The sequence below is a fragment of the Streptomyces sp. NPDC033178 genome (assembly GCF_055577685.1).
The window spans coordinates 1-54,858 of record NZ_JBVIPT010000016.1 but is presented as its reverse complement, the minus strand read 5'-3'; the positions used below and the strand labels follow the sequence as shown (position 1 = coordinate 54,858).

At 70.4% G+C, this 54,858-nt stretch carries 52 protein-coding genes and 1 pseudogene; 40 read left to right on the top strand and 13 right to left on the bottom strand.

From position 1 onward, the window contains the following. Nucleotides 1-262: 262 nt before the first annotated feature. Nucleotides 263-1,474 carry a signal recognition particle-docking protein FtsY gene (gene ftsY / locus ACZ5VQ_RS33910; protein WP_469108303.1) on the top strand — a complete coding sequence of 404 codons (1,212 nt, stop codon included), beginning with the start codon at nt 263-265 and terminating at the stop codon, nt 1,472-1,474. Between the two features lie 97 nt (nt 1,475-1,571). Here ftsY and ACZ5VQ_RS33905 read toward each other — a convergent pair whose 3' ends face one another. Further along, a complete protein-coding gene (locus ACZ5VQ_RS33905; protein WP_469108302.1) occupies nt 1,572-2,225 on the bottom strand; it encodes a bifunctional DNA primase/polymerase in 654 nt (217 codons plus the stop codon). Nucleotides 2,226-2,662: 437 nt separating this feature from the next. Here ACZ5VQ_RS33905 and nsdA point away from each other — a divergent pair, with 437 nt between their 5' ends. The 6 genes from nsdA to ftsH all read left to right on the top strand — a co-directional run bounded on the left by nsdA (nt 2,663) and on the right by ftsH (nt 12,581). Next, nucleotides 2,663-4,138 (top strand): transcriptional repressor NsdA, encoded by a 1,476-nt coding sequence (gene nsdA / locus ACZ5VQ_RS33900; RefSeq protein WP_469108301.1) that lies wholly within the window; start codon nt 2,663-2,665, stop codon nt 4,136-4,138. 312 nt (nt 4,139-4,450) lie between these two features. Next, nucleotides 4,451-5,791, top strand: coding sequence for an ammonium transporter (locus ACZ5VQ_RS33895; protein WP_362075700.1), 1,341 nt, complete (start codon nt 4,451-4,453; stop codon nt 5,789-5,791). Further along, nucleotides 5,788-6,126: a P-II family nitrogen regulator gene (locus ACZ5VQ_RS33890; protein WP_055510557.1), complete on the top strand. Its 339-nt coding sequence runs from the start codon at nt 5,788-5,790 to the stop codon at nt 6,124-6,126. The genes ACZ5VQ_RS33895 and ACZ5VQ_RS33890 overlap by 4 nt, the downstream gene beginning before the upstream one ends. 25 nt (nt 6,127-6,151) lie before the next feature. Further along, nucleotides 6,152-8,611, top strand: a complete 2,460-nt coding sequence (locus tag ACZ5VQ_RS33885) for a [protein-PII] uridylyltransferase (protein ID WP_469108300.1) — start codon at nt 6,152-6,154, stop codon at nt 8,609-8,611. 210 nt (nt 8,612-8,821) lie between these two features. Next, nucleotides 8,822-10,375, top strand: a complete 1,554-nt coding sequence (gene ffh, locus ACZ5VQ_RS33880; protein ID WP_469108299.1) for a signal recognition particle protein — start codon at nt 8,822-8,824, stop codon at nt 10,373-10,375. A 265-nt stretch (nt 10,376-10,640) separates the two neighbouring features. Next, nucleotides 10,641-12,581 (top strand): ATP-dependent zinc metalloprotease FtsH, encoded by a 1,941-nt coding sequence (gene ftsH / locus ACZ5VQ_RS33875; RefSeq protein WP_469108298.1) that lies wholly within the window; start codon nt 10,641-10,643, stop codon nt 12,579-12,581. 235 nt (nt 12,582-12,816) lie between these two features. On the opposite strand, the gene ACZ5VQ_RS33870 is transcribed toward ftsH, so the two are convergent. Next, entirely contained in the window at nt 12,817-13,686 is an 870-nt protein-coding gene (locus ACZ5VQ_RS33870; protein WP_469108297.1) for an SAM-dependent methyltransferase, read from the bottom strand. A gap of 201 nt (nt 13,687-13,887) precedes the next feature. On the opposite strand from ACZ5VQ_RS33870, the gene proS reads away from it, so the two are divergent. From proS to ACZ5VQ_RS33775, 19 genes are all read left to right on the top strand, one after another. Continuing rightward, complete coding sequence (gene proS / locus ACZ5VQ_RS33865; RefSeq protein WP_469108296.1) at nt 13,888-15,333, top strand: proline--tRNA ligase; 1,446 nt, start codon at nt 13,888-13,890, stop codon at nt 15,331-15,333. Between the two features lie 260 nt (nt 15,334-15,593). Beyond that, entirely contained in the window at nt 15,594-16,190 is a 597-nt protein-coding gene (locus ACZ5VQ_RS33860; RefSeq protein WP_469108295.1) for a hypothetical protein, read from the top strand. A 320-nt stretch (nt 16,191-16,510) separates the two neighbouring features. Further along, nucleotides 16,511-16,930, top strand: a complete 420-nt coding sequence (gene rpsP / locus ACZ5VQ_RS33855; protein ID WP_469108294.1) for a 30S ribosomal protein S16 — start codon at nt 16,511-16,513, stop codon at nt 16,928-16,930. Nucleotides 16,931-16,932: 2 nt separating this feature from the next. After that, nucleotides 16,933-17,172 carry an RNA-binding protein gene (locus ACZ5VQ_RS33850; protein ID WP_003973401.1) on the top strand — a complete coding sequence of 80 codons (240 nt, stop codon included), beginning with the start codon at nt 16,933-16,935 and terminating at the stop codon, nt 17,170-17,172. Nucleotides 17,173-17,277: 105 nt separating this feature from the next. Beyond that, a complete protein-coding gene (gene rimM / locus ACZ5VQ_RS33845) occupies nt 17,278-17,865 on the top strand; it encodes a ribosome maturation factor RimM (protein ID WP_469108293.1) in 588 nt (195 codons plus the stop codon). Further along, the gene (trmD, locus tag ACZ5VQ_RS33840) at nt 17,865-18,686 is read left to right on the top strand and encodes a tRNA (guanosine(37)-N1)-methyltransferase TrmD (RefSeq protein WP_469108292.1); all 822 of its coding nucleotides are present in this window, start codon (nt 17,865-17,867) and stop codon (nt 18,684-18,686) included. Before rimM ends, trmD begins: the two co-directional genes overlap by 1 nt. 135 nt (nt 18,687-18,821) lie before the next feature. Further along, nucleotides 18,822-19,172 (top strand): 50S ribosomal protein L19, encoded by a 351-nt coding sequence (gene rplS, locus ACZ5VQ_RS33835; RefSeq protein WP_200395634.1) that lies wholly within the window; start codon nt 18,822-18,824, stop codon nt 19,170-19,172. Nucleotides 19,173-19,219: 47 nt separating this feature from the next. Then, nucleotides 19,220-19,990 carry a signal peptidase I gene (gene lepB / locus ACZ5VQ_RS33830; protein WP_469108291.1) on the top strand — a complete coding sequence of 257 codons (771 nt, stop codon included), beginning with the start codon at nt 19,220-19,222 and terminating at the stop codon, nt 19,988-19,990. Next, entirely contained in the window at nt 19,983-21,068 is a 1,086-nt protein-coding gene (gene lepB, locus ACZ5VQ_RS33825; RefSeq protein ID WP_362086973.1) for a signal peptidase I, read from the top strand. Before lepB (ACZ5VQ_RS33830) ends, lepB (ACZ5VQ_RS33825) begins: the two co-directional genes overlap by 8 nt. After that, a complete protein-coding gene (gene lepB, locus ACZ5VQ_RS33820; RefSeq protein ID WP_469108290.1) occupies nt 20,953-21,918 on the top strand; it encodes a signal peptidase I in 966 nt (321 codons plus the stop codon). Before lepB (ACZ5VQ_RS33825) ends, lepB (ACZ5VQ_RS33820) begins: the two co-directional genes overlap by 116 nt. Nucleotides 21,919-21,998: 80 nt before the next feature. After that, on the top strand, nt 21,999-22,745 hold the full coding sequence (gene lepB, locus ACZ5VQ_RS33815) for a signal peptidase I (RefSeq protein ID WP_469108289.1): 747 nt from the start codon (nt 21,999-22,001) through the stop codon (nt 22,743-22,745). Between the two features lie 124 nt (nt 22,746-22,869). Then, nucleotides 22,870-23,397, top strand: a complete 528-nt coding sequence (locus ACZ5VQ_RS33810) for an NUDIX hydrolase (protein ID WP_469108446.1) — start codon at nt 22,870-22,872, stop codon at nt 23,395-23,397. 55 nt (nt 23,398-23,452) lie between these two features. Further along, on the top strand, nt 23,453-23,761 hold the full coding sequence (locus tag ACZ5VQ_RS33805; RefSeq protein ID WP_055510545.1) for a DUF2469 domain-containing protein: 309 nt from the start codon (nt 23,453-23,455) through the stop codon (nt 23,759-23,761). A 141-nt stretch (nt 23,762-23,902) separates the two neighbouring features. Continuing rightward, nucleotides 23,903-24,274, top strand: coding sequence for a YraN family protein (locus ACZ5VQ_RS33800; protein ID WP_469108288.1), 372 nt, complete (start codon nt 23,903-23,905; stop codon nt 24,272-24,274). After that, nucleotides 24,274-25,899: a YifB family Mg chelatase-like AAA ATPase gene (locus ACZ5VQ_RS33795; RefSeq protein ID WP_469108287.1), complete on the top strand. Its 1,626-nt coding sequence runs from the start codon at nt 24,274-24,276 to the stop codon at nt 25,897-25,899. Before ACZ5VQ_RS33800 ends, ACZ5VQ_RS33795 begins: the two co-directional genes overlap by 1 nt. A 122-nt stretch (nt 25,900-26,021) precedes the next feature. Beyond that, nucleotides 26,022-27,134: a DNA-processing protein DprA gene (gene dprA, locus ACZ5VQ_RS33790; protein ID WP_469108445.1), complete on the top strand. Its 1,113-nt coding sequence runs from the start codon at nt 26,022-26,024 to the stop codon at nt 27,132-27,134. Between the two features lie 272 nt (nt 27,135-27,406). Beyond that, nucleotides 27,407-28,243: an RNA polymerase sigma factor WhiG gene (gene whiG / locus ACZ5VQ_RS33785; RefSeq protein ID WP_469108286.1), complete on the top strand. Its 837-nt coding sequence runs from the start codon at nt 27,407-27,409 to the stop codon at nt 28,241-28,243. Nucleotides 28,244-28,491: 248 nt separating this feature from the next. After that, nucleotides 28,492-29,049, top strand: coding sequence for a TetR/AcrR family transcriptional regulator (locus ACZ5VQ_RS33780; protein ID WP_190232323.1), 558 nt, complete (start codon nt 28,492-28,494; stop codon nt 29,047-29,049). A gap of 266 nt (nt 29,050-29,315) precedes the next feature. After that, on the top strand, nt 29,316-29,762 hold the full coding sequence (locus ACZ5VQ_RS33775; protein WP_362086955.1) for a PPOX class F420-dependent oxidoreductase: 447 nt from the start codon (nt 29,316-29,318) through the stop codon (nt 29,760-29,762). A 20-nt stretch (nt 29,763-29,782) separates the two neighbouring features. Here ACZ5VQ_RS33775 and ACZ5VQ_RS33770 read toward each other — a convergent pair whose 3' ends face one another. Beyond that, the gene (locus ACZ5VQ_RS33770) at nt 29,783-30,472 is read right to left on the bottom strand and encodes a murein hydrolase activator EnvC family protein (RefSeq protein ID WP_469108285.1); all 690 of its coding nucleotides are present in this window, start codon (nt 30,470-30,472) and stop codon (nt 29,783-29,785) included. Between the two features lie 282 nt (nt 30,473-30,754). Between ACZ5VQ_RS33770 and rpsB the strand changes: the two genes are divergently transcribed. From rpsB to ACZ5VQ_RS33745, 5 genes are all read left to right on the top strand, one after another. Further along, nucleotides 30,755-31,699, top strand: a complete 945-nt coding sequence (gene rpsB, locus ACZ5VQ_RS33765; protein ID WP_469108284.1) for a 30S ribosomal protein S2 — start codon at nt 30,755-30,757, stop codon at nt 31,697-31,699. Nucleotides 31,700-31,850: 151 nt separating this feature from the next. Further along, the gene (tsf, locus tag ACZ5VQ_RS33760) at nt 31,851-32,687 is read left to right on the top strand and encodes a translation elongation factor Ts (RefSeq protein WP_143640679.1); all 837 of its coding nucleotides are present in this window, start codon (nt 31,851-31,853) and stop codon (nt 32,685-32,687) included. A gap of 197 nt (nt 32,688-32,884) precedes the next feature. Further along, nucleotides 32,885-33,655: a UMP kinase gene (gene pyrH, locus ACZ5VQ_RS33755; RefSeq protein WP_055614582.1), complete on the top strand. Its 771-nt coding sequence runs from the start codon at nt 32,885-32,887 to the stop codon at nt 33,653-33,655. A 120-nt stretch (nt 33,656-33,775) separates the two neighbouring features. Further along, the gene (gene frr / locus ACZ5VQ_RS33750; protein ID WP_037741929.1) at nt 33,776-34,333 is read left to right on the top strand and encodes a ribosome recycling factor; all 558 of its coding nucleotides are present in this window, start codon (nt 33,776-33,778) and stop codon (nt 34,331-34,333) included. Then, entirely contained in the window at nt 34,333-35,481 is a 1,149-nt protein-coding gene (locus tag ACZ5VQ_RS33745; protein ID WP_469108283.1) for a phosphatidate cytidylyltransferase, read from the top strand. The genes frr and ACZ5VQ_RS33745 overlap by 1 nt, the downstream gene beginning before the upstream one ends. 116 nt (nt 35,482-35,597) lie before the next feature. Here the strand turns inward: ACZ5VQ_RS33745 and ACZ5VQ_RS33740 are convergent, their stop codons facing one another. Continuing rightward, a complete protein-coding gene (locus ACZ5VQ_RS33740) occupies nt 35,598-35,840 on the bottom strand; it encodes a hypothetical protein (protein ID WP_469108282.1) in 243 nt (80 codons plus the stop codon). Beyond that, entirely contained in the window at nt 35,837-35,980 is a 144-nt protein-coding gene (locus ACZ5VQ_RS33735) for a hypothetical protein (protein WP_469108281.1), read from the bottom strand. The genes ACZ5VQ_RS33740 and ACZ5VQ_RS33735 overlap by 4 nt, the downstream gene beginning before the upstream one ends. Before the next feature lie 153 nt (nt 35,981-36,133). Here ACZ5VQ_RS33735 and ACZ5VQ_RS33730 point away from each other — a divergent pair. The 6 genes and pseudogenes from ACZ5VQ_RS33730 to ACZ5VQ_RS33705 all read left to right on the top strand — a co-directional run. Further along, nucleotides 36,134-36,955 (top strand): annotated as a pseudogene (locus tag ACZ5VQ_RS33730) (ATP-grasp domain-containing protein); the annotation flags it as partial. 132 nt (nt 36,956-37,087) lie between these two features. Further along, nucleotides 37,088-38,194, top strand: coding sequence for a dual-specificity RNA methyltransferase RlmN (rlmN, locus tag ACZ5VQ_RS33725; RefSeq protein WP_055614577.1), 1,107 nt, complete (start codon nt 37,088-37,090; stop codon nt 38,192-38,194). 208 nt (nt 38,195-38,402) lie between these two features. Then, nucleotides 38,403-39,485: a thiamine ABC transporter substrate-binding protein gene (locus ACZ5VQ_RS33720; protein ID WP_469108280.1), complete on the top strand. Its 1,083-nt coding sequence runs from the start codon at nt 38,403-38,405 to the stop codon at nt 39,483-39,485. After that, complete coding sequence (locus ACZ5VQ_RS33715; protein WP_469108279.1) at nt 39,461-41,176, top strand: ABC transporter permease; 1,716 nt, start codon at nt 39,461-39,463, stop codon at nt 41,174-41,176. Before ACZ5VQ_RS33720 ends, ACZ5VQ_RS33715 begins: the two co-directional genes overlap by 25 nt. 2 nt (nt 41,177-41,178) lie before the next feature. Beyond that, entirely contained in the window at nt 41,179-42,222 is a 1,044-nt protein-coding gene (locus ACZ5VQ_RS33710; RefSeq protein ID WP_469108278.1) for an ABC transporter ATP-binding protein, read from the top strand. 10 nt (nt 42,223-42,232) lie between these two features. Continuing rightward, entirely contained in the window at nt 42,233-43,024 is a 792-nt protein-coding gene (locus ACZ5VQ_RS33705) for a maleylpyruvate isomerase family mycothiol-dependent enzyme (protein ID WP_469108277.1), read from the top strand. Between the two features lie 238 nt (nt 43,025-43,262). Here ACZ5VQ_RS33705 and ACZ5VQ_RS33700 read toward each other — a convergent pair whose 3' ends face one another. From ACZ5VQ_RS33700 to ACZ5VQ_RS33670, 7 genes are all read right to left on the bottom strand, one after another. Further along, the gene (locus ACZ5VQ_RS33700) at nt 43,263-43,913 is read right to left on the bottom strand and encodes an LAETG motif-containing sortase-dependent surface protein (protein ID WP_469108276.1); all 651 of its coding nucleotides are present in this window, start codon (nt 43,911-43,913) and stop codon (nt 43,263-43,265) included. Nucleotides 43,914-44,078: 165 nt separating this feature from the next. Further along, nucleotides 44,079-45,212, bottom strand: coding sequence for an LOG family protein (locus ACZ5VQ_RS33695; RefSeq protein ID WP_469108275.1), 1,134 nt, complete (start codon nt 45,210-45,212; stop codon nt 44,079-44,081). Between the two features lie 24 nt (nt 45,213-45,236). Next, entirely contained in the window at nt 45,237-45,644 is a 408-nt protein-coding gene (locus ACZ5VQ_RS33690; RefSeq protein WP_469108274.1) for a VOC family protein, read from the bottom strand. A 108-nt stretch (nt 45,645-45,752) separates the two neighbouring features. Continuing rightward, entirely contained in the window at nt 45,753-47,516 is a 1,764-nt protein-coding gene (locus ACZ5VQ_RS33685; protein ID WP_469108273.1) for an ICP22 family protein, read from the bottom strand. Continuing rightward, nucleotides 47,498-48,238: an ABC transporter ATP-binding protein gene (locus ACZ5VQ_RS33680; RefSeq protein ID WP_362086913.1), complete on the bottom strand. Its 741-nt coding sequence runs from the start codon at nt 48,236-48,238 to the stop codon at nt 47,498-47,500. The genes ACZ5VQ_RS33685 and ACZ5VQ_RS33680 overlap by 19 nt, the downstream gene beginning before the upstream one ends. A gap of 276 nt (nt 48,239-48,514) precedes the next feature. Beyond that, on the bottom strand, nt 48,515-49,912 hold the full coding sequence (locus ACZ5VQ_RS33675; protein WP_362086910.1) for an aspartate aminotransferase family protein: 1,398 nt from the start codon (nt 49,910-49,912) through the stop codon (nt 48,515-48,517). Continuing rightward, nucleotides 49,897-50,418: an Lrp/AsnC family transcriptional regulator gene (locus tag ACZ5VQ_RS33670; RefSeq protein ID WP_362086907.1), complete on the bottom strand. Its 522-nt coding sequence runs from the start codon at nt 50,416-50,418 to the stop codon at nt 49,897-49,899. Before ACZ5VQ_RS33670 ends, ACZ5VQ_RS33675 begins: the two co-directional genes overlap by 16 nt. Before the next feature lie 163 nt (nt 50,419-50,581). Here ACZ5VQ_RS33670 and ACZ5VQ_RS33665 point away from each other — a divergent pair, with 163 nt between their 5' ends. Beyond that, nucleotides 50,582-52,021 (top strand): gamma-aminobutyraldehyde dehydrogenase, encoded by a 1,440-nt coding sequence (locus tag ACZ5VQ_RS33665; protein WP_469108272.1) that lies wholly within the window; start codon nt 50,582-50,584, stop codon nt 52,019-52,021. Between the two features lie 140 nt (nt 52,022-52,161). On the opposite strand, the gene ACZ5VQ_RS33660 is transcribed toward ACZ5VQ_RS33665, so the two are convergent. Then, a complete protein-coding gene (locus tag ACZ5VQ_RS33660; RefSeq protein WP_469108271.1) occupies nt 52,162-52,731 on the bottom strand; it encodes a hypothetical protein in 570 nt (189 codons plus the stop codon). A gap of 187 nt (nt 52,732-52,918) precedes the next feature. Between ACZ5VQ_RS33660 and ACZ5VQ_RS33655 the strand changes: the two genes are divergently transcribed. Both ACZ5VQ_RS33655 and ACZ5VQ_RS33650 read left to right on the top strand, forming a co-directional pair. Continuing rightward, nucleotides 52,919-53,572 carry a response regulator transcription factor gene (locus tag ACZ5VQ_RS33655; RefSeq protein ID WP_469108270.1) on the top strand — a complete coding sequence of 218 codons (654 nt, stop codon included), beginning with the start codon at nt 52,919-52,921 and terminating at the stop codon, nt 53,570-53,572. Beyond that, on the top strand, nt 53,569-54,858 hold a 1,290-nt coding region (locus ACZ5VQ_RS33650), incomplete at its 3' end, for a sensor histidine kinase (protein WP_469108269.1). The genes ACZ5VQ_RS33655 and ACZ5VQ_RS33650, both read left to right, overlap by 4 nt.

The following is a 54,858-nucleotide window of genomic DNA, read 5'->3' as shown; positions in this document are numbered from 1 at the left end:
GGGGATTTCGTGTCTGCTTTGTGAAGGAAGCGACAAGGTTTACGGTCCCGCCCACCCCCCCCCCCCCCCCCCCCCCCCCCCCCACGCCCTGGGGACGCTGTGCGTACCCTGCGCATCCGATACTGGACGCGTTGTGACTCCGCCCCTGAGGGGCTTCCGGCCGACGCAGGGTCGGGCGGCGGGCCAGCCCGGCCCGTGGGGTGTACAGCCCCACGTTGGGAACGAACGGCCGGGCGGGAGGTCACGCCATACTGGGAGTGTTATGGAAATCGTCATCCTTGCTGTAGTCATCGCCGTGGTCGTGATCGGCGCGCTCGGCGGGCTCGTCATCGGCAGCCGCAGGCGCAAGCAGCTGCCCCCGTCGCCCCCCGCCGCCCCCGACATCACCGCTCCGCCGGCCGAGCCGCATATCGGCGACGAGGCCGAGACGCCGCGCGACGAACCGCGCCGCACGATAGAGGAGGTGGATCTTCCGGATGCCTCGGCGGCCGCGCCGGTCGCCGTCGACGAGCCCGCGCCGGTGGTCGAAGCGCCCCCGGTCGAGATCCCGGAGCCGACCGCGGGCCGCCTGGTCCGTCTGCGCGCCCGCCTCTCCCGCTCCCAGAACGCGCTCGGCAAGGGGCTGCTCACGCTCCTCTCGCGCGAGCACCTCGACGAGGACACCTGGGAGGAGATCGAGGACACGCTGCTCACCGCCGATGTCGGCGTGCAGCCCACCCAGGAACTGGTCGAGCGGCTGCGCGAGCGGGTGCGGGTGCTCGGCACGCGGACTCCGGACGAGCTGCGGTCCCTGCTGCGGGAGGAACTGCTCACCCTCCTTGTGCCCGACTTCGACCGCACGGTGAACACCGAGTCCGGTCTGGACACCCCGGGCATCGTGATGGTCGTCGGGGTCAACGGCACCGGCAAGACCACCACCACCGGCAAGCTCGCGCGCGTGCTCGTCGCCGACGGCAAGCACGTGGTGCTCGGCGCGGCCGACACCTTCCGTGCCGCCGCCGCCGACCAGCTGCAGACTTGGGGCGACCGCGTCGGCGCCCGTACCGTGCGCGGTCCCGAGGGCGGCGACCCCGCGTCCATCGCCTTCGACGCCGTCAAGGAAGGCATCCAGGAGGGCGCGGACGTCGTACTCATCGACACCGCGGGCCGGCTGCACACCAAGACCGGTCTCATGGACGAGCTCGGCAAGGTCAAGCGCGTCGTCGAGAAGCACGCCCCGCTGGACGAGGTGCTGCTCGTCCTGGACGCCACGACCGGCCAGAACGGTCTGGTCCAGGCCCGGGTCTTCGCCGAGGTCGTCGACATCACCGGCATCGTCCTGACCAAGCTCGACGGCACGGCCAAGGGCGGCATCGTCATCGCCGTCCAGCGCGAACTCGGCGTCCCCGTCAAGCTCGTCGGCCTCGGTGAGGGCGCGGACGACCTGGCCCCGTTCGAGCCGGAGGCGTTCGTGGATGCCCTTATCGGGGAGTGACACCCACATACCAAAATTGGTATGTGCCAACTTGAAGAAGGACCCCGCCACATGGTGCAGATGCGGTGGGGTCCTTCGCTGTTGCCGCCCGGCCGGGCTACGCGCGCGACCGGTGTGCCACGTACGCCAGCGTCCCCAGCAGCAGCCGTGCCGCGGGCGGCTTCGTGGCCGAGTCGAGGGCGGGGGAGCGGAGCCAGTGGACCGGGCCGAGGCCGGCGCGGTCGGAGGGCGGGGCCGTGATGTACGCGCCGGGGCCCAGGCCGTGCAGGTCGAGCGCGGCGTCGTCCCAGCCCATGCGGTAGAGCAGTTCGGGCAGTTCGGCCGCGGCGCCGGGGGCGACGAAGAAGTGGGCGCGGCCGTCCGGGGTGGCGGCCACGGGGCCCACCGGGAGCCCCATGCGTTCGAGCCGGACCAGGGCGCGGCGGCCGGCCGGCTCGGCGACCTCGATGATGTCGAAGGCGCGGCCCACGGGAAGCATCACCGCGGCACCGGGGAACTCGCCCCAGGCCTGCGTCACTTCGTCGAGCGTGGCACCGGCCGGGACGACCGGGGCGAAGTCCAGGGGATGCGCGCCGGGTGCCGGGCAGTCGGCCCGGCCGCACGAGCAGGTCCCCGCGGCGGTCCGGGCGCCGGGCGCCACGTCCCAGCCCCACAGCCCGGTGAACTCGGCCACGGCCGTGCACTCCGAGGAGCGGCCGCGGCGACGAGAGCCGGACCGGATTTCGCGGATGCCGCCGATCGTGAAGCCCATGCCCCCTCCAACGGGTCCAGCGCGCCGGTGGTTACGTGACGGAACGGAACAGTAACTCTCCGTTCCCAACCCTGTGTGGTTCATGCGGCGCCCGGTGGTGTCACGGGTGGTGCGTCCGGCTTCGCGCGCCCCGATGTGCATCGCTCCGCCCACTCCCGGCCGTCATGTGTCAAGTGAATCGCGTACAGGCCGCCGGGAGTTCATTCGAAGGGGTGGCGAATGGTGGCGTTTCCGGGATCGCCATGGCTGGAGGGGTGATCGTAGGATTACCGTGAGTGCACGGTCCTGGGGACGCATGCACTTGTGGGTATGCCGGAGGCAACTCGGCTTCTCGTTCGATGGGTGAGAACCACCGGACGGACGACCATATGTACCGGCATTCTGGTAGGGCTTGGCGCACACAGCGCACAAGTGGGTTCAGGGATGGGGGCGTTCCAGTGGGCGGCAACGGCGGAGGCGGGACGACTGCTGACAAGCGCCCCAATGAGCTGTTGGGCTCGTGGTTCGTGCGCAGCGGTTGGTCCAAGGGTGAGCTTGCGCGTCAAGTCAACCGCAGAGCACGCCAGTTGGGAGCCAACCACATCTCGACGGACACCTCGCGCGTCCGCCGATGGCTGGACGGCGAGAATCCCCGCGAGCCCATCCCGCGCATTCTCTCCGAGCTGTTCTCCGAGCGCTTCGGCTGTGTCGTCGCCGTCGAGGACCTGGGCCTGCGCGCCGCGCACCAGTCACCGTCCGTGTCCGGCGTCGACCTGCCCTGGACCGGTCCGCAGACCGTTGCCCTGATCGGTGAGTTCTCGCGCAGCGACCTGATGCTGGCGCGGCGCGGATTCCTCGGCACGTCACTGGCGCTCTCCGCGGGCCCCTCGCTGATCGAGCCCATGCAGCGCTGGCTGGTGCCCAGCCCCGTCACCCCCCGTGAGCAGCCCGAGTCCGCCGCCGCCTCGCGCCGCCCCGGCCGGCTCTCCCAGCCCGAGCTGGACCTCCTCGAATCCACCACGGTCATGTTCCGTCAGTGGGACGCCCAGTGCGGCGGCGGTCTGCGCCGCAAGGCGGTCGTCGGCCAGCTGCACGAGGTGACCGACCTCCTCCAGGAGCCCCAGCCCGAGGCCACCACCAGGCGCCTGTTCAAGGTCGCCGCCGAGCTGGCCGAGCTGGCGGGCTGGATGAGCTACGACGTCGGGCTGCAGCCGACCGCCCAGAAGTACTTCGTCCTCGCCCTGCACGCCGCCAAGGAAGCCGCCGACAAGCCGCTCGGCTCGTACGTCCTCTCCAGCATGAGCCGCCAGATGATCCACCTCGGCCGGCCCGACGACGCTCTGGAACTGATCCACCTCGCCCAGTACGGAAGCCGCGACTGCGCGAGCCCCCGAACCCAGTCCATGCTGTATGCGATGGAGGCCCGGGCCTACGCCAACATGGGGCAGCCCGGAAAGTGCAAGCGAGCCGTCCGGATGGCCGAGGACACCTTCGGTGACGCGGCCGAGTCCGACGAGCCCGAGCCCGACTGGATCCGCTTCTTCTCCGAGGCCGAGCTGCACGGCGAGAACTCCCACTCCTTCCGCGACCTCGCCTACGTCGCGGGCCGCAGCCCCACGTACGCCTCGCTGGCCGAGCCCATCATGCAGAAGGCCGTCGACCTCTTCGAGAAGGACACCGAGCACCAGCGTTCGTACGCACTCAACCTCGTCGGGATGGGCACGGTGCACCTCCTGCGGCGGGAGCCCGAGCAGAGCACGGTCCTGGTGCGCCAGGCACTCGGGATCGCCAAGAAGGTGCGCTCCGAGAGGGTCAACACTCGTATCCGAAAAACCGTCGACACGGCTGTACGCGATTTCGGGGATCTCGCCGCCGTGGTGGACCTGACCGAGCAGCTCGCCATCGACCTGCCCGAGACCGCCGAGGCGGTCTGAACCCAGTACCCCGGCCGCGGCCGCCGTCCTTAACAGCCCGACTCGGCTCCCCCATGCCAGGTCATCGGACGGCCGGCCGCGGCCGGTTCCATACCTTCGATGAAGGTTGCGCCACGATAACGATCGTGCGGACCGACATCAGCCAGTTCATCGAGGCGTAACACACAGGACCTCTTCGTCACTGCGGCGAAACATCGAGGGGTGCCGGTCGAAACCGCGCTGCGCCAATCTCTGGCGCATAACCGGCCCACCCCTCATGACCGCTCATGGCTTCGCCCGCACGGGGCCGTACCAAACGACGAGGAGACGCCGATGGCACCAGCCATCACGCTTGCCGCAGACGCTCCCACGCTGTCTGCCGCCAACACCGGGTTCATGCTCATCTGTTCCGCCCTGGTGCTGATCATGACCCCCGGTCTCGCCTTCTTCTACGGAGGCATGGTCCGGGTCAAGAGCACCCTGAACATGTTGATGATGAGCTTCATCAGCATGGGGATCGTCACCATCCTGTGGGTGCTCTACGGCTTCTCGCTCGCCTTCGGCACCGACTCGGGCGGCATCATCGGCTGGTCCTCGGACTACGTGGGCCTCAGCGGAATCGGCATCACGCAGCTCTGGGACGGCTACACCATCCCGATCTACGTCTTCGCCGTCTTCCAGCTGATGTTCGCGATCATCACGCCCGCCCTGATCAGCGGCGCCGTCGCGGACCGTGTGAAGTTCACGGGCTGGGCGCTGTTCGTCGCCCTGTGGGCCACGGTCGTCTACTTCCCGGTCGCGCACTGGGTCTGGGGCGCGGGCGGCTGGGCCTTCGAGCTCGGCGTCATCGACTTCGCCGGTGGTACGGCGGTCCACATCAACGCGGGTGCCGCGGCACTCGGTGTGATCCTCGTGATCGGCAAGCGCGTCGGTTTCAAGAGGGACCCGATGCGCCCGCACAGCCTGCCGCTGGTCATGCTCGGCGCCGGTCTGCTGTGGTTCGGCTGGTTCGGATTCAACGCCGGCTCCTGGCTCGGCAACGATGACGGCGTCGGCGCCCTGATGTTCATCAACACGCAGATCGCCACCGCCGCGGCCATGCTGGCCTGGCTCGCCTACGAGAAGATCCGCCACGGCGCGTTCACCACGCTGGGTGCCGCCTCCGGCGCGGTCGCCGGTCTGGTCGCCATCACCCCGTCGGGTGGTGCGGTCTCCCCGCTCGGCGCGATCGCCGTCGGTGCCATCGCGGGCATCCTCTGCGCCATGGCCGTCGGCCTGAAGTACAAGTTCGGCTACGACGACTCGCTCGACGTCGTCGGCGTCCACCTCGTCGGCGGTGTCGTCGGCTCCCTGCTGATCGGCTTCTTCGCCACCGGCGGCGGCCAGTCCGACGTCGCGGGCCTCTTCTACGGCGGCGGCCTCGACCAGTTCTGGAAGCAGTGCGCCGGTGTCTTCGCGGTCCTCGCCTACTCCCTCGTGGCCTCCGCGGTGCTCGCCTTCCTGATCGACAAGACGATCGGGATGCGGGTCTCCGAGGACGACGAGATCGCGGGCATCGACCAGGCCGAGCACGCCGAGACCGCATACGACTTCAGCGGTGGCGGCGGCGGCGCGTCCTTCAGCGCCGCACCCTCCCCGGCCCAGGGCACTCCGGCCAAGAAGGTGGACGCATGAAGCTCATCACCGCCGTCGTGAAGCCCCACCGGCTCGACGAGATCAAGGAGGCCCTCCAGGCCTTCGGAGTTCACGGTCTGACGGTCACCGAGGCGAGCGGCTACGGTCGTCAGCGGGGTCACACCGAGGTCTACCGCGGTGCCGAGTACACCGTCGACCTCGTCCCCAAGATCCGCATCGAGGTGCTGGTCGAGGACGACGACGCCGAGCAGCTGCTCGACGTCATCGTGAAGGCGGCCCGTACCGGCAAGATCGGCGACGGCAAGGTCTGGTCCGTCCCGGTCGAGACGGCGGTCCGGGTCCGGACCGGCGAGCGCGGACCCGACGCGCTGTAGGCAGAACAAGAACAGGAGCCACTGGGTGACGAGTACGGACGTGCGTACGGAAGCAGAGGACTCGGGACCCAGCGGCTATGCGGCGGCCCGGCTGCGCCTCCTCCAGGAGGGGGCGCGGTCCGGGCCGCCGCGCCGTGCGGCCCTCGCCGAACTGACCGACGACTGGCTGTCCGGTCTGTTCGACGCGGGCGCCGACAAGCTGCGCGGCATCTCGCTCGTCGCCGTCGGCGGCTACGGCCGCGGCGAGCTCTCCCCGCGCAGCGACCTCGACCTGCTGCTCCTGCACGACGGCAGCGCCGACCCCGGCGCCGTGGCCTCCCTCGCCGACCGCATCTGGTACCCGGTCTGGGACCTCGGCCTCGACCTCGACCACTCCGTCCGTACGCCCGCCGAGGCACGCAAGGTCGCGGGCGAGGACCTCAAGGTCCAGCTCGGACTGCTGGACGCCAGGCACCTCGCCGGCGACCTCGGCCTCACCGCCGGACTGCGCACGGCCGTCCTCGCCGACTGGCGCAACCAGGCGCCGAAACGTCTCCCCGAACTCCAGGAGCTGTGCGCCGAACGCGCCGAGCGCCAGGGCGAGTTGCAGTTCCTCCTCGAACCCGACCTCAAGGAGGCTCGCGGCGGCCTGCGCGACGCCACCGCGCTGCGCGCCGTCGCCGCCTCCTGGCTCGCCGACGCCCCGCGCGAGGGCCTCTCCGACGCCCGCAGGCGCCTCCTCGACGTCCGTGACGCCCTGCACCTCGCCACCGGCCGCGCCACCGACCGCCTCTCCCTCCAGGAGCAGGACCAGGTCGCCGCCGAACTCGGCCTGCTCGACGCCGACACACTCCTGCGCCAGGTGTACGAGGCCGCCCGCGTCGTCTCGTACGCCAGTGATGTCACCTGGCGCGAGGTGGGGCGCGTGCTTCGGTCGCGCGCTGTACGGCCGCGGCTGCGCGCCATGCTGGGCGGCGGCAAGCCGACCGCCGAGCGTTCACCGCTGGCCGAGGGCGTCGTAGAGCAGGACGGCGAGGTCGTCCTCGCCCGCGCCGCCCGCCCCGACCGCGACCCCGTACTGCCGCTGCGCGCCGCCGCCGCGGCCGCCCAGGCGGGCCTGCCCCTCTCCCTGCACGCCGTGCGCCGCATGGCCGCCGGGGTCCGCCCGCTGCCCACACCCTGGCCCGCCGAGGCCCGCGAGCAGCTCGTCACGCTGCTCGGCTCGGGCCCCTCGACCATCGAGGTCTGGGAGGCACTGGAGGCGGAGGGTCTGATCACCCGGCTGCTGCCCGACTGGGAGCGCGTCCGCTGCCGCCCGCAGCGCAACGCCGTCCACATCTGGACCGTCGACCGCCACCTGATCGAGACGGCCGTCCGCGCCGCGGAGTTCACCCGCCGCGTCCACCGCCCCGACCTGCTGTTGGTCTCCGCCCTGCTGCACGACATCGGCAAGGGCTGGCCCGGCGACCACTCCGTGGCCGGCGAGATCATCGCGCGGGACGTGGCCGCCCGGATCGGCTTCGACCGCTCGGACGTGGCCGTCCTCGCCACACTCGTACGCCATCACCTGCTGCTCGTCGAGACCGCGACCCGGCGCGACCTGGAGGACCCGGCGACCGTGCGCTCGGTGGCCGAGGCGGTCGGCTCGCAGGGCACGCTGGAACTGCTGCACGCGCTGACCGAGGCGGACGCGCTGGCCACCGGGCCCGCCGCCTGGTCCTCGTGGCGCGCCTCTCTCGTCGCCGACCTGGTCAAGCGGGTCTCGGCCGTGCTCGCCGGGGACACCCCCGAGGAGCCCGAGGCCGTCGCGCCCACCGCCGAGCAGGAGCGGCTCGCCATCGAGGCGTTCCGCACCGGGGGACCCGTACTCGCGCTGCGCGCCCAGACCGAGCCGCCGGCCGAACCGTCCGCCGAGGAGCCGTCCGGCGACCCGGAGCCCCTCGGTGTGGAACTGCTCATCGCGGTACCGGACCAGGAGGGCGTCCTGCCCGCGGTCGCGGGAGTCCTCGCCATGCACCGGCTCACCGTGCGGACGGCGGAGCTGAGGGCGCTGGACCTGCCCGACGGCGTCTCCGGCTCCGTGCTGCTCCTCGACTGGCGGGTCGCGGCAGAGTACGGCTCACTGCCGCAGGCCGCCCGCCTGCGCGCCGATCTCGTACGCGCCCTCGACGGGTCCCTCGACATCGCCGGGCGCCTCGCCGAGCGGGACGCCGCGTATCCGCGCCGGCGGGGGATCGTGGCACCGCCGGCCCGGGTGACCGTCGCCTCCGCGGCGTCCCGGCTCGCCACCGTCATCGAGGTGCGTGCGCATGACGCGCCTGGGCTGCTGCACCGGATCGGGCGGGCGCTGGAGGAGGCGCAGGTGCGGGTCCGCAGCGCGCACGTGTCCACGCTGGGGGCGAACGCGGTGGACGCGTTCTATGTGACGGGGCCCGAAGGGGCGCCGTTGCCGGGGGAGCAGGCGGCTTCGGTCGCCCGGGCGCTGGAGGACACGTTGCGGGAGTGAGTGTTCCGTTGGCGGGTTGTTCGGCGGCTGCGGGCCGTCCGCGGCGGGGCCGGCCAACGCGGCGGAGCCGCACGATGGCACAGTCCCGCGCCCCTGAAGGGGCTCTGCGGCCGGAACCCTGTGACGGGGTGGAGACCCTTCCTGGCGCGGACAGATACCCTGGAGGGCGGACCTGCCCCCCTGCCCCCTACTTGAGGATTCGCGACCGCCGTGTTCGACACTCTCTCCGATCGCCTCGCAGCGACATTCAAGAACCTTCGCGGCAAGGGGCGCCTGTCCGAGGCGGACATCGACGCCACCGCGCGCGAGATCCGTATCGCCCTGCTGGAAGCGGATGTCGCGCTGCCGGTCGTGCGGGCCTTCATCAAGCAGGTCAAGGAGAGGGCCCTCGGGGCCGAGGTGTCGCAGGCACTGAACCCCGCCCAGCAGGTCATCAAGATCGTCAACGAAGAGCTCGTCGGCATCCTCGGCGGCGAGACCCGGCGGCTGCGCTTCGCCAAGCAGCCGCCGACCGTGATCATGCTCGCGGGTCTGCAGGGTGCCGGTAAGACCACGCTCGCCGGAAAGCTCGGCAAGTGGCTCCAGGGCCAGGGACACGCCCCGCTGCTGGTCGCCTGCGACCTCCAGCGCCCGAACGCGGTGACCCAGCTGAGCGTCGTCGCCGAGCGCGCCGGGGTCGGCATCTACGCCCCCCAGCCGGGCAACGGCGTCGGTGACCCGGTCCAGGTCGCCAAGGACTCCATCGAGTACGCGAAGCAGAAGCAGCACGACGTCGTCATCGTCGACACCGCCGGCCGCCTCGGTATCGACCAGGAGCTGATGCAGCAGGCCGCGGACATCCGCGACGCGGTCTCGCCCGACGAGATCCTCTTCGTCGTCGACGCGATGGTCGGTCAGGACGCGGTCAACACCGCCGAGGCCTTCCGTGACGGCGTCGGCTTCGACGGCGTGGTCCTCTCGAAGCTCGACGGCGACGCCCGTGGTGGTGCTGCGCTCTCCATCGCGCACGTCACCGGCCGCCAGGTCATGTTCGCCTCGAACGGCGAGAAGCTGGACGACTTCGACGCGTTCCACCCGGACCGCATGGCGTCCCGCATCCTCGGCATGGGCGACATGCTCACGCTGATCGAGAAGGCCGAGCAGACCTTCTCGCAGCAAGAGGCCGAGCAGATGGCCGAGAAGCTGGCCTCCAAGAAGGGCCAGGACTTCACGCTCGACGACTTCCTGGCCCAGATGGAGCAGGTCAGGAAGATGGGCTCCATCTCCAAGCTGCTCGGCATGCTCCCCGGCATGGGCCAGATCAAGGACCAGATCAACAACCTCGACGAGCGTGACGTCGACCGCACGGCCGCCATCATCAAGTCGATGACCCCGGGCGAGCGCCAGGAGCCGACGATCATCAACGGCTCGCGCCGTGCCCGTATCGCCAAGGGTTCCGGTGTCGAGGTCAGTGCGGTCAAGGGCCTGGTCGAGCGGTTCTTCGAGGCCCGCAAGATGATGTCCCGCATGGCCCAGGGCGGCGGCATGCCGGGAATGCCCGGGATGCCGGGCACGGGTGGTGGCGCCGGCCGCGCGAAGAAGCAGCCCAAGAAGGCCAAGGGCAAGCAGCGCTCCGGCAACCCGATGAAGCGCAAGCAGCAGGAGGAGGAGGCCGCAGCGCGCCGCGAGGCCGCGGGTCAGGCCGGCGGAGCCTTCGGCCTGCCGGGCGGCCAGCAGCCGCAGGACTTCGAGCTGCCGGACGAGTTCAAGAAGTTCATGGGCTGACGACTTTTCGGTACGAGGCTGGGGGCGCCCTTCTTTGGGAGGGGCGCCCCCAGGCTTGTTTGTGCGGGTGCGGGTGCGGGTGCGGGTGCGGGTGCCGGATGCCGGACCCTTGGGCGTTGGGCGTTGGGCGTTGGGCGTTGGGCGTTGGGCGTTGGGCGTTGGGCGTTGGGCGTTGGGCCTTGGGCCTTGGGCTGCCGGGCCTCGGGCGTCGGTGCCCGCCCTCTGTGCGCATGCTGGCGCGGCCTTCGTGTCGTAACGTCCGCATATGAGCAACCCTGTGCCGCCGCGCAAGGCCCCCGACCGGCCGTGGCGCTCCGAGGGCACTCCGGAGGAGGAGCCGCCGAAGCCGTCGCCCGGTGGTGGGAGGCGGATGCGCGGCGGCTGGTGGAGCCTGGCCCTCACCGCCCTGGTCGTCTTCCTCATCTGCTACCTCGGGCTGTCCCTCTTCAACGAGGGCGACGAACCGACGATCTCGTACACGGAGTTCAGCAAGCAGGTCGACGACGGCAACGTCACCAAGATCTACTCCAAGGGCGACGCCATCCAGGGCCAGCTCAAGAAGGCCCAGGACAACCCCGAGGACGACGGGAAGTACACCAGGTTCAAGACCCAGCGCCCGGTCTTCGCCGACGACCAGCTCTGGGAACAGCTGGACAAGCACGACGTCACCGTGACGGCCGAGCCGGTGGTCCAGCAGCGCAGCCTCCTGTCGAACCTGCTGATCTCGCTGGCACCGATGCTGCTGCTGGTCGTCCTGTGGATCTTCATCGCCCGGCGGATGAGGACGGGTCTCGGCGGCGCCGGCGGCATGCTCGGCCGCAAGGCGCCGCCCAAGCCGGTCGAGCTGCAGCCCGGCGCCGAGCGCACGACGTTCGCGGACGTGGCCGGTATCGACGAGGTCGAGGGCGAGCTCAACGACGTGGTCGACTTCCTGAAGAACCCGGACGCCTACCGCAGGATGGGCGCGAAGATGCCACGCGGGGTGCTGCTCGCGGGTGCGCCCGGGACCGGCAAGACGCTGCTCGCGCGGGCGGTCGCCGGGGAGGCGGGAGTGCCGTTCTTCTCGGCCTCCGCCTCGGAGTTCATCGAGATGATCGTGGGCGTCGGCGCCTCGCGCGTGCGGGAGCTGTTCGCGGAGGCCCGCAAGGTGGCTCCGTCGATCATCTTCATCGACGAGATCGACACCATCGGGCGGGCGCGGGCCGGCGGCTCCGGCATGGGCGGCCACGACGAGCGCGAGCAGACGCTGAACCAGATCCTCACCGAGATGGACGGCTTCTCCGGCTCCGAGGGCGTGATCGTCATCGCGGCGACGAACCGGGCCGACGTCCTGGACCCCGCGCTGACCCGGCCCGGGCGCTTCGACCGGGTCGTCAACGTCTCGCCTCCCGACCGCGCCGGCCGTGAGGCGATCCTGGAGATCCACACCCGGGAGATCCCGCTCGCGCCCGATGTCGACCTCGGCCAGATCGCCCGTACGACGCCGGGCATGACCGGCGCGGAGCTGGCCAACCTGGCGAACGAGGGGGCGCTCCTTGCGGTGAAACGCAAGCAGTCCCAGGTCACCCGGAGCGACCTGTCCGAGGCGCTGGAGAAGGTGCAGCTGGGCGCGGAACGGCCGCTGGTCATGCCGGAGGAGGAACGCCGCCGCACGGCCTACCACGAGAGTGGGCACGCGCTTCTCGGCATGCTGCAACCCGGTGCCGATCCGGTCCGCAAGGTCACCATCGTGCCGCGCGGGCGGGCGCTGGGGGTCACGCTGTCCACCCCTGACGCCGATCGGTACGCGTACACGGAGGAGTACCTGCGCGGGCGGATCATCGGGGCCCTGGGTGGCATGGCGGCGGAACACGTCGTCTTCGACGTGGTCACGACCGGCTCCGAGAACGATCTGGAGCAGGTCACCAACATCGTCCGGGGCATGGTCGCGCGCTGGGGCATGAGCGAACGCGTCGGCCGCCTCTCCGCGCTTCCGGGCGACGCCCAGCAGGCGTACGGGCTCTCCGCCGCGCCGGAGACCCTCGACACGATCGAGCACGAGATGCGGCGGATCGTGGACGAGTGCTACGAGGAGGCGTGCGGCAAGCTCCGCGCCCATCGCGCCCAACTGGACGCCCTCGCGGCGGCGCTACTGGAGAACGAGACCCTGGAGGAGGCGGACGCGTATCGCGTCGCGGGGGTCACACGCCTGACGAAGGACGACTGAGACCCACTTTTCTCGCCCCCGCCGCCCCTACCCATTCCCGTCCCTTCCTCGGGGGCTCCGCCCCCGAACCCCCGCTCCTCAAACGCCGGAGGGGCTAAAGACTTCGCAGCCCGGGCCGACACCACAGCCCGTCCGGCGTTTGAGGACGAGCGCGGCAGCGCGATGCGGGGGTCTGGGGGCGGAGCCCCCAGGGGACGGGAATGGGTAGGGGCGGCGGGGGCGAGGGGAGTTCGGGTCAGGGCGTACGCGCGATCAGGTAGCGGAAGATGTTCGGCATCCACACCGTCCCGTCACGGCGCTTGTGGGGATGCAGGGCCTCGCGGAGCTCCTTGTCGACCTGGGCCTGATCCGTCGCCGCGACGGCAGCGTCGAACAGCCCCGTGGAGAGCAACCCCCGCACCGCGTTGTCCACATCGGCGTACCCGAAGGGACAGGCAACCCGCCCCGACCCGTCGGGCCGAAGCCCGGCCCGCTGAGCGACCTCCTCCAGATCGTCCCGAAGGGCAGGCCGCCAACTCCCCGCCCCCCGCAGCGGATCAGCCAGCTTCGTGGCGACCCGCAGCACCGAGGCGGTCGCGCACCGCTCGGGCGGCCCCCACCCCGCGAGCACCACAGGAACCCCCCGCCCCACAAGAGGACGCGCCCCCGCCAGCAACTCACCCAGCCCTTCGGAGTCCCCGCCCGCACACCCGATCGGCTCGAAGGCCGTCACCAGGTTGTACGCGGCCGTCCCCGAGTCACCCGCGCCGGACGCGAGGTCCGCCGGCTCACCGTCGACCAGCCGAGTCCCGGCACGCGCACGCGTGCCCCACGCCTCTGGCAGTAACCGCTCGCGCGCGAGAGCCAGCCGCTCGGGCGTGCCGGCATCGACACCGGTGACCCCGGCACCTCGGGAGGCCGCCATCAGCAGCGCGAGACCGGATCCGCAGCCGAGCCCCAACAACCGGGTGGCAGAGCCCACTTCGAGCCGCTCGTACACGGCCTCGTAGAGCGGGACGAGCATCCGCTCCTGAATCTCGGCCCAGTCACGCGCGCGTGCCCACGGATCCACCCGGGGCGCAGTCCCCGCGTGAGGTAGGTGATGCCGCACGAGCGTAGGTGTCATCGAAAGCGCCCCAATCCGCCGAGAGTTGATTCTTGTGCCCCGTTTCTCCGCCCCCGTGCAGTGCGCGCGCACTCCGCCCCCGTATGCCAGGAAACTCCGCGCTCGTCGTGGCGTCCAGGGGTTATGGAGCCCGGTTTGTGCGCCACCGGCGCGCGCCGTAAAAATTCACATACCGGCAACATGTGCCCGTACCATCGCGCCATGGCAAAGGCACCCGTCCTCACGCCCAGGGCCGAGGATTTCCCCCGCTGGTACCAGGATCTGATCAACAAGGCCGAACTGGCCGACAACGGTCCGGTGCGCGGCACGATGGTCATCAGGCCGTACGGCTACGGGCTGTGGGAGCGGATGCAGCAGGAGATGGACGCCCGGATCAAGGAGGCGGGTGCCCAGAACGCGTACTTCCCGCTCTTCATCCCGCAGTCGTACCTGACGAAGGAGGCCGAGCACGTCGAGGGCTTCGCGCCCGAGCTCGCCGTCGTCACGCACGCCGGAGGCAAGGAGCTGGACGAGCCGGTCGTCGTCCGCCCCACCTCCGAGACGATCGTCAACGACTACTTCTCCAAGTGGGTGCAGAGCTACCGCGACCTCCCGCTGCTGATCAACCAGTGGGCGAACGTGGTCCGTTGGGAGATGCGCCCGCGCGTGTTCCTCCGTACGACGGAATTCCTTTGGCAGGAAGGACACACGGCCCACGCCACGTACGAGGACGCCCGGGACTACGCCGCGCACATCCACGAGAAGGTGTACGCCGACTTCATGGTGAACGTCCTGGGCATCGATGTGGTGCTGGGGCGGAAGACGCCGGTTGAGCGGTTCGCCGGAGCCGTCAACACCCTCACCCTCGAAGCGATGATGGGTGACGGCAAGGCCCTGCAGATGGGCACCAGCCATGAGTTGGGCCAGAACTTCGCGAAGGCCTTCAACACCCGGTACCTGTCCAAGGAGGGCCGGGAGGAGCTCGTCTGGCAGACCTCCTGGGGGTCCTCGACCCGCATGGTGGGTGGCCTGATCATGTCGCACGGTGATGACAGTGGGTTGCGGGTGCCGCCGCGCCTCGCCCCCGTACAGGCCGTCGTCCTCGCCATCAAGGGCGACGATGCGGTTCTGGCCAAGGTCCACGAGATCGGCGACCGGCTGAAGGCGGCGGGCGTACGCGTCCGGGTCGACGACCGCACGGACACCCCGTTCGGCCGCCGAGCCGTCGACTGGGAACTCAAGGGCGTGCCCGTACGTATCGAGGTCGGTCCCCGTGACCTGGAGAACGGCACCGCGATGCTGGCCCGCCGCATCCGTGGGGGTACCTCCCAGGCGTTCAGCTCTGGGGGAGGAAAGGAGCCGGTGGCGATCGACTCGCTCGTACGGCTGCTGCCCGCCGTTCTCGAAGAGGACCAGGCCCTGCTGCTGACGCAGTCGCGCGAGCGGCGGGAGTCCCGGACGTCCGAGGTGTCGACGATCGGGGAGGCCGTCGAGGCCGCCGTCGCCGGCGGATGGGCGCGCATCCCCTGGGCCACCCTCGGCGAAGAGGGCGAGGCCGAGCTCGCGGCCCACGCGGTGACCGTACGGTGTCTGGTCGCGGAAGACGGGTCGGTGCCCGCGAGCGATGACGCACCCGGTAACGTCGCAGTCGTGGCCCGCGCCTACTGAGCCCCGGCATTCCGCCGCGAGAAGGACCGAAACGCCTCTTGCGCATCTGATGACCGCAGGTGCCCCGGCGCGCGGACACCGTCTACAGGCCGGGGCGTACGAGTCACTACGTACCGGCTAGGTGTGAACTGTGAGGCTTCTCCGCAGATCAGCGCACCCGCCCTCGTCAGGACGCATCAGCGGCAACTGACGGGTACGTGCAAATTATTTGGGATGCCCCGGAATAGGAACACAGAGGCACCCCGGCTCGTTGTCATTACGTGAGCACGACACCACCTGTTCTCGCCGCAGAGCTGGCAGGGGCGTGGGCCGACATTCAGCGGCACCACCCCGAGCTGCCCGATCTTGCCGCGCCAGAGTCCCTGATCGGAGAGTCGTCGTCCGCCTGCGGGCACGAGCTCTCCTTCGAGCGACTGCTTCACGAAGCAGTCCATGGCATCGCCGCCGCCCGAGGTGTCCGAGACACCTCCCGCGCCGGCCGGTACCACAACCGCAGATTCCTCGCGATCGCCGAGGAGCTGGGCCTGGACCACCCCGAGGAGCCGCATCCCAGCAGTGGCTTCTCGCTGGTCACGCTCAACCCCGAGGCGAAGCGGCGCTACCGCCCGACGATCGAGCGGCTGCAGCGCGCCCTCAAGGCGCACACGGTCGCGACCGCCGCGGACACGGCCCGCAGCTTCCGGGGCCCGGCCGCCCGGCACGGCTCCTCCGGAGGAGGCGTGCGCGTGAAGGCCGTGTGCGACTGCGGGCGCAACGTCCGCGTCGTCCCGTCGGTCCTCGCCCAGGCGCCGATCGTGTGCGGAGGGTGCGGGAAGGCGTTCCGCATCCCGGAGGTGGTCGGCGCCGCAGCGGGTTGAGTGGACAGTCGTCGTAGCGGCGGGCCGTCGTGCCGCCGGGGTGTGCGGGAGAGCGCAGTGGCATCTCGTGGGTGCCGGATTGCGCAGCGGCCCACCTCGACGGCGACACCCGCGTGGGGCCCGATCGTGCCGCGGGCCGGTCATGCGCTGCCCGGGTCGAGGCCCCGGTCAGGGTGTGGCAGAATGGCCAGCTGTACTCGACAGCCGCACAGGACCCCTCTCTCCTCCGGCTGACGCGTCCATCGGGCACTCGGGTACCGCAACCCCACGCGGCAATTTCGTCGTGCCCAACCACGTCAAGACCAGGAGACACCACTCCAGTGGCAGTCAAGATCAAGCTGAAGCGTCTGGGCAAGATCCGTTCGCCTCACTACCGCATCGTCGTAGCCGACTCCCGTACCCGCCGTGACGGCCGGGCCATCGAGGAGATCGGTCTGTACCACCCGGTGCAGAACCCCTCGCGCATCGAGGTCGACTCCGAGCGTGCGCAGTACTGGCTGGGTGTCGGCGCGCAGCCGACCGAGCCCGTCCTCGCCATCCTCAAGCTGACCGGCGACTGGCAGAAGTACAAGGGCGAGCCCGCCCCGGCGCCGCTGCTCGTGGCCGAGCCGAAGGCCGCGCGCCCGTTGTTCGACGCCCTGGGCGGCGACGACGAGGGCAAGGGTGAGGCCATCACCCAGAAGAAGAAGGCTGAGAAGAAGGACGAGGCTTCCGCCGAGTCCGCGTCGACCGAGGCCTGAGCATGCTCGAGGAGGCTCTCGAGCACCTCGTGAAGGGCATCGTCGACAACCCGGACGATGTGCAGGTCGCCTCGCGCAACCTGCGTCGCGGACGCGTTCTCGAGGTCCGGGTGCACCCCGACGACCTCGGTAAGGTGATCGGCCGCAACGGCCGCACCGCACGCGCCCTGCGCACCGTCGTGGGCGCCATCGGCGGCCGCGGCGTCCGTGTCGACCTCGTCGACGTGGACCACGTCCGCTGACGTAAAACGCAGCACCGGCTCGGGCCGGGGAGGGCCATTGGGCCGTCCCCGGCCCGTAGTCGTCTACGCGGCAATGCCGTAGCCACACGACAGGAGATCAGGCAAGTGCAGCTGGTAGTCGCGCGGGTGGGCCGCGCCCATGGCATCAAGGGCGAGGTCACCGTCGAGGTACGTACCGACGAGCCGGAGCTGCGGCTCGCACCCGGCGCCGTCCTGGCCACGGACCCCGCCTCGGCCGGTCCGCTGACCATCGAGACGGGGCGGGTGCACAGCGGCCGCCTCCTGCTGCGCTTCGCGGGCGTACGCGACCGCAACGGCGCCGAGGCGCTGCGCAACACCCTGCTGATCGCCGAGGTCGACCCGGACGACAAGCCCGAGGACCCGGACGAGTACTACGACCACCAGCTCATGGACCTGGACGTCGTCCTGGAGGACGGCACCGAGGTCGGACGGATCACCGAGATCTCGCACCTGCCCTCGCAGGACCTCTTCGTGGTCGAGCGGGCCGACGGGACCGAGGTGCTGATCCCGTTCGTCGAGGAGATCGTCGTCGACATCGACCTGGAGAAGCAGCGGGCGGTCATCGACCCGCCGCCCGGACTGATCGACGACCGGGCGGAAATCGCCTCCTCCAGGGACACCGGGAACTCCTCAAAGGATGCCGAGAACACCTCCGCGGGAGACGAGGCGTAATGCGGCTCGACGTCCTCACGATCTTCCCCGAGTACCTGGAACCCCTGAACGTCTCGCTCGTCGGCAAGGCACGCGCGCGTGGACAGCTGAATGTGCACGTGCATGATCTTCGGCAGTGGACGTACGACCGGCACAACACGGTCGACGACACCCCGTACGGCGGCGGCCCCGGCATGGTCATGAAGACCGATCCCTGGGGCGACGCACTGGACTCCGTCCTCGCGGAGGGCTACGAGACGGGCTCCCACGGGCCCGTCCTGGTCGTCCCGACGCCCAGCGGGCGCCCGTTCAACCAGGAGCTCGCCGTCGAGCTCTCCGAGCGCCCCTGGCTGGTCTTCACGCCCGCCCGCTACGAGGGCATCGACCGGCGGGTCATCGACGAGTACGCGACCCGTATGCCCGTCTACGAGGTGTCCATCGGTGACTACGTGCTGGCCGGCGGCGAGGCGGCCGTCCTGGTCGTCACGGAGGCCGTGGCCCGGCTGCTGCCCGGTGTCCTCGGCAACGTCGAGTCGCACCGGGACGACTCCTTCGCGCCGGGAGCCATGGCCAACCTCCTGGAGGGGCCCGTCTTCACGAAGCCGCCCCAGTGGCGCGGCCGCGGGATCCCGGACGTGCTGCTCAGCGGCCACCACGGGAAGATCGCCCGCTGGCGGCGGGACGAGGCCCTGAAGCGCACGACGGCCAACAGGCCGGACCTCATCGAGCGTTGCGACCCCGCGGCCTTCGACAAGAAGGACCGCGAAATGCTCTCCATCCTCGGCTGGCAGCCCGGCCCCGACGGCCGATTTTGGCGCAGGCCGGAGGCCGTGGAAGAATAGGCGGCTGCTGTACGTCGTCCGGCGTGCGCCCCTGCCACAGGGGGACACGACGCCCGCCCCGACCCGCACGGCCTCCCTTATGGAACACCGACTTCCGTTGATGACCTGTGGCATCGGCGAAGAAAGCAGACGATCATGTCTCACCTGCTCGACTCAGTCGACGCCGCGTCGCTGCGCAGCGACGTCCCGGCCTTCCGCCCGGGTGACACCGTCAACGTCCACGTCCGCGTCATCGAGGGCAACCGCTCCCGTGTGCAGCAGTTCAAGGGCGTAGTCATCCGTCGCCAGGGCGCCGGTGTCCGCGAGACCTTCACGGTCCGCAAGGTCTCGTTCTCCGTCGGCGTCGAGCGCACCTTCCCGGTGCACACCCCGATCGTCGAGAAGATCGAGCTCGTCACCCGCGGCGACGTGCGTCGCGCGAAGCTCTACTACCTCCGTGACCTGCGCGGCAAGGCCGCGAAGATCAAGGAGAAGCGCGACAACTGAGCACTCGCGCCGGGCTCCGTATGAGGGCCGGATAGCATCTGGCCCCGATGGACGCCGAAGCACAGCACACGGAGCGCGACCGCTCCTCCCACCCCGCCGGATCCGAGGAGATCTCGGACACAGAGGGGACGGAGGAACGGTCGCGTTTCGCGTTGGCGGACCGGCTGCCCGGGGGCCGGATCACCCTGACCGTGCTGTTCTGTCTGTTTTTTCTGTTGCTGCTCAGCCGCTTCGTAATCCAGCCGTTCCAGATTCCCAGTGGCTCGATGGAGCCCGGATTGAGGATCGGGGACCGCGTTCTCGTAAATAAGTTGGCGTACCGTTTCGGTGCTGAGCCGAGGCGCGGTGACGTCGTCGTGTTCGACGGCACCGGTTACTTCGGCGACGCCGACTACATCAAGCGTGTCGTCGGCGTGGGGGGAGACCATGTGGTCTGCTGCGACAGGCAGGGGAGGATCGAGGTGAACGGCCGGTCGGTCGACGAGTCGACGTTTCTGTTCCCGGGCGACAAGCCGTCAGAGGTGTCCTTCGACGTCGCGGTGCCCGACGGCACTCTGTTCGTCCTCGGCGACCACCGTGGTGACTCCAGCGACTCCCGCGACCACCTGGGCTCGCCGGGCGGCGGCATGATCCCCCTCGACGACGTGATCGGCAGAGCCGACTGGATCGCCTGGCCCCTCGGCCACTGGACCCGCCTGGGGCGCGCCGACGGCTACGCGCGCGTGCCCGCCGCCACAGGGCCCGGCGCCCCGGCGTCGAGCGGGCCCAGCACTCCGGCGTCGAGCGGTCCGAACACCGCGGACGGTGTCCATGGGTAACCGCGGCAAGCCCCGCAGCGCCCGCAGCGCCGCCGAGGACCTCCTGCCCACCGGTAGCCGACGTACCGGCGGCCCAGTCCTGCCCGGCCGGGCCGAGCGGCGCAAGCTCGCCCGCAGGGTCAAGCGGCGCAGACAGCGTTCGGCGATCAAGGAGATACCCCTTCTGATAGGGGTCGCCCTGCTCATAGCGCTCGTCCTGAAGACGTTCCTCGTCCAGGCCTTCGTGATCCCGTCGGGCTCCATGGAGCAGACGATCCGGATCGGCGACCGCGTCCTGGTCGACAAGCTCACGCCGTGGTTCGGCTCGAAGCCCGAGCGCGGCGACGTCGTCGTGTTCAAGGACCCCGGCGGATGGCTGGAGGACGAGCAGCCGGTGGCGAAGGCGGACGACCCCATCGTCGTCAAGCAGGTCAAGGAGGTGCTGACCTTCATCGGCCTGCTGCCCTCCGACAACGAACGGGACCTGATCAAGCGGGTCGTCGCGGTCGGCGGCGACACCGTCAAGTGCTGTGACACCCAGGGCCGCGTGACCGTCAACGGCATGCCGCTCAACGAGCCCTACATCAACCCCGGCGACAAACCCTCGTCGCTCAACTTCGAGGTGAAGGTGCCCGAGGGGCGCCTGTGGGTCATGGGCGACCACCGCTCCAACTCCGCCGACTCCCGCTACCACCGCACCGAGAAGTACAACGGAACCATCTCCGAGGACGTCGTGGGCCGCGCCATGGTCATCGCCTGGCCCATCGGTCACTGGAGCCGGCTCAACGAGCCGGAAACGTATGCCTCCGTGCCCGACGCGCCCGGTGGGGCGGGCGTTGTGCTCGGCGCGTCGCATAGGGTGGCCACCGCGGATCGATACGGATTGATCCCGCTCCCGATCCCTGCGGAACTCCCGCTCGTTATGGGAGTGGTGGGCCTGCGTCGCATTCGTCGCAGGCGGCGGCACGGAGTGAGGAGTGGATGTGGGGGATTTGGCGGTCGGCGCACGGTCCGGACACGAGGGCCCCGAGGAGCGACCGGAACGACCCGAAGAGTCGGTCCCCCCGGCCGCAGAGGACGACGTAACCGCCGGAGGTGACAACGGTGGTGACTCCGGTGGTGATGGAGGCAGGCACGAGCGGGACGGCGACGGAACCGCCCCGCAGCCGAAGAAACCGCGGTCCTTCTGGAAAGAACTCCCGCTGCTCATCGGTATCGCGCTCGTTCTCGCGCTGCTGATCAAGACCTTCCTGGTCCAGGCGTTCTCGATCCCCTCGGACTCGATGCAGAACACCCTCCAGCAGGGTGACCGCGTCCTGGTCGACAAGCTGACCCCATGGTTCGGTTCGGAGCCCGAGCGCGGCGAGGTCGTGGTCTTCCACGACCCCGACAAGTGGCTGGCGGGTGAGCCCACGCCGAACCCGAACGCGATCCAGAAGGGCCTCAGTTGGATCGGCCTGATGCCGTCCGCCGAGGAGAAGGACCTCATCAAGCGCGTCATCGGCGTCGCCGGCGACACGATCGAGTGCAAGGGCACCGGCCCGCTGAAGGTCAACGGCAAGGCGCTGAACGAGTCCTCCTACGTGTACCCGGGGAACACCCCGTGCACCGTGGACGACCTCGGGGGCCAGTTCAAGGTGAAGGTACCCGAAGGCAAAATCTGGGTCATGGGTGACCACCGGCAGAACTCGCTGGACTCCCGCTACCACCAGCAGGACAAGTACAAGGGCTTCGTGCCCGTGGACAACGTCGTGGGCCGTGCCATCGTCGTCGCCTGGCCGCCCACCCGCTGGTCCACGCTGCCGGTGCCGGACACCTTCGACCAGGACCTCAGCGCCGCCGCTCCGGGCGCGCTCGGGCTCGCGGGCGCGGTGCCGCTGGTGCTGTGGCGCAGGCGCCGTCTCACCGTCGCGAACGCCAGGGTTTCTGGGCCGGGTACCGCCGGGTAGGGTGCCGTCCCAGATCGCCGATCTTCCGCGGCCCGCACCTGGGCCGCGGGGTCGATTCTCCGAGTTGGGGGAGCACTGGGATGAGCGGGACAAGTCGTACGGACGAGGGCCATGGACGGCTCGGCAGCAAGCTGTCGGGAGTCGCCATGGCCCTCGGCTGTGTGCTCTTCCTCGGCGGTTTCGCCTGGGGCGCGATCGTCTACCAGCCGTACACCGTGCCGACCGACTCGATGTCCCCGACCATCACGGCCGGCGACCGGGTGCTCGCCGAGCGGATCGACGGCTCCGACGTCGCGCGCGGTGACGTCGTCGTCTTCAAGCAGGCCAGCTGGGGCAACATGCCCATGGTCAAGCGTGTCGTGGCCGTGGGCGGGGACACCGTCGCCTGCTGCACAGAGAACAAGCTGACCGTCAACGGCAAGAAGATCGACGAACCGTATCTCCCCAAGGGCAGCGCGGCCGAGGCGACCACGATCCCGGCCATCAAGGTTCCCGAGGGCAGGCTCTTCCTGCTCGGCGACGAGCGCAGCGGCTCCCTCGACTCCACCGCCCACCTCACGGAGGCCGGCAGCGGCACGGTGCCGCGCAGCTCGGTGGACGCCCGCGTCGACGCCGTGGCCTGGCCCATGAACGGCATGCTGGCCCGGCCCACCAACTTCGAGACCCTCGGCGCCATCTCCGAGCCGGGGCCCCTGCGCCTGGTCCTCACGGCGATCGTGGTCGGCGCGGTACTCGTCCTCGGCGGAGGGGCGTACGGTCCGATCGCCAAGCGGGCGGAGCGTCGGCGCAGCCGCACCGGGACGAGGGAGCAGGCTCTTGCGGGCTGAGGCGCCGCAGGGAGCGGGCGAGCGGCCGGACTCGGCCTCGGCCGCGGATTCCGGAAGCGCGGGCGAGCGGCTGCCTGCCGAGTCCGCGAGCACGGGCGAGCGGGCGGTCCCCAGGCCCGGCGGCGTGGGCGGAAGGCCGCTTCCCGGGCCCGACGAACTCGGGGAGCTGCGGAAGGTCGCCCGGGTGGTGCTGCTCGACCCGCAGGACCGCATCCTGTTGCTCCACGGCCATGAACCCGAGGACCCGTCCGACGACTGGTGGTTCACACCGGGCGGCGGCGTGGAGGGCGACGAGACGCGAGAAGAGGCCGCCCTGAGGGAACTCGCGGAGGAGGTCGGTATCACCGAGGTCGAGCTGGGCCCGGTGCTGTGGCGGCGGACCTGTTCGTTCCCGTTCGCGGGGCGCCGCTGGGACCAGGACGAGTGGTACTACCTGGCCCGGACGGCGGATACGCGGGAGGAGGTGCCCAAGGCCACGGGACTGACCGAGCTGGAACGGCGCAGTGTCGCCGGAGCGCGCTGGTGGACGTGCCAGGAACTTAACCAGGCACATGAGACGGTGTATCCGACCAGACTCGCCGAGCTGCTGCGCAGGCTGCTCGACGAAGGGCCCCCGGCCGGTCCCGAGACCCTCGACACGGAAATCGTCTAGGGGCTCGCGGGGCTGGCGCACAATAGGGGGACGCACGGCTGAAGGGGAACATGCCATGAGCGCCGAGGACCTCGAGAAGTACGAGACCGAGATGGAGCTGAAGCTCTACCGGGAGTACCGCGATGTCGTCGGTCTGTTCAAATACGTGATCGAGACCGAACGGCGCTTCTACCTCACCAACGACTACGAGATGCAGGTGCACTCGGTCCAGGGCGAGGTGTTTTTCGAGGTGTCCATGGCGGATGCCTGGGTGTGGGACATGTACCGGCCTGCTCGGTTCGTGAAGCAAGTGCGCGTCCTGACATTCAAGGACGTGAACATCGAGGAGCTCAACAAGAGCGATCTCGAACTGCCGAGCAGCTGAGGGATCACGGTCGCCGAGCGGCCGGAGGTGAGTACGGCCACTCGTGTGGGTGACTGAGTTGTCCACAACCGAGTGGTCGTCCACCAAGATCCACTAGCGGGCCGCGGCGGGCTCAGTGTGGGTGCCGGAGGTGGTGCCCACATGAAGACGTCCAAGGCACGCAACGCACTGGGAAAGTACGGCGAGGAGCTGGCCGCGCGACGGCTGACCGAGTCGGGAATGACGGTCCTGCGGCGCAACTGGCGCTCGGGCAGGGCCGGAGAGATCGACATCGTGGCCCGGGACGGCGACGCGCTCGTCGTCTGCGAGGTCAAGACCCGCCGCGCGGGAGCGTTCGAGCACCCGATGGCCGCCGTCACCCCCGTCAAGGCGCAGCGGCTGCGCGGCCTCGCCGAGCGCTGGCTGCAGGAACACGGAGGAGCTCCACCCGGCGGCGTCCGTATCGACGTCGTCGGCGTCCTGCTGCCCGACCGCGGCGCCCCCGTCGTGGAGCACGTGCGGGGGGTGGCCTGATGGGATTCGCGCGTACGTGCTCGGTGGCCCTCGTCGGAGTGGAGGGCGTCGTCGTCGAGGTCCAGGCGGACCTGGAGCCCGGGGTCGCGGCGTTCACCCTGGTCGGCCTGCCCGACAAGAGCCTGACGGAGAGCAAGGACCGGGTGCGGGCGGCCGTGGTCAACTCCGGCGGCGAGTGGCCGCAGAAGAAGCTCACGGTGGGCCTCAGCCCGGCCTCGGTGCCCAAGAGCGGCAGCGGATTCGACCTCGCGATCGCCTGTGCGGCGCTGGGGGCCTCCGAGCGCATCGACCCACGGGTGCTCTCCGACATCGTGATGATCGGCGAGCTGGGCCTGGACGGGCGCGTCCGGCCCGTCCGGGGTGTGCTGCCGGCCGTGCTGGCCGCGGCGGACGCGGGATACGAGCAGGTGGTGGTGCCGGAATGCGCGGCCGCCGAGGCCTCCCTGGTGCCCGGGGTGTCAGTGCTCGGCGTCCGCAGCCTCCGGCAGCTGATCGCCGTCCTCACGGACGAACCGGTGCCCGACGAGGAGCCCGACGACCAGGGCCGCCCGGATCCCCTGCTCGCGGGCCTGCGCATGCCGGGGACGGGCGCGGCCACGGGCATGCACAGCATGGGCGCGATGCAGCACGACCACGGACACGACCTGGCCGACGTCGTGGGCCAGCACTCGGCACGGACCGCGGTGGAGGTCGCCGCGGCAGGTGGACACCACCTGTTCCTCGAAGGTCCGCCGGGCGCGGGCAAGACGATGCTCGCCGAGCGACTTCCGGCCATCCTGCCGAGGCTCAGCCGCGGCGAGTCCCTGGAGGTCACGGCCGTCCACTCGGTCGCCGGCCTGCTGCCACCGGGCAAACCCCTGGTCGACGTCGCGCCCTACTGCGCACCGCACCACTCGGCGACCATGCAGGCGCTCGTCGGAGGCGGCCAGGGAATCGCACGGCCGGGCGCGGCGTCCCTCTCCCACCGGGGAGTGCTGTTCCTCGACGAGACACCCGAATTCAGCAGCCACGCCCTCGACGCCCTGCGCCAGCCCTTGGAATCGGGGCACGTGGTGATCGCGCGCAGCGCCGGAGTCGTGCGCTTCCCGGCCCGGTTCCTCATGGTGCTCGCGGCGAACCCATGTCCCTGCGGCCGCTTCTCGCAGCGGGACAGCCTGTGCGAGTGCCCGTCCTCCGCGATCCGCCGCTACCAGGCACGGCTCTCCGGACCACTGCTCGACCGGGTCGATCTGCGGGTCGAGGTGGACCGCGTCACCCGTTCCGAGCTCACGGAGCGGGGTGCGCGGGGCGAATCCACCGAGACGGTCGCCGACCGGGTGCGGGAAGCCAGGGAGCGGGCCGCGGCCCGTCTGACGGACACTCCCTGGCGGACCAACAGCGAAGTGCCGGGACGGGAGCTGCGCAGCCGTTGGTTCGCCTCTCCGGGGGCCATGGACGACGCCGAGCGCAGTCTGGAGCGCGGCGTGCTCACCGCGCGCGGCCTCGACCGTGTCCTGCGCGTCGCCTGGACCGTCGCGGACCTGGTGGGACACGACCGGCCCGACGCGACGGACGTCGCCCTCGCCCTGCAACTGCGCACCGGGGTCCCTCGGGGGGTGCCCATGGCGATCGGAGCGCTGTCGTGAGCGGGGACGGCTGGGGCGGAGGGAATGACTGGGACAGCAGAGGCAGCAGGGGCAGAGGAGATGATAGGGACAGCAGGGACGGTGGGGACAGCAGGGACGACGCGCGGCTCCACCGGGCCTTCCTGGCGCGCGTCGTCGAACCGGGGGACGAGGTCTGCGGACGGTGGCTGCGCGAGCTCGGGGCTGCGGAGGTGGTCCGGCGGCTCGTCGGAGGCGGTCAGCAGTTGCCGGGCGTGACGGACAAGCGATGGGCGGGGCTGAGGGCCCGGGCCGAGCGGGCGGACCCGGAGCGCGACCTCGCCGTGGCCCGGGACGCCGGGACGCGGTTCGTGTGCCCGGGGGACACCGAATGGCCCGCACAGCTGGACGACCTCGGGGACGCGCGGCCCACAGGTCTGTGGGTGCGAGGGCGGCCCAGCCTGCGGATATGGGCGCTGCGCTCGGTCGCGGTCGTGGGCGCACGGGCCTGCACCGAGTACGGCGCGCACATGGCGTCCGTACTGGGCGCGGGGCTCGCCGAGCGGGGATGGGTCGTGGTGTCCGGGGGTGCCTACGGGGTGGACGGCGCGACACACCGCGGTGCTCTCGGCGCGGGCGGGGCCACCGTCGCCGTACTCGCCTGCGGGGTCGACCGGCCCTATCCGCGCGGGCACACGCAACTGATCACCCGCATCGCCGAACAGGGACTGGTCGTGGGTGAGTTGCCGCCCGGCGACCATCCGACACCGAGCAGGTTCATCCTGCGCAACAGGGTCATCGCGGCGTTGACGCGCGGCACGGTGGTCGTCGAGGCGGCGTACCGAAGCGGCGCTCTGGTCACCGCCCGGGCCGCCCAGCGGTTGGGCCGGTACGCGATAGGGGTACCGGGCCCGGCCACCAGCGCGCTCTCGGCAGGTGTGCACGAACTGCTGCGCGGGGACGCGGCGCTGGTCACGGACGCCGCGGAAGTGGCGGAGCTGGTCGGCGACATGGGCGAGCTGGCGCCGGACCGGCGTGGGCCGGTGCTGCCGCGCGACCTCCTGGACCCCGCCGCCGCCCGTGTGCTGGCCGCGCTGCCGGCCCACGGGACCGCGTCGCCGCAGGACACCGCCAGGGGCGCCGGGACGACGGAGGACGACGCGGTCGCGAGACTGTACGAACTCCGCTCACTTGGGTTCGTCGAACGACACGGCGACGGCTGGAAGTTGACACGCCAGGCCACTATCTCCGTCGACATGGATCGGGGGCGATGCTGACCGAGAGTGTTCGGCCGTCCGGGCGACCCCCCGAAACCCTTGGCAGTTCCCGTAGTTGGCGCTCCACGGCGATTACGCACGGCGACGGTCGTGCCCCTGAGGGGCGCGCAGCGGAACGTATCTGCGCACGGTGGATCCCTCGCCCTTCGCGCACTGCGACGCTCCAGTCACGCTACGCTCACAAGGATTCCGACTCAGACAGGCAACTCGACATCAGACCGACAGCTCACTCAGACACCCCCAGTTCACGGCAGAACGGCACAAGGCGACGAATGCCCCAGCACACCTCCGGGTCTGACCGGGCGGCTGTTCCCTCCGCTGCCCGCGGCGGCGTGCGGCCGCCCGCCCCCTCGACGCTCGACGAGCTGTGGAGGTCGTACAAGACCACGGGCGACGAGCGACTGCGCGAGCAGCTGATCCTGCACTACTCGCCGCTGGTGAAGTACGTCGCGGGCCGGGTGAGTGTGGGGCTACCGCCCAATGTGGAGCAGGCGGACTTTGTCTCGTCGGGAGTGTTCGGGCTGATCGACGCCATCGAGAAGTTCGACATCGAGCGGGAGATCAAGTTCGAGACGTACGCGATCACGCGGATCCGGGGCGCCATGATCGACGAGCTGAGGGCGCTGGACTGGATCCCGCGGTCCGTGCGGCAGAAGGCCCGCAACGTCGAGCGGGCCTACGCGACGCTGGAGGCACGGCTGCGGCGTACGCCGTCGGAGTGCGAGGTGGCCGGTGAAATGGGCATCGCGGTCGACGAACTGCATGCGGTGTTCAGCCAGTTGTCGCTGGCGAACGTGGTGGCCCTGGAGGAGCTGCTGCATGTCGGCGGTGAGGGCGGCGACCGGCTGAGCCTGATGGACACCCTTGAGGACACCGCGGCCGACAATCCCGTGGAGGTCGCCGAGGACCGGGAACTGCGGCGCTTCCTGGCACGTGCCATCAACACACTGCCCGAGCGCGAGAAGACCGTCGTCACGCTCTACTACTACGAGGGGCTCACGCTCGCCGAGATCGGCAATGTCCTCGGTGTGACGGAGAGCCGGGTCAGCCAGATCCACACCAAGTCCGTCCTCCAGCTGCGCGCCAAGCTGGCGAGTTTCGGTCGCTGACCTCGTTCCCTCGGACCCTGATCTCGGTTCCGCAGTCGCTGATCTCGCTGAAGCGTCCCTGCCTCCGGCGCGGGGCGGCGCCCTGCGGGGGCGCGTGCGGTGAAGTCGGATGCTGCCCGCCGCAACGCCTCTGAAGTGGGACTTCTTCCGGCCGGGGACCCAGGGATCAAGCCCTGACGGGCGAGAGTCTCCCGTCTTGGGCGGGGCATCCGTAAAGTGGGAGCGTGCCAAGGATTCGAGCGGCCTCCGTGGCCGAGCACCGGTCGATGCAGCGAGCCGCCCTGCTGGACGCGGCACGGTCACTGCTGTCCGAGGGCGGGACGGAGGCGCTGACGTTCCCGGCACTGGCCGAGCGGACGGGTCTGGCGCGGTCCTCCGTGTACGAGTACTTCCGGTCGCGGGCGGCCGTCGTCGAAGAGCTCTGCGAGGTCGACTTCCCGGTATGGGCGGCCGAGGTCGAGGCGGCGATGGCGCTGGCCGGGACACCCGAGGGCAAGGTCGAGGCGTACGTCCGCCAGCAGCTGGGCCTCGTCGGCGACCGGCGTCACCGGGCCGTTGTGGCGATCTCCGCGAGCGAACTCGACGCGGGTGCGCGCGAGAAGATCCGCGCGGCTCACGGGGGACTCGTCGCGATGATCGTCGAGGCGCTGCGGGACATCGGTCACGAGCAGCCCCGGATGGCCGCGATGCTCCTCCAGGGGATCGTGGACGCGGCCGTGCGCAGGATCGAGATCGGCGCGGCCGAGGATCCCGTTGTGATCACCGATGCCGCGGTGGCGATGGCCCTGCGGGGCGTGCAGGGCTGAGCCCCTCCGGGGCCGGCGGGCGGGACCCCTCCGGCGTCGACGGTCGGGGTTCTGCCGGCCTCGGACGGTCAGGATCCCTCCGGCGCCGGTGGACGGGATCCCTCCGGCGACGGCCGGGCGGTGTCGCTCCGGCGGCTGCTGGTCTGGGTGTCTTTCAGGTGTGTCGGTGGGTGTCGAATCGGTGGGATGCCGTTCGTATGGGAGTGGAGGATCCCTCCCTTCCGGGAGGGCGGCGCCCCTTTCGACACGTACGCCCGGAGGTTGTCATGTCGTTCACCGACGAAGAGATCGCCTACCTGCGGTCACAGCCGCTCGCCCGCGTCGCGACGCTGTCTCCCGATGGCCGGCAGCCCGATGTGGTCCCGCTCGCCTTCGAGTACGACGGCACGCACTTCTGGGTCGGCGGCAGCGGCTCGTCGGTCGCCGGGACCCGCAAGTTCCGCAACATCCTGGCCGGTCACCACGAGGTGGCCCTCGTCATCGACGATCTGGTGTCCCTCGATCCGTTCATCGCCCGAGGGGTACGGGTCTACGGCATCGCCGAAGAACCCGTCGAGCGTGTGGGGATGGTCGGCCCGGGGCTGTATATGCGCATTACGCCGACCGTCTCCTGGAGCTGGAACATGGCGGGCCGTCCGGTGGGCGCGGAGTGGTACCCGTCGCGGCGGTCGGTCCATGAGGCGCCGCCGTCCGGCCGACCGGACCAGGGCTAGGGCTGGGGCTAGGCCTGGGGCTAGGGCACGGCCCGTACCTCGGGCTCGGGCACTCCGATGACCGGCAGCAGCCGTGACGGGCCCCGGCCGAGCAGCCAGGGCGGCAACAGGGACAGGGGGTCCAGGTAGGTGTCGGCCCGGCGCAGTCCCCAGTGCAGGCAGGACGCCGGGCAGTGGGAACCCGTCGGTTCCAGTACGCCGATCACCTCGCCCGCCGTCACCTCCGCGCCCTTCCTCGCCGTCGCCCGCACCGGCTCGTAGGTCGTGCGCAGGGGAGGGTCGCCCGTGCCGTTCAGTTCCACCGAGACGACTCCACGGCCCGCTACCCGGCCCGCGAAGGACACACGGCCGGGAGCCACGGCACGGACCGGGGCGCCGGGGGCCGCGGTGAGGTCGACCCCGCGATGGCCCCGGCCGTAGGCGGTGGCCGGGGGTTCCCAGCCGCGTACCACCGACGGACGCAGGCCCACCGGCCAGGCGCGGCCGACGGCCGGCACCGGTGTGTCGGCGGGTGGAGCCGGGACGGCGGGTGGAGCCGGGAGCGAACCGCCGCCGGAACCGCCGCCGGGACCGCCGCCGGGATCGCCGCCGGGATCGCCGTCGAGGGCGGTCGCCGCAGGGGGAGCGGCGCCCACGGCGGGCACCATCACGGCCACCATCACGGCCAGCAGCAACGTCAGCCACGTACGCATCGATCGGTCTTCTCGCATGCGAGAACGGTCCCGTGCGGGACGGAAAAAAGTGGATCATGGCCAGGATCTGTGGAGTACCGGCCGGTTGTGGACAGCGGCGTCACCCGGCACCTCGTGGGTCCCGTACACTTCTTGTGGCGATCCGGGTCACCGGGTCGACTTCGCACGCCCCGACACCAGGCCCTCAAACAGCCGGTGTCAGCGCCTCTCGGTCCCTAGCGGGCAAGGCGCATCGCGGGCGTCAGGCGCGAGTGCCGTCCGGCACGCGCGGCACAACCGAGAAACTCAAGGAGAACGGCCATGGCCGTCGTCACGATGCGGGAGCTGCTGGAAAGCGGCGTCCACTTCGGTCACCAGACCCGTCGTTGGAACCCGAAGATGAAGCGATTCATCTTCACGGAGCGCAACGGCATCTACATCATCGACCTGCTCCAGTCGCTGTCGTACATCGACCGCGCCTACGAGTTCGTCAAGGAGACCGTCGCCCACGGCGGCACGGTCATGTTCGTCGGTACGAAGAAGCAGGCGCAGGAGGCCATCGCCGAGCAGGCCACCCGCGTCGGCATGCCCTACGTCAACCAGCGCTGGCTGGGCGGCATGCTCACCAACTTCTCCACCGTCTACAAGCGTCTGCAGCGCCTCAAGGAGCTTGAGCAGATCGACTTCGAGGACGTCGCCGCGTCCGGTCTCACCAAGAAGGAGCTTCTCGTGCTCTCGCGCGAGAAGGCCAAGCTGGAGAAGACCCTCGGTGGTATCCGCGAGATGTCCAAGGTTCCCAGCGCCGTCTGGATCGTGGACACCAAGAAGGAGCACATCGCGGTCGGCGAGGCCCGGAAGCTCAACATCCCGGTCGTCGCCATCCTCGACACGAACTGCGACCCCGACGAGGTCGACTACAAGATCCCGGGCAACGACGACGCGATCCGCTCCGTCACCCTGCTCACCCGCGTGATCGCCGACGCCGTCGCCGAGGGCCTCATCTCCCGTTCCGGTGCCGGCAAGGCCGCCGAGGGTGACAAGGCCGCGGGCGAGCCGCTCGCCGCGTGGGAGCGCGACCTGCTCGAGGGTGGCGAGAAGAAGGCCGACGAGGCTCCCGCCGAGGCGCCTGCTGCTGAGGCCCCTGCCGCCGAGGAGGCCCCCGCGGCCGCCGAGGCCGAGGCTCCGGCCGCTGCCGCTGCCGAGGCTCCCGTCGCCGAAGCCCCCGCTGCCGAGGCCGAGAAGCCGGCCGAGGCCGAGCAGGCCTGACGAACCAGCGTCACGGTTGAGTGACGGCGGGCGGTGCCAAGGGCGCCGCCCGCCGTTCACCCCCAGACCGTAGATCTTCGGTGGACGCCCGCCCGATCAGCGGCGGACGCCGACTTCGAGACTTCGAACTCCGAGAAGAGATTCACAGATCATGGCGAACTACACCGCCGCTGACGTCAAGAAGCTCCGCGAGCTCACCGGCGCCGGCATGATGGACTGCAAGAAGGCCCTGGACGAGGCCGACGGCAACGTCGACAAGGCCGTCGAGGCGCTGCGCATCAAGGGCCAGAAGGGCGTCGCCAAGCGCGAGGGCCGCTCCGCCGAGAACGGCGCCGTGGTCTCCATCATCGCCGACGACAACACCTCCGGCGTCCTGGTCGAGCTGAAGTGCGAGACGGACTTCGTCGCCAAGGGCGAGAGGTTCCAGGCCGTCGCCAACACGATCGCCGAGCACGTCACCAAGACCTCCCCGGCCGACCTCGAGGCGCTGCTCGCGTCCGAGATCGAGGCCGGAAAGACGGTCCAGGCGTACGTCGACGAGGCCAACGCCAACCTGGGCGAGAAGATCGTCCTGGACCGCTTCGCGCAGTTCTCCGGCGCCTACGTCGGCTCGTACATGCACCGCACCATGCCCGACCTGCCCCCGCAGATCGGTGTCCTGGTCGAGCTGGACAAGGCCGACGCCGACCTCGCCAAGGGCATCGCGCAGCACATCGCCGCCTTCGCGCCGAAGTACCTCTCCCGTGAGGACGTTCCGGCCGAGGTCGTCGAGTCCGAGCGTCGCGTCGCCGAGGAGACCACCCGCGCCGAGGGCAAGCCCGAGGCCGCCCTCCCGAAGATCGTCGAGGGTCGCGTCAACGGCTTCTTCAAGGAAGCCACCCTTCTCGGTCAGCCGTACGCGCTCGACCAGAAGAAGTCCGTCCAGAAGATCCTGGACGAGGCCGGTGTCACCCTGAAGCGTTTCGTACGCATCAAGGTCGGCATCTGATCCGTACCGCGATCGACGCGCGACCCCGATAGGGTCGACAGCAGTCGTCCGTCTTGGTTGCGTATGCCGCCACGCGCATGCGTGACGGTCGACAGCAGATCTGACGAGGAGGCCATTGCCGCGCATGGGTTGCTACCGACACCCCACCGGCAATGGCCTCCTTTGTATGTGGGACACGTAGAAGAGGCGAGATCTCCATGACCACCACCAAGGCCGACAAGGACGAAAAGAGCGACACCGGCAAGGGCGCCGGCCGCTTCCTGCTGAAGCTTTCCGGCGAGGCTTTCGCCGGTGGCGGGGCACTCGGCGTCGACCCCGACGTGGTGCACAAAATGGCCCGGGAGATCGCCGCGGTGGTCCGCGGCGGTGCCCAGATCGCCGTCGTCATCGGCGGCGGCAACTTCTTCCGCGGCGCCGAACTCCAGCAGCGCGGCATGGACCGGGCCCGCTCCGACTACATGGGCATGCTCGGCACCGTCATGAACTGCCTGGCCCTCCAGGACTTCCTGGAGAAGGAGGGCATCGACTCGCGCGTGCAGACCGCCATCACCATGGGGCAGGTCGCCGAGCCGTACATCCCGCTGCGGGCCGTGCGGCACCTGGAGAAGGGCCGCGTGGTCATCTTCGGTGCGGGCATGGGCATGCCGTACTTCTCCACCGACACCACCGCCGCCCAGCGCGCCCTGGAGATCGACGCCGAGGCTCTGCTGATGGGCAAGAACGGTGTGGACGGGGTCTACGACTCCGACCCGAAGACCAACCCCGAAGCGGTCAAGTTCGACTCGCTCAGCTACGGCGAGGTCATCACCCGCGACCTCAAGGTCGCCGACATGACCGCGATCACCCTGTGCCGCGACAACAAGCTCCCGATCCTCGTCTTCGAGCTTCTGGCCGAGGGCAATATCGCGCGGGCGGTCAAGGGTGAGAAGATCGGCACGCTCGTGGGTGACCAGGGCAGTCGGGCCTGACCGGGGGATGGACAATGTCCTGCCGGTCGGGAACCGTGCAGGAATAAGACGCGACGCAGCCGGCCGCCTACCCGCCAAGGAACCGCAGCCGGGCCTACTCAAGACACGCAGGAGCAAGTGGTGATCGAAGAGACCCTCCTCGAGGCCGAGGAGAAGATGGAGAAGGCCGTCGTGGTCGCCAAGGAGGACTTCGCCGCGATCCGCACCGGTCGTGCGCACCCGGCGATGTTCAACAAGATCGTGGCGGACTACTACGGCGCGCTGACGCCGATCAACCAACTGGCCTCGTTCTCGGTGCCCGAGCCGCGCATGGCCGTGGTGACCCCGTTCGACAAGAGCGCGCTGCGCAACATCGAGCAGGCGATCCGTGACTCCGACCTCGGCGTCAACCCGAGCAACGACGGCAATATCATCCGGGTGGTGTTCCCCGAGCTGACGGAGGAGCGCCGCAAGGACTACATCAAGGTCGCCCGCACCAAGGCCGAGGACTCCAAGATCTCGATCCGCTCCGTCCGCCGCAAGGCCAAGGACGCCATCGACAAGCTGATCAAGGACGGCGAGGTCGGCGAGGACGAGGGCCGCCGTGCGGAGAAGGAGCTCGACGACACCACCGCGAAGTACGTCGCCCAGGTGGACGAGCTGCTCAAGCACAAGGAAGCAGAGCTGCTCGAGGTCTGATGAACGACTCTTCCTGGGGGGCGCCGCCACAAGCCGGGTACTGGGGGCCGTCCGACCAGGGGCCTGTCCAGGGGGCTGCCCCGGCGGGTCCCGCCTACGATGCGCACGACGCGCAGCAGACTCGCCCCATGCCCATCGTGCCCGACGTACCCGCGCATGGCGGAGACCAGGATGACGACCGGGGGGCTGCTCGGACGGGCGGTCCCCTGTTCCGCGACGAGACGCCTCGGACGCCGCCGCACCAGGATCCGGCCTCTCAGGTGCCGTCCCACCAGTCGCAGAATCCGCAGGAGCCCATGTCCAGCGCCGCACAGCCCGCACCCGCGCCGCAGAAGAAGAGCGCGGGCCGCGACCTGGGCGCTGCCATAGGGGTCGGGGTCGCGCTCGGTGCGGTGATCGTCGCGTCGCTGTTCGTCGTCAAGGCCGCCTTCGTCGGCGTGATAGCGGTCGCCGTCGTGGTCGGCCTCTGGGAACTCACGTCGCGGCTCGCGGAGCAGAAGGCCATCAAGGCGCCGCTCGTGCCGCTGGCGGTCGGCGGTGCCGCGATGGTCGTCGCCGGATACGTCCGGGGCGCCGAGGGTGCATGGGTGGCGATGGCGCTCACCGCGCTCGCGGTCCTGGTCTGGCGGATGACGGAACCGCCCGAGGGGTACCTCAAGGACGTCACCGCGGGAGTCTTCGCCGCTTTCTACATCCCGTTCCTCGCCACATTCGTGGCGATGATGCTCACCGCGGACGACGGTGCGCGACGGGTGCTCACGTTCCTGCTGCTGGCCGTGGTCAGCGACACGGGCGCGTACGCCGTCGGCTGGCGCTTCGGCAAGCACAAGCTCGCCCCGCGCATCAGCCCCGGCAAGACCCGCGAGGGCCTGCTGGGCGCGCTCGCCTTCGCCATGGTGGCGGGCGCGCTGTGCATGCAGTTCCTCATCGACGACGGCACCTGGTGGCAGGGCCTGATCATCGGCCTCGCGGTCGCGGCCAGCGCCACGCTCGGCGACCTCGGCGAGTCGATGATCAAGCGCGACCTGGGCATCAAGGACATGGGCACCTTGCTGCCGGGGCACGGCGGCATCATGGACCGCCTGGACTCGCTGCTGCCCACGGCTCCCGTGGTGTGGCTGCTGCTGGTGCTGTTCGTCGGTAGCTGATCGTCGGTAGCTGTTCGTCGGGAGCCGACACCGAGGCTCGCGGTCTGCGGTTTTGCGGTACGAGGGGCTCGTCGTCCAACTGGACGGCGAGCCCCTGACGTATGTCCGGGCCGATGTCAGTCCGTGCCGTATTCGTGCGGTCGGCCGTCCTGCCAGTCCACCCAGTGCGGATCGTCCAGGAGCTCCCACGCGTCCGGCAGGCCCGCGCGGCGCAGGAACTCGATCAGGTCGGCGTCGCTGTGCGCGAGGCCGGCGAACCGGGCGCGGATCGACACCCGGCGGCCGCCGGTGCCCGCCGCGCGGTGCACGACGATGGGCGCGGTGCTCTCGCCTTCGGGTGGCGACTGTTCGCGGTTCACAGCGCACCGCGGGCGGTGTCTGTATCGGTGGCGGGCGTGGGGGTGGCGGAGGCGCTGGTGTCGTCGGTGCGGCGCAGCCGCCGGACCAGCCGATCGCGGTTGCTGCGCCGATGATCCTGGCGAGACACATATTCGTACACGAGTTCGATTGTAGGTCCAGGTGTGGCCGATGGGACAGTGCCCGCGTCCTCCGGCATCAGGCCTGAGTGAGTCGGCGGCCCACGACCACGCGCCTGCCCGAGGCGTGCCCTGCGGGATGGGTAGGTTTGTCGCACCGCCTAAGGAGATGTGCGATGCCGGACCGCCGTAGAGCTCTGTACGTGACCGATCTCGCCTACCCGGCCCGGGGGCGGCGCTACTGCGACGAGGACATCTTCCTGACCTCCCGACTGCGCGACGACTTCGACATCGCCCTGTGCCACCCGCTGGACGCCGCCGCACTGATGGACGCCTTCGATGTGGTCGTGGTCCGCAACAGTGGGCCCGTGCTGCACTACCAGAAGGAGTACGAGGCCTTCCGGGAGCGGGCCACGGCCGGCGGCATCCGGATCTACAACCCGTTGACCGGCCGCGGCGACATGGCCGGCAAGCAGTACCTGCTGGAGCTGACCGCCGCGGGACACCCGGTCATCCCCACCGTCGACCGGGCCGAGGACCTGCACCTGCTCCCCGAGGCCGGCCAGTACGCGGTCAAGCCGAAGGTGGGCGCGGACTCCATAGGCCTGGCCTTCGTGCCTCGCGAGCGGCTCGACGGCCTCGCCTACGGCGACATCCTGGTCCAGCCGCGCATCGACTTCCGCTACGAAGTGTCCTTCTACTATGTCGACGACGCGTTCCAGTACGCCCTCCACGCCCCCGACCCCGAGCGGCGCTGGGTCCTTGAGCCCTACGAGCCCACCGACGCCGACCTGGACTTCGCCCGGCCCTTCATCGACTGGAACACCCTCGACCACGGCATCCAGCGTGTGGACGCCTGCCGTACCCGGGAAGGCGCGTTGCTCCTCGTCGAGCTGGAGGACCTCAACCCGTACCTGTCCCTGGACCTGGTCTCCGACCGGACCCGTGACTCCTTCGTGGCGAGCACGACGGAATCCGTCCACCGATTCCTGGACGCCCGGACTCGCCCCTGTAGCTCGCCCCCGAGGCGGCGTACGGGATCTCGAGGGCGGTCGCTCGGCAGTCGCTCGGCGACCGCGCGCTGCCGGGGGCACAAGTCACACGAATCGATCTGCGACACTGGTACAGCCATGCCTAAGCCCGGAGAACTCACTTTCGTCGCCCCCCGCGGAGCCAAGAAGCCGCCGCGGCACCTTGCCGATCTCACGCCTGCCGAGCGTAAAGAGGCGGTTGCCGCGGTCGGTGAGAAGCCGTTTCGTGCCAAGCAGCTGTCGCAGCACTACTTCGCGCGGTACGCGCACGACCCGGAGCAGTGGACCGACATCCCCGCGGGATCGCGCGCCAAGCTGCAGGAGGCGCTGCTGCCCGAGCTGATGACGGTCGTGCGGCATCTCTCCACCGACGAGAACACCACGCGCAAGACCCTCTGGCGGCTCTTCGACGGCACGCTCGTCGAGTCCGTGCTGATGCGCTACCCGGACCGGGTCACCATGTGCATCAGCTCGCAGGCGGGCTGCGGGATGAACTGCCCGTTCTGTGCGACCGGACAGGCCGGTCTCGACCGGAACCTGTCCAGCGCCGAGATCGTGCACCAGATCGTGGACGGGATGCGGGCGCTGCGGGACGGCGAGATTCCCGGTGGGCCGGCCCGGCTCAGCAACATCGTCTTCATGGGCATGGGCGAGCCGCTGGCCAACTACAAGCGGGTCGTCCAGTCGATCCGGGCCCTCACCGACCCCGAGCCGGACGGGCTCGGGCTGTCGCAGCGGGGGATCACCGTCTCCACGGTGGGTCTCGTCCCCGCCATCAACCGGTTCGCCGACGAGGGCTTCAAATGCCGTCTCGCCATCTCCCTGCACGCACCGGACGACGAGTTGCGCGACACGCTCGTGCCCGTGAACACGCGGTGGAAGGTGCGGGAAGTGCTGGACGCCGGATGGGAGTACGCGGCGAAGTCGGGGCGCCGGCTCTCCATCGAGTACGCGCTCATCCGGGACATCAACGACCAGGCGTGGCGCGGTGACCGGCTCGGGCGGCTGCTCAAGGGCAAGCCGGTGCATGTGAACCTGATTCCGCTGAACCCGACCCCCGGCTCCAAGTGGACCGCCTCGCGGCCCGAGGACGAGAAGGCGTTCGTCGAGGCGATCGCCGCCCATGGTGTGCCCGTCACCGTCCGGGACACCCGTGGCCAGGAGATCGACGGGGCCTGCGGGCAGCTCGCGGCGACCGAGCGGTAGTCTGGCGGACGTACGTACATCTTCATATTCCGACAGGGGAGCGCCACAGCGCTGAGAGTGCGGGACAGCCCGCAGACCCTCTGAACCTTGCCCAGGTCATTCTGGGTAGGAAGTTCGGTCACTACTCAAGCTGTTGCGCCCTGCCCGGGATCCGACCGAGGTCCCGGGCAGGGCCGCGTCTCTTCCTGGTCACCCCAGGAGGAATTCAGTGAGCACCACCACCAGGAAGTTCACGGCCGTGGCCGTGGGACTCGGCCTCGCCGCGCTCACCGCGTGCGGTTCGTCCGACTCCGGCGACGAGGGCTCCGGGTCCAAGACCGTCACCCTTGTCAGCCATGACTCCTTCGCGTACACCAAGGCCGTACTGAAGGACTTCGAGAAGCAGTCCGGCTACAAGGTCAAGGTCCTCAAGGACGGCGACGCCGGTACGGCCGTCAACAAGGCCATCCTCACCAAGGACAACCCGCAGGGCGACGTCTTCTTCGGCGTCGACAACACCCTGCTGTCGCGGGCGCTCGACAACGGGCTGTTCCAGTCGTACGAGGCCAAGGGTGCCAGTGGCATAAAGGCCGAGTACCGGGTCGACCAGGACAAGCACCGCGTCACGCCCATCGACTCCGGCGACATCTGCGTCAACTACGACAAGGCCTACTTCAGCAAGCACAAGCTGGCCCCGCCGACGTCCTTCGACGACCTGATCAAGCCCGAGTACAAGAACCTGCTCGTCACGGAGAACGCGTCCACGTCCTCGCCCGGCCTCGGCTTCCTGCTCGGAACCGCCGCGAAGTACGGGGACAAGGGCTGGCAGGACTACTGGAAGAAGCTCAAGGCCAACGGCGTGAAGGTGGTCGACGGCTGGGAGCAGGCCTACAACGTGGAGTTCTCCGGGTCAGCCGGCGGCAAGAAGGCCAAGGGCGACCGGCCGCTCGTCGTCTCGTACGCCTCGTCCCCGCCCGCCGAGGTCATCTACGCCGACCCGAAGCCGAAGACCGCGCCGACCGGTGTCGCGGATGGCACCTGCTTCCGCCAGGTCGAGTACGCGGGACTGCTCAGCAACGCGAAGAACACGAAGGGCGGCAAGGCGCTCATCGACTTCCTGATCACCAAGCAGTTCCAGGACGACATGCCGCTCAACATGTTCGTGTACCCGGTCCGTGAGGCCGCCGAGGTGCCCCAGGAGTTCCGGAAATTCGGTCCGCAGGCCGAGAACCCCGAGACCCTCGATCCTGCCAAGATCGCCGACAACCGTGACGAGTGGGTCAAGTCATGGACCTCGCTCGTTCTGAAGTAGAGCCCCGCGCCGAGGCGGAGCCGCCCGCGCGCCGGCGTCCGCGCACCCGTACGCGCCCGCGTACCGGGAGCGCGGCGCGGCTCGCTCTCATGGCCGTGCCCGTCGCGTTCTTCGGGATCTTCTTCGCCTACCCGGTCGCGGCGATCACGGCCCGCGGGCTCAGGATCGACGGGGTCTGGCGGTTCGGGCGGATCGGCGACGTGCTCGCGCAGTCCGACATCCGGCACGTCCTGTGGTTCACGACCTGGCAGGCGCTCGCATCGACCGCGCTCACGCTGCTGATCGCGCTCCCCGGCGCGTATGTGTTCGCGCGCTTCGATTTCAGGGGCAAGCAGATCCTGCGGGCCGTCGTGACCGTGCCGTTCGTGCTGCCGACCGTGGTCGTCGGCACGGCGTTCCTGGCCCTCCTCGGCCGCGGCGGGCTCCTGGACGAGCTGTGGGGCGTACGGCTCGACACGACCGTGTGGGCGATCCTGCTCGCGCACGTCTTCTTCAACTACGCGGTCGTCGTCCGCACGGTCGGCGGTCTCTGGTCGCAGCTCGATCCGCGTCAGGAGGAGGCCGCGCGGATGCTCGGCGCCTCACGGTTCGCCGCCTGGCGCAGGGTGACGCTTCCGGCGCTCGGCCCGGCGGTCGCGGCAGCCGCGCTCATGGTCTTCCTCTTCACCTTCACCTCGTTCGGCGTGGTGCAGATCCTCGGCGGCCCGACCTTCTCGACGCTCGAAGTCGAGATCTACCGGCAGACCTCGGAGATCTTCGACCTCTCGACGGCCGCCGTCCTCACCCTCGTCCAGTTCGTGGCGGTCGGCGCGATCCTCGCCGTCCACGCCTGGACCGTACGGCGGCGGGAGACGGCCCTGCGCCTGGTCGACGCGTCCGTGACGGCCCGACGGCCGCGCGGCGCCGGGCAGTGGACGCTGCTCGCCGCCGTCCTCGCCTCCATCGCCGTGCTCCTGGTGCTGCCGCTGGCCGTGCTGGTCGAGCGGTCCCTCGACGCTCCCGGATTCGGCTACTACACGGCGCTGACCAGCGACGAGGGCGGCATCTTCCTCGTCCCGCCGATCGAAGCCGTCGGCAACTCGCTGCAGTACGCCCTCGCCGCCACCGCCATCGCCCTGCTGATCGGCGGACTCGCGGCCGCCGCCCTCACCCGCCGGGACGCCGGCCGTCTCGTACGGGGCTTCGACGCGCTGCTGATGCTGCCGCTCGGCGTCTCCGCCGTGACCGTCGGGTTCGGCTTCCTCATCGCGCTCGACAAGCCTCCGCTGGACCTCCGGAGCACATGGATCCTCGTGCCGCTCGCGCAGGCGCTGGTGGGCGTCCCCTTCGTCGTACGGACCATGCTGCCCGTGCTTCGGGCGGTGGACGGACGGCTGCGCGAGGCGGCGGCGGTGCTCGGGGCCTCGCCGTGGCGGGTGTGGCGCGAGGTCGATCTGCCGATGGTGCGGCGGGCGCTGCTGATCGCGGCCGGGTTCGCCTTCGCCGTGTCGCTGGGCGAGTTCGGCGCGACCGTCTTCATCGCACGGCCCGACAACCCGACGCTGCCGGTGGCCGTGGCACGGCTGCTCGGGCGGGCCGGGGAGCTCAACTACGGGCAGGCCATGGCCCTTTCGACGATCTTGATGGTGGTGTGCGCGGTGGCGCTGCTGGTTCTCGAACGCCTTCGCACCGACCGGACCGGGGAGTTCTGACCATGCGCCACGCAAAGCTCGAACTCGACGGAGCGACCGTACGTTTCGGTGGGCGGCCCGTGCTCGACTCCGTCGGGCTCGATGTCGCCGAGCACGAGATCGTGTGCGTGCTCGGGCCCAGCGGCAGCGGCAAGTCGACCCTGCTGCGGGCGGTCGCGGGGCTCCAACCCCTCGACGAGGGACGGGTGTTCCTGGACGGCCGCGACCTCCACGGCGTGCCCGCGCACAAGCGGGGCGTCGGCCTGATGTTCCAGGACCACCAGCTGTTCCCGCAGCGTGACGTGGGCGGCAACGTGGCCTTCGGGCTGCGGATGCACGGCGAGTCGAAGGAACAACAGGCCCTACGTGTAGGTGAGTTGCTCGATCTCGTGGGGCTGCCCGGCGCTCGTGATCGGGCCGTCGCCTCCCTCTCCGGCGGTGAGCAGCAGCGCGTCGCGCTCGCCCGGGCCCTCGCCCCCCGCCCCCGGCTGCTCATGCTCGACGAACCCCTCGGCCAGTTGGACCGCTCGCTGCGGGAGCGGCTGGTGGTCGAACTCCGCGAGCTGTTCGGCGAGTTGGGCACGACCGTGCTCGCGGTCACCCACGACCAGGGGGAGGCGTTCGCGCTCGCCGACCGGGTCGTCGTGATGCGGGACGGCCGGATCGCCCAGTCCGGTACGCCACTTGAGGTCTGGCAGCGCCCGGCCGACGCCTTCGTGGCCCGCTTCCTCGGCTTCGAGAACGTGACCGCGGCGACCGTCAGCGGGGAGGCCGCGGACACGCCGTGGGGCAAGGTACCGGTGCCCTCGGACGCCCGGCAGGGCGAGGTCGCACTGCTCGTCAGGCCCGCCGGCGTACGCCTCGTACCGGTGGCCGAGGGGCTGCGCTGCACGGTGGCCGCGCGGACCTTCCGGGGCACCCATGTCGCCGTACGCCTGCAGCCCGAGGACGCGCCGTGGCTGGAGGCGGCCTGCGCGCTGCGGGACGCGCCGGAGACGGGGGACGAGGTCGGGGTGGCGTTCGACGCAGCCGAAATTGTCGTACTCGGGGGACCCGGAGGAGCCTAGGGTGCGGCTCATGACGCTACTCGGGCACGACCGCTACTGCGGCGAAATCGTCGGGCAGACCGCGCTGCTGAGGTCGCACCTCGCCGGAGCCGATCTCGGCGCGACCGTACCGACCTGTCCGGACTGGACGCTGCGGCAGCTCGCCGTGCATGTGGGCGAGGCACATCGCTGGGCCGAGCACATCGTGCGGACGCGGGCGACGAAGAGCGTGCCGATCGAGGACGTGGCGGACGTCGGGGGGCCGGAGGGCGACGACCCCGCCGCCCTGGACGCCTGGCTCGCGGAGGGCGCCGAGCAGGCCGCCGAGACCTTTCGCTCCGCCGGTGCCGACACCGCCGCCTGGTCCTGGGCGTGGGAGCACACGGCCGGGTTCTGGGCGCGGCGCATGACCCACGAGACGGTGATCCACCGGGCCGACGCGGCGATCGCGGCCGGCGTGACGTACGAGGTGGCGCCGGAGTTCGCCGCCGACGCGATCGACGAGTGGCTGCAGATCGTACGGTTCGCGCAGGAGAAGTATCCGAGCGACGCCGCGCGGGAGCTGCGCGGGGTGGGGCGCAGTATCCATCTCCACGCCACCGATGCGGAGCCCGGGCTGGATGCCGAGTGGCTGATCGAGTTCGAGGACGAGGGCATCGGCTGGCGGCGGGGGCACGAGAAGGCGACCGTTGCGCTGCGGGGGCCGCTCACCGAGGTGATGCTCGCCTTCTACCGCCGGATGCCGCCGGACGGTGGGCGGTTGGAGGTTCTGGGGGAGCGGGAGTTGATGGACTTCTGGCTGGAGCGGGCCACGTTCGGCTAGCGCCGGGGGTTGATGAGTCTGCGGGTCGGTGGGGGCTTGTCGCGCAGTTCCTCGCGCCCCTAAAAGATTGCGCAGTTCCCCGCGCCCCTGAAGGGCGGTGGTTGAAGCCGGTTTGCCAGGTGCGGGCCGGTCTCGGTTGCTCGCGCAGTTCCCCGCGCCCCTCTAAAGGGCGGTGGCCCGCCCCCTCGTACGGGGGGGGCGGGCCACGCCTGGTGGAACCGGGTCGACCGGGTGGTGCTCAGCGACCGTTCGCCGCGCCGCGGCGGCGCAGGGCGAACATCACGCCGGCGCCGGCCGCCACGAGCGCGGCCGCTATCCCGGCGATCGCACCGGTGTTGGAGCTGGATCCGGTCTCTGCGAGGTTCGACTCGCCGCCCGCGGGAGACGGCGTGCTGCCGCCGGCCGACGCGGCCGGGGTGCTCTCCGACTCCGAGGGCGCCGGGGACTCCGGCTTCGCGGTGACGGGTGAGGAGGGCTCGTCGGACGGGGACGGGGTGGCCGAAGGCGTCGACGGCTCCGAGGACTTGCAGGCCTCGGACGGGGTGACGAGGTTCGGCTTGATGTCCTCGTCGACCTGCTTGCCGGCCTTGACGTGGATCCGGTACTCCGCGTTCGGCTTCCAGTCCTCCGAGAAGTCGATGGTCACGCCCTCGCGGGAGCCCTTGACCTCCTGGGTGCCGACGAGCTTCTCGTCCGCGCCGTTGGACTCGAGGAAGACCGTGATGGTGGCCGGGACGCCGGTGGGGTCCTTGTCGGTGACGCTGATGACGCCCTTGGCGCCGTCGCACTTGGCGACGGCCGAGAACTCACTGATGTTGCAGGCGAGCGCGTTGCCGGCGAGGCCGAGCGTGAGCGCGGCCGAGGCGGAGGCAACTCCGAGAATGCGCACGGAACGTGCGGTACGGCGAGATATGGACACGATTGCCCTTCACGGGATGCACAAACGAGGGGGGTTGGGGATTGGCTGCGAAGAAACAGCAATCCCAGACGCCTCACAGGTTTATTGGGCCGCGTCTCGGGTTGTCAATCCGTCTGTCCGTCTTGACCCCTGGCTTTAGCCTTCATTTACATGAGCCAACCGGATGAGCGCCTCCGGTGCCTCCTCGATCCGGTCGACCAGCGCGATCCGGGACTCCATCGAGCGGTCGCGGGCGAGCGCCTGGAGCAGGGGCCAGGTGGGGAGCCGCTCGGTCCAGTGCGCGCGGTTCACCAGCACCATCGGGGTGGGTTCGCCCCGGGATTCGTAGTAGTTGGGGGTCGCGTTGTCGAAGATCTCCTGGACCGTGCCGGCGGCGCCGGGCAGGAACACCACACCTGCGTTCGAACGAGCCAGCAGGCCGTCCTCGCGCGTGGCGTTGGCGAAGTACTTGGCGATGTGCGAGGCGAAGGCGTTCGGCGGCTCGTGGCCGTAGAACCAAGTGGGGATCCCCACGGAGGTGTTGCCCTTCGGCCAGCGCGTACGCACGTCGAAGGCGGCGCGCGCCCAGTCGGTCACCGACGGCACGAACGACGGGGACTTCGCGAGGAGTTCGCACGCCTCGTCCAGCATGGTGTCGTCGTACGGGGCCGCGTACGCGCCGAGGTTCGCCGCCTCCATCGCGCCGGGGCCGCCGCCCGTCGCCACGGTGAACCCGGCGCGCGCGAGCGCACGGCCGAGCCGGGCGGCGCCGCCGTAGGCGTCCGTGCCGCGCCCGAGCGCGTGGCCGCCCATCACGCCCACCACCCGTGTGCCGCGCAGGAGTTCGTCGAGGGCGTCGGAGATCGCGTCGTCGTGGACGGAGCGCAGCATTGAGGCGTAGATGTCGCCATCGCTCTTCGTCTGCTGGAACCAGGCGTACGCGAGGGCGTCCGGCGTCTCCTCGTATCCCTTGTCGAGCGAGGCGAACAGCTCGTCGGGACGGTAGAGATGACCGCGGTACGGGTCGAAGGGCAGGCCGGGGAGGGGCGGGAAGACCAGGGCGCCGTCGGCACGGACCTTCGCCGCGGCGTTCTCCCGCATCGGGCAGCCGAGGAAGACGGCGCCGGTGGCGTCGCTCGCCAGCAACTCCTTCGTACGGTCCGTCAGATCGACGCACTGGACACGGAAGCCGGTGAGGGTGCCGCGGGACGAGACGACTGCGTCGAACTCCTCCAGCGTCTCGATCTCACGGTCGTTGTGGTGGGCCGCATGGGCGGGGCTCGTCTGCACCCGCCCATGCTAAGCACGGCCGGTTCAGCCCTGGACGGCCGCCGGGTCCATCCACATGACCTCCCAGGTGTGGCCGTCCGGGTCGTCGAAGGCGCGGCCGTACATCTGGCCGTAGTCCTGGGGATCGCGGGTCTCCGAACCGCCCGCCGCGACCGCCTTGTCGACGAGCTCGTCCACCTTCTCGCGGCTTTCGGCGCTCAGACAGATCAGCACCTCGCTGGTCTTCGTCGAGTCCGCGATCTCCTTCTTCGTGAAGTCCGCGTAGCGCTGCTTGTTCAGCAGCATCGCGACGATCGTGTCGCTGATCACGACGGACGCGCAGTTCTCGTCCGAGAACTGCGGGTTGATCGTGTAGCCGAGTTCCGTGAAGAACTTCTTGGAGGCGTCGACGTCGTTCACGGCCAGGTTCACGAAGATCATCTGCTGGTACATGTGAGGTCTCCCATCGCGTGATGTGCTGTTCGGAGGGGTAGACCGGGGGGCCGTCGAAAAGTCATCGGCGTCCCGTGAACTTTTTCGGCGAGCTCTTCGGGTGCGCCGTCAGCGGGTCAGTGGCAGTGCGGCCAGCTCGGCGACTGCCCAGGTCAGCGGGCCGAAGACGGCGAGCAGGGCGCCCGTGCGGAGGGCGGCGGCGCTGCGCAGCGCCGTGGCGGGCGCCCCGAGCCGCAGCAGGGCGGCCGTGGTGTCGGCGCGCGCGTTCCTCGCCTCCACCGCGGCGGTCAGGAGCGTTGCGACGGCGCACCCCGCGACGAGCAGCGCGCCCAGGGTGGTGAGCGGCCCCACGTCGGGGCGCGCGTGGCCGTGGAGCACGGCCATGGCGTACGCCCCCGACGCCACCGCGCACACCACGCCGAGCGGGCGCCCGATGCGGGCCGCCTCCTCCATGAGGACGCGTCCGGCGAGCAGCCGCAGGGCGCCCGGCCGCACCGCCTGGAGCAGCCTGCCGCAGAGGTGCGTGATCGCGGGCCCGGCCAGCGCGAGACCGAACGCGGTGAGCGCCCAGCCGACCAGCACACCGATGGGTCCGACAGAGAGGCCGCCCGGCAGCTCGGGTCCCGCGAGGGCGGGGGACGTACGGCCGGCGTACGTCTCCACGGCGAGCCCGGCCGCGAGGACCGCGGCGCCCCAGGGGAGGCCGGAGGGGGTGGGGAGGGGGGCCGGGGGATGTTCGGGGCTCAGGGGGTCCAGGGGGTGGCGGGTGTGGCCGGGACGGCCGGAGAGCCCGGCGCTGTCGTGACTGCCGTGACTGTCGGGGTGTGGTGAGGCGTCGTGGCGGTCGGCTGCGTCGTGGCCGTTGTGCGCGGGTGCGTCGGCGGTGGCGTGGTTGGCGTGGGCGGCGGAGAGCTGCTCGCCGCCGGGGCGCCCCTCGACCCTCGCGCGGGCGCGCGCGCCGGAGCGGCGGGGCACGTCGAGCGCCGCGGCACTGGTGGACGCTTCCGGGCTGCCGTGCCCGGTGGTCTCTGCGTGGGCGGTGCGCCCGGCGTGATCGTCGGGAGTGCCCTGCGCGCTCCGCCCGCCGGAAGCCTGGTCCCGCCCGGACCGGCCGGTGGTGCCCTGCCCGGAACCGCCCCTGCCCTCTGAAGCCTCCCTGCCCTCGGAACCGTCCCGGCCCCGGGAGCCGCCCGGGCCCACCGAACCGCCCCGGCCCTCCGAGCGAGGGCCCGCCTTCGTTTCCGTACGCGTCCCGAAGCGTCCGTACGCGCCGAAGCCGACGCGTTCGACGGAGCGCCCGTATCCGCCGAAGCCGCTCAGCCGTCCGGGCCGGCCGCCCGTCCTGAAGCCGCTCGGCCTCGGGCCCCGCGGCCGGAGCACCGCCGCGCTGGCCGCCGAGGCGATGATCGGTACGAGGGCCAGGAGGGTGAGCGCGGCCGGGAGGGGCAGCGGCTCGTCCGCGGCGAGGAGGTCGGCGGCGTCGCCGTCGAAGGGGAGGCCGGTCAGGTCGCCACGCAGATGCAGGAAGAAGAGCAGGGCGACCATCGAACCGAGCGTGCAGGACACGGCGGTGGAGATCGCCGCGAGGACCGTCAGGCGGGCGGGGCCGAGGCCGAGCGCCGACAGCCCCTGCCGGGGACGGGTGGCCGGGTCGGTCCGGGCGACCGCCACCGCGAACTGCACGGTCGCGGCGAGCGGTGCGACACACCAGGCCAGCCGCAGCACGGCCGCACCGGACGCGTCCGGGTGCCCCATCGCGTACCCCAGGGTGCACAGGAGCAGGAAACCCGTGCCCGCAGACGCCGCCGCGACCAGAAGCCTGCGGAGCTGGACGGCGGGGCGGGCCCCGCGCGCTAGACGGAGAGCGAGCACGCGGCCCGGCCTTCCGCATTGTCGGCCACCGGCGGCAGATGGACGGTGTTCACCCGCCGCCCGTCGAGCAGCGACACCGTCCGGTCGGCGAGGGCCGCGGTGTCCGCGTCGTGCGTGGCCAGCACGACGGTGATCCCGTGCGAACGGGCCGCCGTCGTGAGCGTACGCAGCACATGGGCCCGGTCGGCGCGGTGCAGCGGGGCGGTGGGCTCGTCGGCGAAGAGCACGGTCGGCGCCGGGGCCAGGGCGCGGGCGATGGCCACGCGTTGTCGCTCGGCGTGCAGTAGCGCGTACGGGCGTTTGCGGGCGCAGCCGCCGATGTCGAGGCGGTCCAGCCACTCCAGGGCGGCGGTCTTGGCGCGGCGGCGGGAGACACCGCGCAGCATCAGGGGCAGCGCCGCGTTCTCCCAGGCGTTCAGCTCCGGGACCAGGACCGGCGCGGGGTCGATCCAGGTGAACCGGTCGCGGCGCAGCCGCTCGCGGGTCAGCGGACCCATGGTGTGCACGGGCGTGCTGTTGAACCAGACCTCGCCCTGCTGCGCCCGCAACTGCCCGGACAGGCACTGGAGCAGGGTCGTCTTGCCGCTGCCACGTGGGCCGCCGACGGCCAGGATCTCGCCCTCGCGAACCCCGAGCGAGACGCCGGTGAGCGCGGGCGATCCGTTGTGGTTGACGTGCAGGGCGCGTGCCCACAGCACGTCGTTGTCCGGCGGAGCCACCATGGCGTACACCTCGGTTCAGATCAGAAATGCCGTGCGAAGTCCCCCTTCCGGGGGAACGAAGGCAGGGCCGATCGGTCACTGGGCACGCTAGGTAGTCGGGGCCGGGAGGCCGGACAGCACGCGGCCCCGGAGCGCCCATTCTCACTCGAACGGGCGGCACCGGGGCCGGTGTTGATCACAGATTCAGCTCATCGGAGCCGGAGCCGGAGCCGGAGCCGGAGCCGGAAGCTGAGCCTGAGCCGAGTCACGGTCGGAGCCCCTGAGGGCCCGGCCGGGTCAGAGCTTCGCCCACGCCTCCGTCAGCACCTGGCGGACGATCCCCTCGATCTCGTCGAAGGTCGACTGGTCGGAGATCAGCGGCGGCGAGAGCTGGATGACCGGGTCACCGCGGTCGTCGGCGCGGCAGTACAGGCCGTACTCGAAGAGCTTCTTGGAGACGAAGCCGTAGAGCACGCGCTCCGACTCCTCGTCCGTGAAGGTCTCCTTGGTGGCCTTGTCCTTCACCAGCTCGATGCCGTAGAAGAAGCCGTTGCCGCGGACGTCGCCGACGATCGGCAGGTCGTGCAGCTTCTGGAGGGTGGAGAGGAACGCACCCTCGTTGTCCAGCACGTGCTGCGTGAGGTTCTCCCGCTCGAAGAGGTCGAGGTTGGCGAGACCCACGGCCGCCGACACCGGGTGGCCGCCGAAGGTGTAGCCGTGCAGGAAGGTGTTGTCGCCCTTGTAGAACGGCTCGGCGAGCCGGTCCGAGATGATGCACGCGCCGATCGGGGAGTAACCCGAGGTCATGCCCTTGGCGCAGGTGATCATGTCCGGGACGTAGTCGAACTTGTCGCAGGCGAACATCGTGCCCAGGCGACCGAAGGCGCAGATGACCTCGTCCGAGACGAGCAGCACGTCGTACTGGTCGCAGATCTCGCGTACGCGCTGGAAGTAGCCGGGCGGCGGCGGGAAGCAGCCGCCGGCGTTCTGCACGGGCTCCAGGAAGACGGCGGCGACCGTCTCGGGGCCCTCCATGAGGATCTGCTCCTCGATCTGGTCGGCGGCCCAGCGGCCGAAGGCCTCGGGGGAGACGCCGGAGCCCTGGTCGAGGAAGGCGGGCGCGCGGTAGATGTTGGTGTTCGCGACCTTGTGGGCGCCGGGGACCAGCGGCTCGAACGGGGCCTTCAGGGCGGGCAGGCCCGTGATCGACAGGGCGCCCTGCGGGGTGCCGTGGTAGGCGACCGCGCGCGAGATGACCTTGTACTTGGTCGGCTTGCCCTGCAGCTTGAAGTACTGCTTGGCGAGCTTCCAGGCGGTCTCGACGGCCTCGCCGCCACCCGTGGTGAAGAAGACCTTGTTCAGGTCGCCCGGCGCGTAGTTCGCGAGGCGCTCCGCAAGCTCGACGGCCTTCGGGTGGGCGTACGACCAGATCGGGAAGAAGGCCAGCTCCTGCGCCTGCTTGGCCGCCGTCTCGGCCAGCTCCCGGCGGCCGTGGCCCGCCTGGACCACGAACAGCCCCGCGAGACCGTCCAGGTAGCGCTTGCCCTTGTCGTCGTAGATGTACGTACCCTCGCCACGGACGATCGTGGGGACGGGAGCGTTCTCGTACGAGGACATGCGGGTGAAGTGCATCCACAGGTGGTCGTACGCGGTTCGGCTGAGGTCCTTGGTGGTCACGGCTATCGGGTTCCCCACATGTAGGTCTGCTTCTTGAGCTTGAGGTAGACGAAGCTTTCGGTGGAGCGCACGCCGGGCAGGGCCCGTATGCGTTTGTTGATGACGTCCAGCAGGTGGTCGTCGTCCTCGCAGACGATCTCGGCGAGGATGTCGAACGAGCCCGCGGTCATCACCACGTACTCGACTTCCGGCATCGCGGTCAGCTCGTCCGCCACGGGCTCCAGGTCGCCGTCGACGTTGATGCCGACCATCGCCTGCCTGCGGAAACCCACGGTGAGCGGGTCCGTGACGGCGACGATCTGCATCACGCCCTGGTCGAGCAGCTTCTGGACGCGCTGGCGCACGGCCGCCTCGGAGAGGCCGACGGCCTTGCCGATCGCGGCGTACGGCCTGCGGCCGTCCTCCTGGAGCTGCTCGATGATGGCGAGGGAGACGCTGTCCAGCGGGGGAGTGGTGTTCCCCGACCGGGTGTCTCGGGAGCCCTTTGGCTCTGCGCTGCGACTGGGCACGTGCTCACTGTGCATGAGGCATCAGCAGTTCCGCAAGGGTTGATTGATGAAATTCGTTGTCTGCATGGCCTGCATGTGCGGATTTCGCAGTTCTGGGCCGATCGGGGGTGTTGAAAACGTGGGGCGCGGGACTAGGGTGGGTGTCTCAGTGATTGGACATCTGACTGGAGGGCCGGCAGTGAGCACCGAGCTGCGTCGTCTGCGCAATTACATCGACGGAGAATTCCGCGATGCCGCCGATGGACGGACCACCGACGTGGTCAACCCCGCGACGGGCGAGGCCTACGCGACCGCGCCACTGTCCGGTCAGGCCGACGTCGACGCCGCGATGGCCGCGGCCGCCGCGGCCTTCCCGGCCTGGCGCGACCAGACCCCCGCCGAGCGCCAGAAGGCCCTGCTCAAGATCGCGGACGCCTTCGAGGAGCGGGCCGAGGAGCTGATCGCGGCCGAGGTCGAGAACACCGGCAAGCCCATCGGCCTCACCCGGTCCGAGGAAATCCCGCCCATGGTCGACCAGATCCGCTTCTTCGCGGGGGCGGCGCGCATGCTGGAGGGCCGCGCGGCCGGGGAGTACATGGAGGGCCTGACCTCGATCGTCCGGCGCGAGCCGGTCGGCGTCTGCGCGCAGGTCGCGCCGTGGAACTACCCGATGATGATGGCCGTGTGGAAGTTCGCCCCCGCGCTCGCGGCCGGCAACACGGTCGTCCTCAAGCCGTCGGACACCACTCCCGCCTCCACGGTCCTGATCGCCGAGATCATCGGCTCGATCGTCCCCAAGGGCGTCTTCAACGTCATCTGCGGCGACCGTGACAGCGGCCGCGCGATGGTGGAGCACCCGGTGCCCGCCATGGCGTCGATCACCGGCTCCGTGCGCGCGGGCATCTCCGTCGCCGAGTCCGCTGCCAAGGACGTCAAGCGCGTCCATCTGGAGCTGGGCGGCAAGGCGCCGGTCGTCGTCTTCGAGGACACCGACATGGCCAAGGCCGTCGAGGACATCTCGGTCGCGGGCTTCTTCAACGCGGGCCAGGACTGTACGGCCGCCACCCGCGTCCTCGTCCAGGAGTCCATCCACGACGAGTTCGTGGCCGCGCTCGCCAAGGCCGCCGCCGACACGAAGACCGGCATGCCGGACGACGAGGACGTGCTGTACGGGCCGCTCAACAACCCGAACCAGCTCAAGCAGGTCACCGGCTTCATCGAGCGCCTGCCCGCCCACGCCAAGGTCGAGGCGGGCGGCCACCGCGTCGGCGACAAGGGCTATTTCTACGCTCCGACCGTGGTGTCAGGTCTTAAGCAGGACGACGAGATCATCCAGAACGAGGTCTTCGGCCCGGTCATCACCGTCCAGTCCTTCTCGGACGAGGCGCAGGCCGTCGAGTGGGCGAACGGCGTCGAGTACGCCCTCGCCTCCTCCGTCTGGACCAAGGACCACTCGCGCGCGATGCGCATGTCCAAGGTCCTCGACTTCGGCTGCGTCTGGATCAACACCCACATCCCGCTCGTCGCGGAGATGCCGCACGGCGGCTTCAAGAAGTCCGGCTACGGCAAGGACCTGTCGGCGTACGGGTTCGACGACTACACGCGGATCAAGCACGTGATGACGTCCATCGAGGGCTGACGGGCTGACGGGCCGACGGGCCGACGAGTTGACGGTTCGCGACTGACGGAGTGAACGGCACGGCCCCGGGCGGGAGTTGATCCGCTCGGGGCCGTGCTGTGTCGGTTGCTTGGCTGGGTGGTTGGTTGGGCGCGTACGAGTCAGGCAGTCCCCGTGAGTACGAGTCCGGCGACGCTCAGCTCTGCGTCGGACTCCTTCCCGCTCTTGTCGCCCTTCTCGTTCTTCTGCACCTCGCGGCCGCCGCAGTCCGGGGGCCAGGGCCGGTCGCCCTTGCCGGGCAGCTCGTCGGGCGGGACCGGGAAGCCGACGCCGATGTCCTCCAGGATGTGCTTGCAGGCCTTCACGGCCTTCCGGAACTCCTTCGAGACCGGGTCCGGACGGCTCGTCCGGTCGCCCGCGTCGATCCGTACGCGTACGCCGTCGCCGTCGTCCGCCGTGTAGATGACGATGTCGGGGAAGTCCTCCAGGCCGTTGTCGCGCACGCACTCGGTGAACTCGCGGGACGCCTTGTCCTGGCGCTTCCAGTCGGTCGAGTCCGTGGAGTCGCCCGGGCCGTCGCCCTTCGGGGGCTCCGACGACGACCCGCCGCTCGACGGCGAGGACGGGTCGGCCGCGACGGCCTGGCCCGCGTACACCCCGCCGAGCGTGACGGCGGTGATCAGGGCGCAGGCCGCGGCCAGTCGGCGATGCCCTTTCGTCGTACTTCGCATGAGGATCCTCCTGGGTGCGTCTATGGAGTACGTCTCGGGAGTGGTTCTCGGGAGTGCTTCTCCTCGAATCACCTCAGCGCGTGGGCGGTTACGGCACGGGAACGGGTGCTCTTACCGCCCTGTTACCGCCCGGCGGGCACGCTGGCCGCAGGGTTCGCAGCAGCCGGAGACGCAGCCGGAGATGCCGATGCGCGTATTGGTGGTCGAGGACCACGAGGAGCTCGCCGAGACCGTCGCGGCGGGACTGCGCAGAGAGGGTATGGCCGTCGACATCGCGCTGGACGGCCATGCGGCGCTGGAGCGGGCCACGGTCAACGGCTACGACGTCGTCGTACTCGACCGTGATCTGCCCGGGCTGCACGGAGACCGGGTCTGCCGGGCCCTGGCCGAGGGGGGCAGCCGGGCGCGGGTACTGATGCTGACCGCGTCCGGCGCGGTCGCCGACCGGGTCGCGGGGCTCGGGATGGGCGCCGACGACTATCTGCCGAAGCCCTTCGCGTTCACCGAACTCGTCGCGCGTATACGGGCCTTGGGGCGCCGTGCCCAACCTGCGCTGCCGCCGGTGCTGGTCCACGGTGATCTGCGGCTCGACCCCGCGCGGCGGGTGGCGTCCCGTGACGGACGCCAACTCCTGCTCAGCCCGAAGGAGTTCGCGGTCCTGGAGCTGCTGATGGGTGCGGGCGGGGCCGTGGTCTCCGCCGAGGAACTGCTGGAGCGGGCCTGGGACGAGGCGGCCGATCCGTTCACGCAGACCGTGAAGGTGACGGTCAGCCGACTGCGGCGCAAGCTCGGGGAACCGCCGTTGATCGAGACGGTGGCCCAGGCCGGGTACCGGGTATGAGAGTGCGTCCCGGGCTCCCCGCGGTGTGGCGGATCCGCGGACTGGAGAGCATGCGCAGGCTGCGGGGCATCCGGGGGCCGCAGAGCATCCGGTGGCGGCTGACGTTGCTCTACAGCGGACTGTTCGTGGTGGCGGGGGCGGTGCTGCTGGCCCTCACGTACGCCCTCATGTTCGAGAGCGGCGAACAGGTGTCGGTGACCAGGCCCGATGTGCCTCCGGGGGCGTGGGGAGCGGGGGCGCCCGCCGTCCAGGGGTACGTACGTGAGCAGCTGGTCGCCCAGCGCAGCGACCAGCTCCATCAGCTCTTCGTCGAGTCGGGGGTCGCCCTCGGCATCATGGCGGTCGCCTCGCTCGTGCTCGGGTGGCTGGTGGCCGGGCGGGTGCTCGCGCCTCTGCGAAGCATGACCGGGGCGGTGCGGCGGATCTCCGCCGACGCTCTGCACCGGCGGCTCGCGGTGGCCGGGCCGGCCGACGAACTCAAGGACCTCGCCGACACGTTCGACGATCTGCTCGCTCGGCTCGAAGGCGCCTTCGAGGCGCAGCGGCGGTTCGTGGCCAACGCGTCGCACGAGTTGCGTACGCCGCTCACTCTTCAGCAGGCCGTCATCGATGTGGCGCTCGCCGATCCCGGGGCGGATGCCGAGACCCTGCGGGCCGCCTGTCTTCGGGTGCGGGCCGCAGGGCAGGAGCAGGAGCGGTTGATCGAGGCGTTGTTGACGCTTGCGCGCAGCCAACGGGGCGTGCCGGAGCGGGAGTTCGTGGACCTGTCCGTGGTGGCCGCCGAACTGTTGCCCGACGGTGGGCCCCGCGTGACCGCCGAGCTCTCGCCTGCGGCCCTTGTCGGGGACCCGCAGTTGATCGGGCGGCTGGTGAGCAACCTCGTCGAGAACGCCGTGCACCACAACGTGCCGCCGGGGGAGGGCGGTTGGGTTTCCGTCTGGACCGGGGTCGTCGACGGGCGGGCCTCCATGCGGGTGGTGAACAGTGGGCCTGTGGTGCCGGGGGATCAGGTGGGCGTCCTGTTCGAACCGTTTCGGAGGCTGGGGGCCGAGCGGGTTCGGGCTCGGGACCGAGCCCGGGAGGGTTCCGGGTTGGGCTTGTCGATCGTGGCGGCGATCGCTGCGGCCCACGGGGGTGTGGTGGAGGCGCGGGCCCGGGGGGAGGGCGGGCTGTGGGTCGAGGTGGTGTTTCCGCCCCCGCCGCCCCTACCCTCCCCCACTCTCGGCTTCGCTCGAGCGGGGGGACCCCCATCGTCCCTTTTCGGGGGCCGGCCCCCGAACCCCCGC

What these genes read in the sequence shown, in the direction of transcription:
- ftsY (WP_469108303.1), top strand. Translation starts at nt 263, where the DNA reads ATGGAAATCGTCATCCTTGCTGTAGTCATCGCCGTGGTCGTGATCGGC.
- ACZ5VQ_RS33905 (WP_469108302.1), bottom strand. Translation starts at nt 2,225, where the DNA reads ATGGGCTTCACGATCGGCGGCATCCGCGAAATCCGGTCCGGCTCTCGT.
- ACZ5VQ_RS33895 (WP_362075700.1), top strand. Translation starts at nt 4,451, where the DNA reads ATGGCACCAGCCATCACGCTTGCCGCAGACGCTCCCACGCTGTCTGCC.
- ACZ5VQ_RS33890 (WP_055510557.1), top strand. Translation starts at nt 5,788, where the DNA reads ATGAAGCTCATCACCGCCGTCGTGAAGCCCCACCGGCTCGACGAGATC.
- ftsH (WP_469108298.1), top strand. Translation starts at nt 10,641, where the DNA reads ATGAGCAACCCTGTGCCGCCGCGCAAGGCCCCCGACCGGCCGTGGCGC.
- ACZ5VQ_RS33870 (WP_469108297.1), bottom strand. Translation starts at nt 13,686, where the DNA reads ATGACACCTACGCTCGTGCGGCATCACCTACCTCACGCGGGGACTGCG.
- proS (WP_469108296.1), top strand. Translation starts at nt 13,888, where the DNA reads ATGGCAAAGGCACCCGTCCTCACGCCCAGGGCCGAGGATTTCCCCCGC.
- ACZ5VQ_RS33850 (WP_003973401.1), top strand. Translation starts at nt 16,933, where the DNA reads ATGCTCGAGGAGGCTCTCGAGCACCTCGTGAAGGGCATCGTCGACAAC.
- trmD (WP_469108292.1), top strand. Translation starts at nt 17,865, where the DNA reads ATGCGGCTCGACGTCCTCACGATCTTCCCCGAGTACCTGGAACCCCTG.
- rplS (WP_200395634.1), top strand. Translation starts at nt 18,822, where the DNA reads ATGTCTCACCTGCTCGACTCAGTCGACGCCGCGTCGCTGCGCAGCGAC.
- lepB (WP_469108291.1), top strand. Translation starts at nt 19,220, where the DNA reads ATGGACGCCGAAGCACAGCACACGGAGCGCGACCGCTCCTCCCACCCC.
- lepB (WP_362086973.1), top strand. Translation starts at nt 19,983, where the DNA reads ATGGGTAACCGCGGCAAGCCCCGCAGCGCCCGCAGCGCCGCCGAGGAC.
- lepB (WP_469108289.1), top strand. Translation starts at nt 21,999, where the DNA reads ATGAGCGGGACAAGTCGTACGGACGAGGGCCATGGACGGCTCGGCAGC.
- ACZ5VQ_RS33805 (WP_055510545.1), top strand. Translation starts at nt 23,453, where the DNA reads ATGAGCGCCGAGGACCTCGAGAAGTACGAGACCGAGATGGAGCTGAAG.
- ACZ5VQ_RS33800 (WP_469108288.1), top strand. Translation starts at nt 23,903, where the DNA reads ATGAAGACGTCCAAGGCACGCAACGCACTGGGAAAGTACGGCGAGGAG.
- ACZ5VQ_RS33795 (WP_469108287.1), top strand. Translation starts at nt 24,274, where the DNA reads ATGGGATTCGCGCGTACGTGCTCGGTGGCCCTCGTCGGAGTGGAGGGC.
- whiG (WP_469108286.1), top strand. Translation starts at nt 27,407, where the DNA reads ATGCCCCAGCACACCTCCGGGTCTGACCGGGCGGCTGTTCCCTCCGCT.
- ACZ5VQ_RS33775 (WP_362086955.1), top strand. Translation starts at nt 29,316, where the DNA reads ATGTCGTTCACCGACGAAGAGATCGCCTACCTGCGGTCACAGCCGCTC.
- ACZ5VQ_RS33770 (WP_469108285.1), bottom strand. Translation starts at nt 30,472, where the DNA reads ATGCGAGAAGACCGATCGATGCGTACGTGGCTGACGTTGCTGCTGGCC.
- rpsB (WP_469108284.1), top strand. Translation starts at nt 30,755, where the DNA reads ATGGCCGTCGTCACGATGCGGGAGCTGCTGGAAAGCGGCGTCCACTTC.
- tsf (WP_143640679.1), top strand. Translation starts at nt 31,851, where the DNA reads ATGGCGAACTACACCGCCGCTGACGTCAAGAAGCTCCGCGAGCTCACC.
- pyrH (WP_055614582.1), top strand. Translation starts at nt 32,885, where the DNA reads ATGACCACCACCAAGGCCGACAAGGACGAAAAGAGCGACACCGGCAAG.
- ACZ5VQ_RS33745 (WP_469108283.1), top strand. Translation starts at nt 34,333, where the DNA reads ATGAACGACTCTTCCTGGGGGGCGCCGCCACAAGCCGGGTACTGGGGG.
- rlmN (WP_055614577.1), top strand. Translation starts at nt 37,088, where the DNA reads ATGCCTAAGCCCGGAGAACTCACTTTCGTCGCCCCCCGCGGAGCCAAG.
- ACZ5VQ_RS33715 (WP_469108279.1), top strand. Translation starts at nt 39,461, where the DNA reads ATGGACCTCGCTCGTTCTGAAGTAGAGCCCCGCGCCGAGGCGGAGCCG.
- ACZ5VQ_RS33710 (WP_469108278.1), top strand. Translation starts at nt 41,179, where the DNA reads ATGCGCCACGCAAAGCTCGAACTCGACGGAGCGACCGTACGTTTCGGT.
- ACZ5VQ_RS33705 (WP_469108277.1), top strand. Translation starts at nt 42,233, where the DNA reads ATGACGCTACTCGGGCACGACCGCTACTGCGGCGAAATCGTCGGGCAG.
- ACZ5VQ_RS33690 (WP_469108274.1), bottom strand. Translation starts at nt 45,644, where the DNA reads ATGTACCAGCAGATGATCTTCGTGAACCTGGCCGTGAACGACGTCGAC.
- ACZ5VQ_RS33680 (WP_362086913.1), bottom strand. Translation starts at nt 48,238, where the DNA reads ATGGTGGCTCCGCCGGACAACGACGTGCTGTGGGCACGCGCCCTGCAC.
- ACZ5VQ_RS33670 (WP_362086907.1), bottom strand. Translation starts at nt 50,418, where the DNA reads ATGCACAGTGAGCACGTGCCCAGTCGCAGCGCAGAGCCAAAGGGCTCC.
- ACZ5VQ_RS33660 (WP_469108271.1), bottom strand. Translation starts at nt 52,731, where the DNA reads ATGCGAAGTACGACGAAAGGGCATCGCCGACTGGCCGCGGCCTGCGCC.
- ACZ5VQ_RS33655 (WP_469108270.1), top strand. Translation starts at nt 52,919, where the DNA reads ATGCGCGTATTGGTGGTCGAGGACCACGAGGAGCTCGCCGAGACCGTC.